We start from the raw sequence: 56,433 nt of genomic DNA on the forward strand, positions 1-56,433 counted from the left end.
CGCCGACCTCGACAAGGCGATCCGCATTGCCGACAACGCCAAGACTCACCGCTACGCCCCGTGCAACACCATGGAAACCCTGCTGGTGCACGTCGGCATTGCCGATCGCGTGCTGCCGCCGCTGGCTGCCATCTACCGCGACAAGGGCGTTGAACTGCGTGGTTGCGAGCGTACCCGGGCGATCCTCGGCAGCGACGTGATCGAGGCCACCGAGCAGGACTGGTACACCGAATACACGGCGCCGATCCTGTCGATCCGCATTGTCGACGACCTGGACCAGGCCATCGAGCACATCAATCAATACGGCTCCAAGCACACCGACGCCATTGTCACCGAGCATTTCAGCGATGCCCGGCGTTTCCTCAACGAAGTGGATTCCGCTTCGGTGATGGTCAACGCCTCGACGCGCTTTGCCGATGGCTTCGAGTACGGCCTGGGGGCGGAGATCGGTATCTCCACCGACAAGCTCCACGCACGCGGCCCGGTTGGCCTGGAAGGGCTGACCAGCGAGAAGTACGTGGTGTTCGGTGACGGTCATGTGCGCACTTGATGGGTAAACGCATCGGGCTGCTCGGCGGCACCTTCGACCCCGTGCACATCGGCCATTTGCGCAGTGCACTGGAAGTCGCGGACGCCCTCGGGCTGGATGAACTGCGCCTGGCACCGAATGCCCGGCCGCCGCATCGCGATACGCCGCAGGTGTCTGCGCAGCAGCGCCTGGAGATGGTCCGCCTTGCTGTGGCCGGCATTGCACCGCTGGTGGTGGACGACCGCGAACTCAAGCGCGACAAACCGTCCTACACTGTCGACACCCTGGAACTGATGCGGGCCGAGTTGGCCGCGGATGACCAGTTATTTCTACTTTTGGGCTGGGACGCGTTTTGCGGCCTGCCCACTTGGCATCGCTGGGAAGAGTTGCTCCAGCATTGCCACATCCTGGTGCTGCAACGCCCGGATGCCGACGCAGAATCGCCGGATGCCTTGCGCAACCTGCTGGCGGCGCGGTCGGTAAGTGACCCTTTGGCCCTGACCGGGCCGAGCGGGAATATTGCATTCGTCTGGCAAACCCCGCTTGCGGTGTCTGCCACCCAGATCCGTCAACTGCTGGCCAGCGGGAAGTCGGTACGTTTCCTGGTGCCTGACGCGGTCCTGGCCTACATCGATGCGCACGGGCTTTACCGTGCGTCGAACTGAAAAGGCGCGCTTGAACGCACGAACAGTCGTGCAGCGAGCGCCCGAACATACGAGCAAAACGAGTTTTATATGACGAACAAAGACGTAAGCAAAGTTAAGCGCAAAGGCACGTTCAAGAGCGCTCCTCTGCCAGTAGAAGCCCACACCGGCCCTGAGCTGGCCGGCGAAGAGCTGGTGAAGGTTGCCGTGGCTGCCCTGGAAGACGTGAAGGCCCAGGACATCCAGGTCCTGGACGTGCGCGACAAGCAGAGCATCACCGACTTCATGATCATCGCCACCGGTACCTCCAACCGCCAGATCGGCGCGATGCTGGACAAGGTTCGCGAAGCGGTCAAAGCCCAGGGCGTCAAGCCATTGGGTGAAGAAGGCAAGGGCGACAGCGACTGGGTACTGCTGGACATGGACGACGTGATCGTTCACATGATGACCAGCAACGCCCGTCAGTTCTACGACCTGGAGCGTCTGTGGAAAGGCGCCGAGCAGAGCCGTGCTGCCGATGGCAAGCACCACAGCCCTGAAGTCGGCCACGCGCACTTCGACAAGCTCAACAAAGACCAGGAATAAGGAACGGCTGTGCGCCTGCGTCTGATCGCTGTCGGTTCACGCATGCCCAAGTGGGTGGAAGAAGGCTGGCATGAATATGCCAAGCGCCTGCCATCCGAATTGGCGCTGGAACTGGTGGAAATACCGCTCAATACCCGGGGCAAGAACGCCGACGTGGCCCGCTTTATCCGTCAGGAAGGCGAAGCCATGCTGGCCAAGGTCGGGCCCAACGAGCGGATCGTGACCCTCGAAGTGCACGGCAAGCCCTGGAGCACCGAGCAGTTGGCGGTGGAACTGGATCGCTGGCGCCTGGATTCGCGCACGGTCAACTTCATGGTCGGCGGCCCCGAGGGGCTGGCGCCGGAAGTGTGCGCGCGGGCGGACCAGCGCTGGTCGCTGTCGCCCCTGACACTGCCGCACCCGCTGGTAAGAATTCTGATCGGTGAACAGCTGTATCGCGCCTGGACAGTTCTGTCCGGGCACCCTTACCACAAATAATCTGCGCCCTGCCTGATGACCCAGCCGATCCGCATCAAGGACCACGAGAAAGACGCACGTCTTGTACGCGCGCGGGTGGTCTTTGGCGCGATTTTGGTAGTGGCATTGCTGGGGGTGCTGATTGCGCGCCTGTATTTCCTGCAGGTGATCCAGTACGACTATCACTCCACATTGTCGGAAAACAACCGGGTGCACGTGCAGCCGATTCCGCCGACCCGTGGGCTGATTTTCGACCGCAATGGCGTGGTGGTAGCGGATAACCGGCCCAGCTTCAGCCTGAGCATGACCCGCGAACGCTCCGGTGACTGGCAGCAGATCCTCGATGTGATCGTCGAGGTGCTGCAACTGACGCCGGAAGACCGGGTGATTTTCGAAAAGCGCATGAAACAGGGGCGCCGGCCGTTTGAGCCGGTGCCGATCCTGTTCGAGCTGACCGAAGAGCAGATCGCCCGGATCGCGGTGAACCAGTTCCGTCTGCCGGGTGTGGAAGTGGTGGCGCAGTTGGTTCGCCACTACCCGCAAGGGGCGCACTTTGCGCATTCGGTCGGCTACATGGGCCGGATCAACGAGAAAGAGCTGAAGACCCTCGACCCGGTCAACTACAGCGGCACCCACCATATCGGCAAGACCGGCATCGAGCGTTTCTACGAGCCGGAACTGCACGGCCAGGTGGGGTACGAGGAAGTCGAGACCAACGCCCGTGGCCGCGTGCTGCGGGTGCTCAAGCGTACCGACCCGGTGCCCGGCAAGGACATCGTGCTGAGCCTGGACATCAAGTTGCAGGAAGCGGCGGAGATGGCCCTGGGCGGGCGTCGGGGTGCCGTGGTGGCACTGGATCCGAGCACTGGCGAAGTGCTGGCGATGGTCAGCCAGCCAAGTTTTGACCCCAACCTGTTTGTCACCGGGATCAGCTTCAAGGCCTACGCCGAGCTGCGTGATTCCATCGACCGGCCGCTGTTCAACCGCGTATTGCGCGGCCTGTATCCGCCGGGCTCGACCATCAAGCCGGCGGTGGCGATTGCCGGCCTGGACTCGGGCGTGGTCACGGCGTCGAGCCGGGTGTTCGACCCCGGCTACTACATGCTGCCCAACTACGATCACAAATACCGTAACTGGAACCGCACCGGCGACGGCTATGTGGACCTGGATACGGCGATCATGCGTTCCAACGACACCTACTTCTATGACCTGGCCCACAAGCTGGGGATTGATCGGCTGTCGGCCTACATGGGCAAGTTCGGCCTTGGTCAGAAAGTCTCCCTGGACATGTTCGAAGAATCCCCGGGACTGATGCCGTCCCGCGAGTGGAAGCGTGCGACGCGGCGCCAGGCTTGGTTCCCGGGCGAAACCCTGATCCTGGGGATCGGCCAGGGCTACATGCAGGCCACGCCGCTGCAACTGGCCCAAGCCACCGCGCTGGTGGCCAACAAGGGTGTGTGGAACCGCCCGCACCTGGCCAAGACCATCGAGGGCGAACGCCCGGTGGACGAAAACCCGATTCCCGACATTGTGCTGCGCGACCCGTCCGACTGGACCAAGGTCAACCACGGCATGCAGCAAGTGATGCACGGCGCCCGGGGTACCGCTCGTAAAGCGGCAGCCGGCGCGCAATACCGGATTGCCGGCAAGAGCGGTACGGCCCAGGTGGTCGCGATCAAGCAGGGCGAGAAATACGACCGCTCCAAGGTTCAGGAACGCCACCGTGACCACGCCTTGTTCGTCGGCTTTGCTCCGGCCGACAACCCGAAGATCGTCGTGGCGGTGATGGTCGAGAACGGTGAATCCGGTTCCGGCGTGGCCGCGCCCGTGGTGCGTCAGATCATGGATGCCTGGCTGTTGACCGAAGACGGCAAGCTCAAGCCCGAATATGGCGGCACCCCATCCAGTGTGGAGGCTACGGCCCTTGAAGAGTAATTTTGACCGCATCCTCTCCAGCGAGGATGTGATGCGCCGCCGCGCCACTTTGCTGCAGCGCATGCACATTGATGGCCCGTTGCTGATCCTGCTGCTGACCCTGGCCGCCGGCAGCCTGTTCGTGTTGTATTCGGCCAGTGGCAAGAATTGGGACTTGCTGATCAAACAGGCGTCGTCGTTTGGCCTGGGCCTGTTGTCGATGGTGGTGATCGCCCAGCTGGAGCCGCGCTTCATGGCGCGCTGGGTGCCGCTGGGGTATGTCGCCGGCGTGTTGCTGCTGGTGGTGGTGGATGTCATGGGGCACAACGCCATGGGCGCGACGCGCTGGATCAACATCCCGGGGGTGATTCGCTTCCAGCCGTCGGAATTCATGAAGATTTTGATGCCTGCGACCATCGCCTGGTACCTGTCAAAACGCACACTGCCGCCCCAGCTCAAGCACGTGGGCATCAGCCTGATATTGATCGGCGTGCCGTTTATCCTGATCGTGCGCCAGCCCGACCTCGGCACCTCGCTGCTGATCCTGGCGGGCGGCGCGTTCGTGCTGTTCATGGGGGGGCTGCGCTGGCGCTGGATCCTCAGCGTGCTGGCCGCCGCCGTGCCGGTGGCCGTGGCCATGTGGTTCTTCTTTATGCACGACTACCAGAAGCAGCGAATCCTCACGTTCCTCGACCCGGAGAGCGATCCGCTGGGCACCGGCTGGAACATCATCCAGTCCAAGGCGGCCATCGGTTCCGGCGGCGTATTCGGCAAGGGCTGGCTGCTGGGCACCCAGTCGCACCTGGACTTTTTGCCGGAAAGCCACACCGACTTCATTATCGCGGTCATGGGCGAGGAGTTCGGCCTGGTGGGCATCTGCGCACTGTTGCTGATTTACTTGCTGCTGATCGGGCGCGGCCTGGTGATTACTGCCCAGGCGCAAACCCTGTTTGGCAAATTGCTCGCCGGCAGCCTCACCATGACGTTTTTTGTTTACGTTTTCGTCAACATCGGTATGGTCAGTGGCCTGTTGCCGGTGGTTGGGGTGCCGTTGCCGTTCATTAGCTACGGCGGAACTTCGCTGGTGACATTGCTGTCAGCGTTTGGGGTTTTGATGTCGATCCATACCCATCGTAAGTGGATCGCACAGGTTTGAATAAGGTGAAGATGTCAATGCAAGTAATGCGCGGCTGGGCTGCCCGGCACGTGTCCTGGATGGGCCTGTTGGGCCTGCTGGGAGCCGCTGTGCAGGAAGCGCAGGCCGGCGACTACGACGGTTCGCCCCAGGTCGCCGAGTTTGTCGGTGAGATGACCCGTGACTATGGTTTCGCCGGTGAACAGCTGATGGGCGTGTTCCGCGAGGCCCAGCGCAAGCAGGCGATCCTCGACGCCATCTCCCGGCCCGCCGAGCGCGTGAAGCAGTGGAAGGAATATCGCCCGATGTTCCTGACCGACGCCCGCGTGGCGCGGGGCGTGGACTTCTGGCGCCAGAACGAAGCGGTGCTGGCCCGCGCCGAGCAGGAATACGGCGTACCGGCCCAGGTGATCGTGGCAATCATCGGCATCGAAACCTTCTACGGCCGCAACACCGGCAGCTACCGGGTGATCGACGCCTTGTCGACCCTGGGCTTTGACTACCCGCCACGCGCCGAATTCTTCCGCAAAGAGCTGCGCGAGTTCCTGTTGTTGGCCCGTGAAGAACAGGTCGACCCGTTGACCCTCAAGGGCTCCTACGCCGGGGCCATGGGCTTGCCGCAGTTCATGCCGAGCAGCTTTCGCGCCTACGCCGTGGATTTTGACGGCGACGGCCATATCAATATCTGGAGCAACCCCGATGACGCCATCGGCAGCGTCGCCAGCTATTTCAAGCGTCACGGCTGGGTAGCCGGCGAGCCGGTGGTGATTCGCGCCGATGTGACCGGTGAGCGCGCCGATGAAGGCCTGACCCAGGGTATCGAGCCGGTCAAGACGGTCGGGGAGTTGCGGGCGCTGGGCTGGTCGAGTCAGAATGCGCCACGCGATGATATGCCGGTGACGGCGTTCCGCCTCGAAGGCGAAAATGGCCCCGAATACTGGATGGGCCTGAAGAATTTCTACGCAATCACGCGTTATAACCGCAGCGTGATGTACGCCATGGCCGTGCATCAACTGTCAGACATGCTGGTCCAAGCACGGGGCGTCAAGTAATGCCGGTATCACCGATGTACAAACCCCTGAAGCTGTTGGCGTACGCCGCATTGTCGTTATTGGTGGTCAGTTGCTCCACCAGTCGTGCACCGGTGCAAAAAACCGCTGGCACGGCGATCCGCTCCCAGCCGGGGCTGGATATCAACCGCGCCCACAAAGACGGCGCGCCGTGGTGGGATGTGGATGTTTCGAAGATCCCGGATGCCACGCCGACCCTGCACACCGGCCCTTACAAGGCCAACCCCTATACCGTGCTGGGCAAAAACTACTTTCCGCTGCAAGACTCCAAGACCTACGTGCAATCAGGTACGGCGTCCTGGTACGGGACCAAGTTCCACGGCCAGAACACCGCCAACGGCGAAGTCTATGACCTGTACGGCATGAGCGCGGCGCACAAGACCCTGCCGCTGCCCAGCTATGTACGCGTGACCAACCTGGACAACAACCGCTCGGTAATCCTGCGGGTCAATGACCGTGGGCCGTTCTATTCGGACCGGATCATCGACTTGTCCTACGCCGCCGCCAAGAAACTCGGGTATGCCGAAATCGGCACCGCCCGGGTGAAGGTCGAAGGTATCGACCCGGCCCAGTACTGGGCCCAGCGTGGCAAGCCGGCGCCGTTGATGCTCAACGAACCGCAAACCCCGCAACCGCAAGTCACGGCCTCGGCCGGCAAGATCGAACAGTGGACCCCGCCGCCGGCGCAGCACGCCCCGGACACGGTGGTCATTCCGCATGCAGCACCGGGAGCCTCTACCGTGGGCGGCCAGTACCTGCAAGTCGGCGCTTTCGCCAACCCGGACGCGGCAGAGCTGCTAAGGTCCAAGCTCAGCGGGATGGTCAGCGCGCCAGTCTTTATCAGCTCTATTGTGCGTAACCAGCAGACCCTGCACCGTGTGCGCATGGGGCCGATCGGCTCGCCGAGTGAAGTTGCGCAAGTGCAGAACAGCGTGCGCCTGGCCAACCTGGGGCAACCCAGCGTGGTCACCGCCGAGTAAGCAGTACAAAGGATTGATGGCTCAGGCTCGCATGCGGGTTTGAGCCCTGGTTGTTGGCTCGTTGAACAATAAAAACCCAGGGGCAAGGGGTGGGCATGCAACCGAACACGCGACAGTCTGGCGACGGGCTGTCTGAATAGTTTTGCCCGCGAGGGCAAGTTTCCATAAGCAATTTCGAGAGACGGATGAACATCACCACCTTAGCCAAACGCACGTGCCTGCTTCTTTCGCTGATCATCACCCCGGCCGCCTGGGCGGTTGAAATGGTGCCAGCTTCCCCGCAACTGGCTGCCAAGGCCTGGGTCCTGATGGACGCCGCCAGCGGCAACGTGCTGGTGGAGAACAACGGTGACCAGCGCCTGCCCCCAGCCAGCCTGACCAAGCTGATGACCGCCTACATCGCGACCCTGGAAATCCGTCGCGGCCAGATCGGCGAAAACGATCCGGTGACCGTCAGCGAAAACGCCTGGCGCACCGGCGGTTCGCGGATGTTCATCAAGGTCGGCTCGCAAGTGACCGTCAGCGACCTGCTGCACGGCATCATCATCCAGTCGGGTAACGACGCCAGCGTAGCCCTGTCCGAGCACATCGCCGGCAGCGAAGATGCGTTCGCCGACATGATGAACAAAACCGTGGCCGACCTGGGCATGACCAACAGCCACTTCATGAACCCGACCGGCCTGCCGAACCCTGAGCACTACTCGTCGGCTCACGACATGGCGATCCTGGCTCGCGCGATCATTCGTGTCGACCCGGTGCACTACGCGATCTACTCCCAGAAAGAGTTCTTCTGGAACAACATCAAGCAGCCTAACCGCAACCTGTTGCTGTGGCGTGACAAGACTGTCGATGGCCTGAAAACCGGCCACACCGAAGAAGCCGGCTACTGCATGGTGTCGTCCGCTGTCCGTGACGGCCAGCGCCTGATTGCCGTGGTATTCGGTACCAACAGCGAGCAGGCCCGTGCGGCCGAGACGCAAAAGCTGCTGACCTATGGCTTCCGTTTCTTCGAAACCCAGACCTTCTACCAGAAAGGCACCGAGCTGGCTCAAGCCCCTGTATGGAAAGGCGCGACCCATCAAGTCAAGGCCGGCCTGGCTGAAGACCTGACCCTGACCATGCCTAAAGGCCAGCTCAAGAAGCTGGTTGCCAGCATGACCATGAACCCGCAACTGGTCGCACCGATCGCCAAGGGCGATGTGATTGGTAAAGTCGAAGTGAAGCTGGACGACAAGGTGGTGCACAGCGCCGATCTGATCGCTCTGGACGCCGTCGACGAAGGTGGTATCTTCCGACGCGTGTGGGATAGCATCCGTCTATTCTTCTACAGCTTGTTCAACTGATAGTGTGCACCTGCATGACCCCGCGCTGATCCGGCGCGGGGTTATGCCCGTCGCCACGGCTTACGCTTACGAGGCCGTTACGCCATGACCGATACCGAAGTAAAGGCGCCAAAGATCGAATTCCCAAACGTGGACTATCCCGTCAAGGTGATCAGCGATACGGGCGTGGGCAACAAGGACAAGATCATCGAGATCGTCAAGAAACACGCAACGATCAACCATGACCGTGTGGATGAGCGTCAAAGCACCAACGGCAAGTACACCACTATTCAGTTGCACATCGTGGCGACTGACCAGGACCAGCTCTACAACATCAACAGCGAACTGCGGGCTACCGGCTTCGTGCACATGGTGTTGTGATGTCACAGACCCTGGGCTTTCGCGAGCTCGGCCAAATGGCTTACGAACCGGTGTGGCACGCCATGCAGCGGTTCACCAACGAGCGCGGCACCGAAGCCCCGGATGAAATCTGGCTGGTGGAGCACCCGCCGGTTTTCACCCAGGGCCAGGCCGGCAAGGCCGAGCATTTGCTGCTGCCGGGAGAAATCCCGGTGGTGCAGGTCGACCGCGGCGGGCAGGTGACTTACCATGGCCCAGGTCAATTGGTGGCTTATCTGTTGCTGGACGTGCGCAGGCTGGGTTTTGGCGTACGTGAGCTGGTCAGTCGCATGGAGTCATGCCTGATCGAGCTGCTGGCCAGCTACGGTGTGACCGCCGCGGCCAAGCCGGATGCACCGGGGGTTTATGTTGATGGCGCGAAAATCGCCTCCCTGGGCTTGCGGATTCGCCACGGTTGTTCCTTTCATGGCCTGGCCTTGAATGTGGACATGGACCTGGCGCCGTTTCGACGGATCAATCCCTGCGGCTACGCCGGTTTGGCGATGACCCAGTTGAGCGATCACGCAACACCACTAGAATTTGCCGAGGTAAGTGCCCGGCTGCGCGCGCAGCTCGTCAAACACCTCGACTATGCTGAGCAGACGACCCTAACGGGCGGAATCGACTGATTATGACTACTGATGCAGTGCAAACCATGATCCCGACGCTGGATGTTACCGAGCGTCCGGCCCCGCGTGCCAAGGTAGAAGCCGGCGTCAAGCTGCGCGGCGCCGAGAAGGTTGCACGCATCCCGGTGAAGATCATTCCGACCACCGAACTGCCGAAAAAGCCTGACTGGATTCGCGTGCGTATCCCGGTTTCGCCGGAAGTCGACCGCATCAAGGCCCTGCTGCGCAAACACAAGCTGCACAGCGTGTGCGAAGAGGCGTCCTGCCCGAACCTGGGCGAGTGCTTCTCCGGTGGCACCGCGACCTTCATGATCATGGGTGACATCTGCACCCGTCGTTGCCCGTTCTGCGACGTTGGCCACGGCCGGCCGAAGCCACTGGACGTCAACGAGCCGGAAAGCCTGGCCATCGCCATCGCCGACCTGAAACTCAAGTATGTCGTGATTACTTCGGTAGACCGCGACGACCTGCGTGACGGCGGTGCCCAGCACTTTGCCGACTGCATCCGCGAGATCCGCAAGCTGTCGCCGAACGTGATGCTCGAGACCCTGGTGCCGGACTACCGTGGCCGTATGGACGTGGCGCTGGAAATCACCGCCGCCGAGCCGCCTGACGTGTTCAACCACAACCTGGAAACCGTACCGCGCCTTTACAAGGCTGCGCGTCCGGGTTCGGACTACCAGTGGTCGCTGACCCTGCTGCAGAAATTCAAGCAGATGATGCCGCATATTCCGACCAAATCCGGCCTGATGCTGGGCCTGGGCGAAACCGACGAAGAAGTCATCGAAGTCATGAAGCGCATGCGCGAACACGACATCGACATGCTGACCCTTGGCCAGTACCTGCAGCCGTCCCGCAGCCACTTGCCGGTACAGCGCTTCGTGCACCCGGATGTGTTCGCCTGGTTTGCCGAAGAAGGCTACAAGATGGGCTTCAAGAACGTCGCTTCCGGCCCGCTGGTACGTTCCTCGTACCACGCCGACGAGCAGGCGAAACTGGTCAAGGCCAGCCTGGTGTCCTGATACGCGGAACGCCGGACACTGCAGGACCCATGTGGGAGCCGGCTTGAGTGGGAGCGGGCTTGCTCGCGAATGCGTTGGATCAGTTGACCTGTCCGGTGACTGACTGACCGTCTTCGCGAGCAAGCCCGCTCCCACCCAGGCCCGCTCCCACATTTGCTACTGACTCTTCCTCTTCTGTTTGCAACCATTGCTGTTTAGAGTGCCTTGGGCAATCCACACGAGGAGAACCATGGATGACGACTCAATTGACCACTTGTGCGGTACCTGCGCTGCGCGCCGAAGGCGTGATCGGGCTGATTGCCCCTGCCGGGCCGGCCGAGCTGGATATCGACACGGCCACGCAATGGATGCGCGCCCGGGGCTACACACTGCGGATCTTTCCGGGCGTGAGCCAGCGTGATGGCTATCTGGCCGGCAGTGATGAGGTACGCCTTGATGACCTGCACGCGGCGTTCGCCGATTCGACCATCGACGCGATTTTCTGCCTGCGCGGCGGCTACGGCACGCCACGCCTGCTGGACCGCCTGGACTTTGACCTGCTCCGGGCCAACCCCAAGCCATTCGTAGGCTACAGCGATATCACCGCCCTGCACCTGGCGATCAACCGGTATGCCGGTTTCGTCACCTTCCATGGTCCGATGTTCAACGCTGACCTGTTAGGTGAAAAGCAACAGCCTACCGAGTCGTCGCTGTTCAGCATGCTGCGTGGGCAAGTGAAAGCCGGTAGCCAGCTGGCTCACCCTGTGGCCTACCCGCTGACCACCGTCGAGCCAGGCATCGCCTGTGGGCGGCTGCTGGGCGGCAATCTATCGATGATCGCAGCAGTGATGGGCACGGCTTACGAGATTGATGCCGAGGGCATCATTCTGTTTATCGAAGATGTGAACGAGCCGTTGTACCGCATTGACCGGTTGCTCACCCATTTGCGCCTGGCGGGCAAGCTGGCCCAGGTGGCGGGCGTGGTGGTGGGGGATGTGGCTGGGGTTGATAGCCTTGCGCTTGAGCGCTTGCTGAAGCAGACCTTCGAGCCGTTGTGCATTCCTGTGCTGTCCGGCTGGCGCAGCGGGCACTGCAACCCGAACCTGACCTTGCCGTTGGGCGCCAGGGTGCGGCTGGATGCGGGGGAGAGGCGGTTGGTGTTGGAACAGGATGTGGTGTTTAAGGCCTGAACTTTGTAGCGCCGATAAAGGCCTCTTCGCGAGCAAGCCCGCTCCCACATTTCGATCGCGTTCCTTCAGGAAGTGCACGGTCAAAATGTGGGAGCGGGCTTGCTCGCGAATGCGGTAGCAGCCATACGCCGATCTATCGGCTTTGCAGCGACTCCAGCAACTTCACCGTCGGATACCCATCCGCCGGCCAGCCCAGGGACTGCTGCGCGGCACGAATCGCCTTGCGGGTATTCGCACCGATGATCCCGTCCGGGTTGCCTGCGTCGTAACCATTGGCACTGAGCACCGTCTGCAAGTCAATTCGCTGCGAGCGAGTCAACGGCAGCTCATCTTTCGGCCAGCTCCCACGAATCAAGCCACCGCCCCCGAAGCGTTCCGACAACAAGCCAACTGCCAACGCGTAGGACGACGAGTTGTTGTACTTGAGGATCGCGCGGAAGTTATCCAGCACCAGGAACGCCGGGCCACGATAGCCGGCCGGCAGCAACAGGGCGGCGGAAAGCTGGTCGACGTTGGCCGGCACGCTGGCGCCCGGCGGCACCTGGATTCCCAGTTTCAGCCACTCGCCAACGGTCTTGCGTACGCTGCCATCGGCCAGGGCGTAATCAAAATTCAACGGCAGTTGCTGCACCTCGAAGCCCCAGGGCTGGCCTTCCTGCCAGCCGGAGCTTTGCAGGTAGTGCGCGGTGGAGGCGAGGGCGTCGGCCGGGCTGTTCCAGATATCGCGGCGGCCGTCACCGTCGAAGTCTACGGCGTGGGTGTTATAGGTGGTCGGGATGAACTGGGTCTGGCCCATGGCCCCGGCCCAGGAGCCTTTCATCTGGTCGGCGGCGATATCGCCATGCTGGATGATTTGCAGCGCCGCCAGCAGCTGCGCCTGGGCGAAGGCCGGGCGACGGCCTTCATAGGCCAGGGTAGCCAGTGAGCGGATCACCGAGTTGTTGCCCTGGAACTGGCCGAAGTTACTCTCCATGCCCCACACCGAGACCAGCGCCTGGCGGTCGACGCCGTAACGGTCCTCAATGCGTTGCAGAATGTCGGCGTACTTCACCAGCAGCGACTGGCCATTGCGCACCCGCAGCGGCGACAGCGCGCCATCGAGGTATTCCCATACCGGCCGGGAGAACTCCGGCTGGCTGCGGTCGGCGCGGATCACCGCCATGTCGGGTACGACATTGGCAAAGGCCGTGTCGAAAACTTGCGGCGTGATACCGGCCTTCAAGGCTTCCACGCGAAACCCCGCCTGCCATTCGGCAAAGGTCTGGGTCGGCTGGATATCAAGATTGTCTGCCACCAGTGGCGCAACGACGGCAGGCGCAGCTACCGGTGCAGTCTGGAGCGGGGGCAGGGGTTGGGCATCGGCAGCGGTGGGTTTTTCCGCGCAGGCGACTAACAGAATGAGGCTGGAGGCAGCGATCAGTTGGCGAAGGTGCCAACGACGGGAAAGACTAGAGGGCATGCACAGGTCCAGGGAATACGAATCAGGTACAGACCTTATCATGCCGGAGGGGCGCTTGCCTTCAGGCAGCCAGAAAGTAAGAAGCCTCCCAGCTATTAGACTGGAAGGCTTCGCGGCGGTAGCTGCCTTTGCCTTTGCCGGCTCGTTCCTGGCGACTGCGGAACAACGGCTGGGCGATGATGGATTTGGCCTTGTTGGGGCCATGCTTGGATGGCTTTTTGCTCATGATGGGTACTCTCTGGCAGGTTGATGATGCGGTGCGAATCATCTGCCGAAGTTTGGATTCTGTCCAGCCCAGCGATACGTAGGACTATTCAGCAGGCAGCGCCAAGCGCTGTCCTGACATCAAAAGTGACAAACGACTCAGGCTCATCCACGGCGATCCAGCCGCCTGCCCCTTGATCTGCGCGTCAATGCGTTGGGCTTCCAGCAGCAATTGCGCCCAGCGTTGCGCCGAGTGCCGTTGCAGGGCTTTGCTGATCAGTGGTTTGCGCTTGTCCCATACCGGTGGCCGCGCCTGGCTGAAGGCCTTGTCCAGTGGGATGCCCTGGCTGTACTGCAGGGCAATATTGGCCAGCAGCCGTAATTCTCGCGCCAGGGCCCAGAGAATCACCGGCGGCTCGACGCCTTCGCCGCGCAGCCCTTCGAGCATGCGCAGGGCGTGGGCGGGTTCGCCGTTGAGGATCGCATCCACCAGGCCAAATACGTCAAAGCGCGCGCTGTCCGCCACGGCGCCTTGTACGGTTTCGACGGTGATCTGGCCACCCTCGGCCATCAGCTTGAGCTTTTCGATTTCCTGGGCGGCGGCCAACAGGTTGCCTTCCACCCGCGCCGCGATCAGCTCCACCGCATCCTGGCTGGCACTCAGCCCGGATTGCGACAGGCGCTGACGAATCCACTGCGGCAGTTGGCTGCTGTCCACCGGCCAGATCTGTATGAACTGAGTCTGGCCACCTTCCACCAGCGCCTTGCCCCACTTGGTTTTCTGCGCACTGCCATCGAGCTTGGGCAGGCTGATCAGCAGCAGCGTGTCTTCGGCAGGGCGTGCGCAGTATTCCATCAACGCCGCCGCGCCTTTGTCGCCGGGCTTGCCCGAAGGCAGGCGCAGTTCCAGCAGGCGTTTTTCGGCGAACAGCGACATGCTCGCCCCGGCTTGCAGCAGCGTACCCCAGTCGAAACTGGCGTCGGCGCTGAATACCTGGCGTTCATCGAAGCCCTGTTGGCGGGCTGCGGTGCGAATTGCGTCCGCAGCCTCCTGGCACAGCAGCGGGTCATCACCGCTGACGATGTAGACGGGCGCAAGGCTGCCTTGCAGGTGCTTGGCGAGTTGGGCGGGGGCGAGTTTCATAGGCAGGGCGAACGGGGCGCCTGGGGCGCCCCGTCTGGCTTACTCGACAGGAACTTCGACAGGCGACTGTTTAGGTTGGCTGTCTTCATACTCTTGCGCCGCTTTCAGCGCATCTGCATCTGCCTTGGCCTTGGCATCCGCGGTTTGCTGCAGCTTATCCAGTTGCTCCGGCGTGATCAGTTGCAGGCGCAGGACCATGCGCTGCACCAGTTCACGACGCATTTCCTTGCGCACCTGGATGGTTTCGGAGTCCGAACCCACCAGGTTGTTGCCGTCGTGGCTCACGACTTTCTGTATCTGGATCTTGTCGCCCATCAGCGGCAGGTGGTCATGGCCCTGGATTTCGAAGAAGAGCGTGGTGCTCAGCTCAATGTCCGAAGCACGCCCGGCGCTGGCGTAGCTGAGGCTGCGCTGCTCTTCTTTTTCATCCACCAGGTTCAGTTTGTAAGCCGCGCCTGAATAGACTTTGACGCCACTGTTTTCCAGGACCTGGCGCAGCTGTTGCACGGTCTCGCCGTAGGAGTTGCGGGCGGTGACGTCCAGTTCCTTGATCGCCAGTTCGGTGGTGCCGGTGCCGCGCAGCTGGAAGCCGCAAGCGCTCAGCAGCACGGCAAGGCCCATAACCAGCAGATTGCGTTTGATCATTTTGATGCTCCCCTTGAAACCATGTGGGCCTTATCGAGGCCCTGGAGGTTTTGTTCGGCGCCAGGGTTATTCCCTCGGCGCCCGATCCGATTAGCTAGCGACGATATTGACCAGTTTGCCGGGCACCACGATCACTTTGCGGATCGTCAGGCCTTCGGTGAAGCGCAGCACGTTCTCATTGATACGGGCGGCGGCTTCGACGTCTTCACGGCTGGCGCTGGCCGGCATGTCGATCTGGCCACGCAGCTTGCCGTTGACCTGAATCACCAGTTGCAGCGTGTCCTGTACCAGGGCGCTGTCATCCTGTACCGGCCAGCCGGCATCGATGACGGCACCGCTGTGGCCCAACTGGTTCCACAGTTCGTGGCTGATGTGTGGCGTGATCGGCGCCAGCAGCAGGGTGACCGTTTCCAGGCCTTCCTGTACCAGTGCGCGGTCCTGTTCGGTGGCCTGCGGCGCTTTCTCCAGCACGTTCATCAGCGTCATCACCTGGGCGATGGCGGTGTTGAATTTGTGGTGCTGGCCCACGTCCTGGCTGGCGTGCTTGATGGCCAGGTGGGTGCTGCGGCGAATGACTTTTTGCTCATCGCTCAGGGCCGCCACGTCCAGCTTGCCCGGCAAGCCTTGGCTGACATGGGCGTGCGCCAGGCGCCAGACGCGCTTGAGGAAGCGATGCGAACCTTCGACGCCGGAGTCCGACCATTCCGCGCTCATGTCAGGCGGCGAGGCGAACATCATGAACAGGCGGCAGGTGTCCGCGCCGAACTGGTCGATCATCGACTGTGGGTCGACGCCGTTGTTCTTCGACTTGGCCATCTTCTCGGTGCCGCCGATTTCCACCGGCAGGCCGTCGGATTTCAGCTTGGCGCTGATCACCTTGGCCTTGCTGTCACGCTCCAGCTCGACATCTGCCGGGTTGAACCAGGTGTAGGCGCCATTGGCTTCGCGGCGGTAATAAGTCTCGGCAATCACCATGCCCTGGGTCAGCAGGTTCTTGAACGGCTCGTCGGAACTCACCAGGCCTTCGTCACGCATCAGCTTGTGGAAGAAGCGCGCGTACAGCAGGTGAAGGATGGCGTGTTCGATACCGCCGATGTACTGGTCTACCGGCAGCCAATGGTCGGCCGCGGATTTTTCCACCAGGCCGCCTTCATAGTGCGGCGAGGCGTAGCGGGCGTAGTACCACGAAGACTCCACGAAGGTGTCCATGGTGTCGGTTTCGCGTTTGGCCGGGGCACCGCAGTTCGGGCAGGTGCACTCGTAGAATTCGGGCATGCGCGCCAATGGCGAGCCAGCACCGTCCGGCACCACGTCTTCGGGCAATACGACCGGCAGTTGGTCTTCCGGTACCGGCACGTCACCGCAGGTTTCGCAGTGGATGATCGGGATCGGGCAGCCCCAGTAGCGCTGGCGGCTGATGCCCCAGTCACGCAGGCGGAACTGGGTGCGCGAGGCACCGAGGTTTTTCTTGATCAGCGCGACTTCGATGGCGTCGAAGGCGCCTTCGAAATCCAGGCCGTCGAACTCGCCGGAATTGATCAGTGTGCCGTGTTCGTTGTACGCGTCCTGCCACGGAGCCGGGTTGGTGTCGCCCGAACTGGTGCGCACCACGGACTTGATCGGCAGGTTGTACTTGACGGCGAATTCGAAATCGCGCTCGTCGTGGGCCGGCACAGCCATTACTGCGCCATCACCGTAGTGCATCAGCACGTAGTTGGCGACCCACACCGGCAGCTTCTCGCCGGTCAATGGGTGCTCGACGAACAACGAGGTCGGCAGGCCTTTTTTCTCCTGGGTGGCGACGTCGGCTTCGGCGACGCTGCCGCCCTTGCATTCGGCGATGAACGCCTGCAGCTCAGGGTTGTTCTGTGCAGCCTGGGTGGCCAGCGGGTGTTCGGCGGCCACGGCGACGTAGGTCGCGCCCATCAGGGTGTCCGGACGGGTGGTGAAGACTTTCAATACACCTTCTGCGCCGATGGAGTCGACGTTGTAGGGGAACTGCACTTCCATGCCACGGGACTTGCCGATCCAGTTGCGTTGCATGGTCTTGACCTGCTCGGGCCAGCCCGGCAAATCGTCGAGGCTCGACAGGAGTTCATCCGCATAGGCGGTGATCTTGAAGTAGTACATCGGGATTTCGCGCTTTTCGATCAGCGCGCCGGAACGCCAGCCGCGGCCGTCGATCACTTGTTCGTTGGCCAGTACGGTCTGGTCCACCGGGTCCCAGTTCACGGTGCCGCTCTTCTTGTAGATCACGCCTTTTTCGAACAGGCGAGTGAACAGCCATTGTTCCCAGCGGTAGTAATCAGGCTTGCAGGTGGTCACCTCGCGGGACCAGTCCACCGCCAGGCCCAGGCTGCGCAGCTGGGTCTTCATGTAGGCGATGTTTTCGTAGGTCCACTTGGCGGGCGCTACGTTGTTCTTCATCGCGGCGTTTTCCGCCGGCATGCCGAAGGCGTCCCAACCCATGGGTTGCAGGACGTTCTTGCCCAGCATGCGCTGGTAGCGGGAGATGACGTCGCCGATGGTGTAGTTGCGCACATGCCCCATGTGTAGCTTGCCGCTGGGGTAAGGGAACATCGATAGGCAATAGAAAGTCTCCTTGCCTGGCTGTTCACTGACTTCAAAGGACTTTTGCTCATCCCAGAACGACTGGGCGGCATTTTCTATTTCACGGGGCTGATATTGTTCGTGCATGGCTACTTTTGAACTGAATAGGGGTGGCCTAATCCTCTTCGGTGCAACGTTCAGGTTGATCGACACCAAAAAGCGGCGCGTCCGTGCCCAAACCCTGCGGGAAGTGGAGTTACAGGAAGCGCCGTAGCATACATGACCCCACTCTATCGAGGGAAACCCTGATTGCGCCGCCGAGGCCGTTGGTCGCGGCGCCAGGCAGGCAGGGCAAGCAGGACTACGCTGTTTAGTGGGGAGTGAGTCTTATCTTCAATGAGGTGAGGGATGGTTGATTCGCAGCGAACTTTAACGAAACCGCAGGTGTACGAAGGACTGATCGACCGTTTGGGTCGAGCACTGGATGCAGCAAAAACCGCAGGCCGATTGTGTGATGAACGGCCTCTGGAGTTGGAACTGCGTGGCTTGAGCCAGGCAGAGCTGGACGTGATCAGGGTGTATCTGGAGTTGAATGAGCATCGCGCGTCCCATGGCATGGCCTCCCCGCCAGCCCAGGAGTTTTCGCGATCGGCCAAGGTGGTATGGCTCAAGGATTTTTCGGCCGGTCGCAGCCCGGAAAAACTCCGGTCCGTGCGTTTCAAGTGAAGTACCGCGTTAGTGATCTGTAGCCTTCTCAGCGTCTGTTCCTGTAAAGATTGTCGCTTAACCCCGTTACACCTTAGGCTTCGGGCATCTTTGGAGATGCCCGATGCCTATTCGCTATTTCATTAAACAATTGTTGTTGCCGCCCGGCATCCTGTTGCTGTTGCTGGCCCTTGCCTGGTGGTTTCGTCGCAGCCGACCGCGGCTGGCGGCCGTGTGCTTTGCCCTGGGGTTTGGCGGGATGTTGCTGATGAGCCTGCCGGTGGCGGTTCAATGGGGCGCAAAGGCCCTGGAGACCGAGCCGCCTCTGGCCCGTGATGAATGGGCGACCCTGGCGCAGCGGGCTGATGCCATCGTGGTGTTGGGCTCGGGGCGTGAGCGCGGGGATCCGGCGTGGGGCTCCGATCAGCCGACGGGTATCGGCCTTGAGCGCCAGCGCTATGCAGCCCGCCTGGCCAAGGCTTCGGGCTTGCCGGTGCTGACCACCGGCGGCTTGCACTACGGCACACCGCCCAGCGAGGCGGAGTTGATGGCGGTGTCGATGCAGGATGACTTTGGCGTGAGCGTGCGCTGGAAGGAAGAGCGCAGCCGTACCACGTGGGAAAACGCGCAGATGAGTGCCGAGATTCTGCTGCCGCAGGGAGTCAAGCGTGTGGTGGTCGTGACTCAGGCCTGGCATATGCCGCGCTCGCGCTGGAGCTTCGAAAAGGCCGGGTTCACGGTTGTTCCGGCGCCAGTGGGGTTTCTTGGTTTGGACAATGCCCGGCCATTGGGGGGCTGGATGCCGGAGTTCAAGTCGGTATGGCAGAGCGGGCAGTTGCTGAATGAAGCGGTGGGGCAGGTGGGTTACCGGATGTTTTACAGGTAATACCGCCGGGCAAATGTGGCAGCGGGCTTGCTCGCGAATACAGTGTGTCAGTCACTGGTGCTTTAACTGACAGATCGCATTCGCGAGCAAGCCCGCTCCCACATTGTCGTCCGAGTATTTCTGTTAAACCGTTTTGGACATCCGGCCCGCTAACAGCGCCCAGCCAAACAGGCCAAGGCACAGGATGATCAACGGCCACGAACGCCATTCCAGGTATGGGGTGAGGTTGTGCATCGGCACGACCTCGCCGTAGAGAATCCCGCGTTCAAACTGCGGGATCTGCACGGTGATCTGCCCGTACGGGTTGATCAGGCCAGTGACGCCGTTGTTGGTGGCGCGGATCATCCAGCGACCGGCTTCCAGGGCGCGCATCTGGGCCATCTGCAAATGTTGCAGCGGGCCGATGGAGCGGCCGAACCAGGTGTCGTTGCTGATGGTCAGCAACAAATCGCTGCGGGCCGATAGGCCGGCGGCGAACTCCGGGTACACCACTTCATAGCAAATGAACGGCGCAATCTGATAGCCCTTGGCTTGCAGCAGTGCCTGGTCTGACGGCCCGCGGGCGAAGTCCGACATCGGCAGGTCAAAGAACGCGATCAAGCCGCGCAACATGTCCTGCAGCGGCACGTACTCGCCAAACGGCACCAGCTTCTGCTTCAGGTAGGTGCCGTCGCCTTCGCCCACCACCGTGATGCCGTTGAAGAAGCGCTTGTGGTGATGCACTTCCTGGCGGATCGGTACACCGGTGATCAGCGCAGTGTGCCGGTCAGCGGCGAACTTGCCCATCATGCCCAGGTAACCCTCCACGGATTCCTTGAGCACCGGCACGGCGGTTTCCGGCCATACCAGCAGGTCGACAGGCTTGGAGCTGAAGCTCATGTCGCGGTACAGCGCGAGCTGCGCATTGAGCTGCTCGGGGTCCCACTTCATGCTTTGTTCGACGTTGCCCTGGATAGCCGCCACCGTCAGCGGCGCGCCGGCGGGGGTGGTCCATGCATGATGCTTGAGTGCCAGGCCGATGGCCCATGGCGCCACCAACAACAGCAAGCCGGCACCGATGAACAGGTTGCGCTTAGCCGCCAGCAGACGCGGCAGGTTGCAGATCAGTGCGGCGGTCAGCGCCAGGGAAAAGGATATCAGCCACATCCCGCCCAGCGGCGCGAGGCCGGTGAGAGGACCGTCGAGCTGGCTGTAACCGGAATAGAGCCATGGAAAACCGGTGAGGAACCAGCCGCGAAACGCTTCCTGGCCAACCCACAAGGCCGCGAAGGCCAGGGCATCGGCCAGTGACGCTTCGTTGCGTCGCAGCCAGCGCGCCCACAGCCAGGCGGGCAGGGCAAAGAACCAGGCAATGGCCGCCGTAAACGCCAGCATCAGCATGCCCGCCAGCAGCACCGAAGCGCCGCCGAAGTGGTGAATGCTGTAGTAGATCCAGCTGGTACCGGCGCCAAACAGGCCGAAACCGAAACACCAGCCGCGCCACAAGGCCTGGCGCGGTGTCAGTTCACGCAATCCCGCATAAAAGAACCCGGCCGCCACCAGCGCAAACGGCCAGAGGTCGAACGGCGCCAGCGCCAGGGTGGTGATGGCGCCGGCCACCACGGCCAGCAAGTTACCGGGCCAGCCGGGTGCAATCATACGGCGCATGTCAGTCCTTAGCGGGCAATAGGTGTCAAACGGATCAAGTGAATACGGCGGCTGTCGGCATTCAGGATGCGGAAGCGATAGGCACCGATTTCCGTGGTCTCGTTACGCTTGGGCAGGTGCCCGAACGCACTCATCACCAGGCCGCCAACCGTGTCGAATTCATCGTCGGAGAATTCGCTGTCGAAGAACTCGTTGAAGTTCTCGATCGGCGTCAGGGCCTTGACCAGGAAATCACCGCTGGGCAGCGGCTTGATGTAGCTGTCTTCTTCCACATCGTGTTCGTCTTCGATGTCACCGACGATCTGTTCCAGCACGTCTTCGATGGTCACGAGGCCGGCCACACCGCCGTACTCGTCAATCACGATGGCCATGTGATTGTGGTTCGCACGAAATTCGCGCAACAGCACATTCAGGCGCTTGGATTCAGGGACGAAGGTGGCAGGACGCAGCAGGTCCTTGATGTTGAAGCTGTCGCCGTTCTCCTTGAGGATCAGCGGCAGCAGGTCCTTGGCCAGCAGGACGCCCATGACGTCGTCATGGCTTTCGCCGATCACCGGGTAGCGCGAGTGCGCCGAGTCGATCACGGCCGGGAGGAATTCCCGAGGGGTCTGGGTCGCCTTGATGCTGACCATCTGCGAGCGCGGAACCATGATGTCCCGTACTTGCAGGTCCGCTACCTGGATGGCGCCTTCGACGATGGCCAGCGCTTCACTGTCCAGCAACTTGTTCTGATGCGCCTCGCGCAGCAGCTCCAGCAGCTCCTGGCGGTTTTTCGGCTCGTGGGCAAAGGCCTGGGTGAGTTTCCCCAGCCATGACTTTTGCCCGTTGCTCGATCGGTCTTCGCTCATAGCGATTACTCTAAATCCTTTATTGTTTCAGTTAGGTGTAGTTGCAATTTCGTCGTCTGCATACGGGTCACGATGACCCAGTTCTGCAAGCAACGTTCGTTCCAGTGCTTCCATTTCTTCGGCTTCGTCATCGTCTATATGGTCGTAACCCAAGAGATGCAAGCAGCCGTGGATGACTAGATGGGCCCAATGGGCCTCAAGTTCCTTGCCCTGTTCCTTTGCTTCACGCTCGACCACTTCGACGCAGATCACCAGGTCGCCCAGCAACGGGATATCCAGCAGCTCATCGGGTACGTCGGCGGGAAACGACAGCACGTTGGTCGCGTAGTCTTTTTGTCGCCAGGTGTGATTCAGTTCACGGCCTTCGGGCTCGTCCACCAGGCGAATGGTCAGCTCCGAGTCGGCGGTGCGCTGGCGCAGGGCCAGGGTGCACCACTGGCGGAACTGTTCTTCGCTGGGGGCGGGCGCTTCGGTGGCCAGCTGCAGGTCAAGCTCAAGCATCGCGGCGAGTGTCCTTGGCCGGTTGGTCGTCGCGGTGTTCGAAGCGCTCGTAGGCTTCGACAATGCGCTGCACCAACGGGTGACGTACCACGTCTTTGGGCATGAAGTGCGTGAAGCTGATCCCCGGCACGTCCTTGAGTACGTCGATCACCTGGGCCAGGCCCGACTTGGTGCCTTTGGGCAGGTCGACCTGGGTGACGTCGCCGGTGATCACGGCGGTGGAGCCGAAACCGATCCGGGTCAGGAACATCTTCATCTGCTCAACGGTGGTGTTCTGGCTTTCGTCGAGAATGATGAAGCTGTTGTTCAGCGTACGGCCACGCATGTAGGCCAGCGGGGCGATCTCGATCACCTGGCGCTCGATCAGCTTGGCCACGTATTCGAAGCCGAGCATCTCGTAGAGCGCGTCGTAGAGCGGGCGCAGGTACGGGTCGATCTTCTGGGCCAGGTCGCCGGGCAAAAAGCCCAGCTTCTCGCCGGCTTCCACCGCCGGACGCACCAGCAGGATGCGTCGCACCTGCTCGCGCTCCAGGGCATCGACCGCGCAGGCCACGGCCAGGTAGGTCTTGCCGGTACCGGCAGGGCCGATGCCGAAGTTGATGTCGTTGCCCAGGATCTCTTTGACGTAGCGCTGCTGGTTCAAGCCGCGAGGGCGAATCATGCCTTTCTTGGTGCGCAACGCGACGCTGGCTTCGGCTACCGGGTTATTGGCCAGGTCCTCCACGGCGGATTCCTGCAGGTACAGGTGCACCGTTTCCGGCGACAGCTCGCTACCTTTGGTTTCCCGGTAGAGGCGGCGCAGAAGGTTTTCTGCCGAGGTGGTGTGCTGGGGTTCACCAATCAGCTCGAATTGATTGCCGCGGTTGCGGATCTCGATGCTCAGGCGTTGTTCGATCAGGCGCAGGTGCTCGTCGAACTGTCCGCACAGATTGGCGAAACGGCGAGCCTCAAAGGGCTCGAGGAGAAAACGATGTGGTTCTATGGGTGCGTTCAAGGTCGTTTTTAGCCGCCCTGGGGCAATTAAGATGAAATCAAGGATAACGCCAGCAGGCTGCGTGCGAAAGCACTTATATAGCCCGAAGCTGGTACCGTTCTAATGTGGGAGCGGGCTTGCTCGCGAATGCGATGGGGCAGTCAGCCTGTTCGTTGCCTGATACACCGCCTTCGCGAGCAAGCCCGCTCCCACATTGGTTCCCGGTGGCCGAATTATTGTTACACCAGCGAACCGCGCAGCGAGTGCGGTTGTGCCGCGTCGATGTGCACGTCGGCGAACTGCCCGATCAGCGTCGGATTATCACAGCGGAAGTTGACGATCCGGTTGTTCTCGGTCCGGCCCTGCAATTCGCCAGGGTCTTTTTTCGAGTAGTCGGTCACCAGGATGCGCTGGGTCGAGCCCACCATCTGTCGGCTGATCTCGAAACCCTGCTGGTTGAGGCGATGTTGCAGGGCGTTCAAACGCTCCTTCTTCAACGCTTCCGGGGTTTCGTCGAGCAGGTCTGCCGCGGGGGTGCCCGGGCGCTGGCTGTAGACGAAGGAGTAGGAGAAGTCGAAGCCGACGTCTTCGATCAACTTCATGGTCTGCTGGAAATCTTTCTCGGTTTCCCCTGGGAAGCCGACGATAAAGTCCGAGCTGATGCAGATCCCCGGCACCGCCGCACGCAATTTGCGCAATTTGGATTTGTATTCCAGGGCGGTGTGGTTGCGCTTCATCGCCGAGAGAATGCGGTCCGAGCCCGATTGCACCGGCAAGTGCAGGTGCTTGACCAGCTCCGGCACTTCGGCGTGGGCCTGGATCAGGCTGTCGGAGAACTCCAGCGGGTGCGAGGTGGTGTAGCGAATCCGTTCGATCCCGTCGACGGCAGCCACTACGCGGATCAACTCCGCGAGGTCCGCCAGGCGCCCGTCGTGGGTCTGGCCACGGTAGCCGTTGACGTTCTGCCCCAGCAGGGTCACTTCACGCACGCCGTTCTCGGCCAGGTGAATGATCTCTGCCAGCACGTCGTCGAACGGGCGGCTGACTTCTTCGCCGCGGGTGTATGGCACCACGCAGAAGGTGCAGTACTTGCTGCAGCCTTCCATTACCGACACATAAGCGCTTGGGCCGTCGATGCGCGGCTCGGGCAAATGGTCGAATTTTTCGATTTCCGGGAACGAGACGTCGACCTGCGGCAGCTTGGTGATGCGCGCGGCGTCGATCATTTCCGGCAGGCGGTGCAGGGTCTGCGGGCCGAAGACCACGTCGACGTACGGTGCGCGGTCACGAATGGCGGCGCCTTCCTGGCTGGCCACGCAACCGCCGACGGCGATCACCATGTCCGGGTTGGCCAGTTTCAGTTCACGCCAGCGGCCCAGCTGCGAGTAGACCCGGTCCTGGGCCCGCTCGCGGATCGAGCAGGTATTGAGCAGGATCACGTCGGCGTCTTCAGCGCGAGCGGTGACTTCCAGGGCCTGATGTTCACCCAGCAGATCGACCATGCGCGAGCTGTCGTACTCGTTCATCTGGCAACCGTGGGTTTCGATGTAAAGCTTCTTGGCCATGGGGATCGTCAACTGGTGGTAAAGAACCGCGCATTATAGGGGGCATGCCGATAGGTTCCTAGCACTGTGCATCGGACGCCATGCTATAGTTCGCGCCCTCTTTTAAATCCCCCGATGTGTTACCCGCCCACCATGACCAAACGTGAAGCTCCAATCTACAAGGTGATTTTCCTTAACCAGGGCCAGGTGTTCGAAATGTACGCCAAGCAGATCTATCAAAGTGATCTGTGGGGCTTCCTGGAAGTGGAAGAGTTCGTCTTTGGCGAGCGCACGCAGCTGGTCGTCGACCCGGGCGAGGAAAAACTCAAGGCTCAGTTCGAAGGCGTGGTGCGCAGTTTTGTGCCGATGCATTCGATCGTGCGCATCGACGAAGTCGAGCGCCTGGGCACGCCGAAAATCAGCGAGGCCCGGGGCATGAGCAATGTCATGCCGTTTCCGATGCCGATGCCTGAGAAGTGACGTTCAACTATTTTGTAGGGTATTTCTGATTCTTGCCTCTCGTGCATGGACATTCTGTTTAAAAAACAGCAGATTTTGTTTATGCAGAGAGGGCGCCATGAATACATCAATAATAAAAAGCCTGTTTCAATGGGACGTGAGTTCCACTTTTTTAATTAACTCTCCATCAAAAAGGCTCTGCCCTGGAATACAAGGGTATTAGCGTTTTATCGCCTGGCATTAGTTAACACCGAATTTCTTATGACGCAGTCATCAACGGACTTATCTGTTCGGGAGTAGCCCTGTGCGCGATCCTCGTTATGACATTTTGTTTGAGCCGGTACAAATAGGCCCGGTTCGCACCCGTAACCGCTTTTATCAAGTTCCCCACTGCAATGGCATGGGCCATGTGCATCCTTCCGCCATGGCACGCATGCGCGGGATAAAAGCCGAAGGTGGGTGGGGCGTAGTCTGCACTGAAGAATGTGAGATCAGCCCGCTGAGCGAGTTCTCTCCCTACATAGAGGCGCGCTTGTGGGATGAACGCGACATCCCGGCGCTCGCGCGAATGTGTGAGGCCGTCCACCAGCACGGGTCACTGGCCGGCGTAGAGTTGGCATTCAATGGTTACTCGGCCCCCAACCGCTACAGTCGTGAGATTCCCTGGGCGCCCTCCAATACGCCGGTGCGTGGTTATGACCCGGTACAGGCCCGGGCCATGAGTCGTGCCGATATCCAGCAACTGCGCGCCATGCACCGTGCCGCCGCACTGCGGGCGCGCGACGCGGGGTTTGACATCATCTATGTCTATGCCGGGCATGACCTCGGCGTGCCGTTCCATTTCCTCACGCCACGCAACAACCGCCGTACTGATGAGTATGGCGGTGTGCTGGAAAACCGCGTGCGGCTGTTGCGCGAGTTGATTGAAGACACCCGCGATGCGGTGGGTGATCGGTGTGCCGTGGCGGTGCGCCTGGCGGTAGACGAGCAGAGGGTCGACGGCCTGTCTCGCGATGGAGAGGGCGCTGAAATATTCTCGATGCTGGCGGACTTGCCGGATTTGTGGGACGTCAACGTCGCCGATTGGTCCAACGACAGTGTAACGGCGCGCTTTGCCTCGGAAGGTTATCAAGAGACCCTCCTGTCGGGGCTGAAGGCTCTGACCCGCAAGCCGGTGGTGGGCGTCGGGCGGTTCACCTCGCCAGACACCATGGTCTCGCTGGTCCGCCGTGGCGTCCTGGACTTGATTGGCGCGGCCCGCCCTTCGATTGCTGACCCGTTCTTGCCGAAGAAGATTGAAGAGGGTCGAGCGGATGAGATTCGCGAATGCATTGGCTGCAATGTCTGTGTCAGTGGCGACCACACCAGCACGCCGTTGCGCTGCACGCAAAATCCGACCATGGGCGAGGAGTGGCGGCGCGGTTGGCACCCCGAGTCGGTCAATCGTGCGCATCACCCTGGGCGGGCGCTGGTGGTCGGCGCAGGGCCCGCAGGGCTGGAGTGCGCGCGGATGCTGGGCGTTCGGGGTATGGAGGTGGCGCTGGTGGACAGCTTGCGCACCCTTGGCGGACGGGTGGCGCTGGAGTCCCGGCTTCCAGGGTTGGCGAGCTGGGGGCGGGTAATCGACTATCGGTTGGACGCCTTGAGTCGCCTGGCGTCGGTTGAGATTTATCGGGAGAGTCGATTGCAGGCCCAGGACATCCTGGACTTCGCCGCAGAGCATGTATTTATCGCCACCGGCTCCCGCTGGCGGCGGGACGGGTTGGGACGAGCCCTGCGTCGCCCGTTACCGGGCCTGGAAAGCCTGCCCGTCATCACGCCGGATGATTTGATGGCCGGTGTCCTGCCGGCGTCACCAGTGCTGCTGTTCGATGACGATCACTATTACATGGGCAGCGTATTGGCTGAGCACCTGGTGGCGCGGGGCGTGCAAGTGATATTCGTCACCCCGGCGTCGGATGTGGCGGCCTGGACCCACAAAACCCTTGAGCAACACCGCATCCAGCGCCGCCTGCTGGAGCTGAACGTCACGATCGTCCCGTCCCATACGTTGGTCAGGTGTATGCCTGAAGGCCTTGTCGCAGGGTGCGTCTACACCGAGCGGACACGCTTCATTCCCGCCGCTTCCTTGCTGTTGGTCACCTCACGCGAACCCGAGCAGGCGTTGTATCAGGCGTTGAACAGCGCACCCGAACAGGTGCGCGCGGCCGGGATCGGCACGCTGACGTTGATCGGCGATTGCGTGGCGCCCGGCACGATTGCTGCGGCGGTGTATTCGGGGCATCGAATGGCACGGGAGTTTGATGCACCCGTTGATTCTTTATTGGTCCGGCGAGAGATTCCGCTTATCGAGGTGTAGTCAGTCTCGCTGTTTATTTAATAACGAGGAATACAATAATGAAAAAAACAATCCTGATGTTATTCGCTGTTCTTTTATTAAACACCCCACTGTTTGCCAATGACTATGCCGGCATCCGTTTTGGTGTTGATCCCAATTACGCGCCTTTTGCCTATAAAGATAACAAAGGCACGTTGACGGGGTTCGAAGTTGATATCGGTAACGCCCTCTGCACTCAGTTGCGTGTTCGCTGCCAATGGGTTGAAAGTGATTTTGACGGGCTGATTCCCAGTCTGAATGCCGGCAAGATCGACGCCATCCTCGCCTCAGTGACGGTCACCGCCGCACGAGAAAAGGTGATTGATTTCTCCTCGGAGGTATTTTCCAGCCCCACCGCCATGGTGCTCCGCCCCGGCGCTGAGCTGGCCAAGGGTACGGCTGTTGGCTATCTGCAAGGCAGTACCCAGGAAGTCTATGCCCGCCAAGTGCTCGCCGGGCAGGGCATAAAGATCGTGGCTTATGCCGATCAGGAACAGGTGTATGCCGATCTCGTGGCAGGGCGGCTGCAAGCCTCATTGCAGGATGCACAGCAAGCGCAAAGCGGATTTATGCGCACAGCCCAGGGTGCGGGGTTCGTCCTCGGGCCGCCGATCGAAAGTGCATTGATGCCCTCCAAAAGCGCCATCGGCATCGCCAAGGGCAATCATGCCCTGAAAGCCCTGCTGGATAAGGGCCTCGCGGCACTGCACGCCGAGGGTACCTACGCTCGGCTGCAAGACCAGTATTTTCCGGGTGTGAACATGTTCAGCGGTCAATGACCGTCCTTCAATGGCGAGCGAGAGCGCAAACATGTTGCCCACCTTCACTCAATTCACCTCGACCCTGGACAGTTTTGCGCCACTCTTGTTGGGCGGTGTCTGGGTCACGCTGCAACTGGCGCTACTGTCACTGCTGCTGGGGCTGGCGTTCGGCCTGCTCGGTGCTGGCGCCAAGCTGTCCAGGGTCAGGGCCTGGCGCCTCTGCGCACAGCTCTACACCACTCTGATTCGCGGGGTGCCCGACCTGCTGTTGATGCTGTTGATTTTCTATGGGGCGCAAACCGGTTTGAGTCGTCTGACGCAGGAACTGGGCATGGCCTACATCGAAATCGACCCATTCAGCGCAGGCGTACTCACCTTGGGGTTTATCTACGGCGCCTATTTCACCGAAACCTTTCGTGGTGCCCTGCTGGCTGTACCTCGCGGCCAGTTCCAGGCCGCCAAGGCCTTGGGCATGACCTTCAGTCAGGGCTTCGTGCACGTGATATTCCCGCAAATGATGCGGTTCGCCCTTCCGGGGCTGGGCAATAACTGGATGGTTTTACTCAAGGCGACTGCGCTGGTGTCGATCATTGGCTTGGCGGATTTGGTCAAGGTCGCCCAGGTAGCGGGCAAAAGTAGCCAGCAGTTATTGGCCTTTTTGCTGATGGCCGCATTGATCTACCTGTTGCTCAGCAGCGTTTCAAACCTTGCCTTGCGCTGGCTGGCGCGTCGTTACGGCGTCGGTGCGCAGGAGTCGTCACCATGATCGAGTTGATCCAGGAATACTGGCGGCCGTTCATCTATTCCGACGGTCAACAACTTACCGGCCTGGCCATGACCCTATGGCTGACCAGTGCCTCGCTGTGTCTTGGCCTACTGCTGGCACTGCCCTTGTCCATCGCCAGGGTGTCATCCAGATGCTGGCTGCGTTGGCCGGTGCAATGCTTCACCTACCTGTTTCGCGGCACGCCGCTGTATATCCAGTTGCTGATCTTTTATACCGGGATCTACAGCATTGCCGCCGTGCGTGAACAGCCCGTGCTGGATGCGTTTTTCCGTGAGGCGCTGAACTGTACGCTGTTGGCATTTGCCCTGAATACCGGCGCCTACACCACGGAAATTCTCGCGGGCGCCATTCGGGCGATGCCTCGTGGTGAAGTCGAAGCCGCCCGATCCCTGGGGTTCGACGGCTGGAAGCTGTATGTCCACCTGATCATGCCATCCGCATTGCGCCGCTCATTGCCCTACTACAGCAATGAGGTGATTTTCATGTTGCATTCCACCACGTTGGCGTTCACCGCCACGGTGCCGGATATCCTGAAAGTGGCACGGGATGCCAACGCCGCAACCTTCCTGACCTTTGAATCATTCGGCTTCGCAGCGGCCCTTTACCTGTGCATTACCTTTGCCTTGGTAGGTTTGTTTCGCCTGGCTGAACGGCGCTGGCTGCGTTTTCTGGATGCGGCCCGATAGGAGATCGAAATGCAGACCCACGTGCATGAGTTGTTGGAGGTCGTACCGGGGACGACGCGACAGATTCGCAGTTTTCATTACGGCCCGGCCAGTGCAGCCGGCAAGGTTTATATCCAGGCGTCCCTGCACGCCGATGAACTGCCGGGCATGCTGGTCTTATGGCATCTGAAGCAGCGGCTGGCGCACCTGGAGGCAGCAGGGTTGATGCGTTGGTCGGTTGTGGTGGTGCCGGTGGCCAATCCGCTGGGGTTGGAGCAAGTGTTGATGGATGTGCCCCAGGGGCGCTTCGATAACGACAGTCGGGAAAACTTCAATCGTTTCTTCCTCGACGTCAGCCAGCAGGTCGGTGATCGCGTCGAAGCCCTGTTGGCGGATGAACCGGGCGCCAATCTGCAACTGATCCGTGGCGCCTTGCTGCAAACACTGACCAGCCAGGAGCCGGCGACACAGTTGCAATCCATGCGCTTGACCCTGCAAACGCTGGCCTGCGATGCCGATATCGTGCTGGACCTTCATTGCGATTTCGAGGCCGTGCAGCATTTGTATTTGTCGCCGGATTTCTGGTTGCACGTGGAGCCTTTGGCCCGTTACCTGGGAGCCAGGGCGTGTTTTTTGGCCAAAGAGGCCGGCGGGCAATCGTTCGATGAGTGTTTTACGTTGTTCTGGGCGCACATGCAGGCGCGTTTTCCCGGGCGCTTTTCGGCACCGGGGTTTGCTGTGACTGTAGAGCTGCGGGGTGTTGCCGATGTGGATCACGGACTGGCGCGTCAGGATTGCCAGGCGTTGATCGACTACTTGATTCAACGGGGAGCCATTGACGGCCAGGCACCACCGCTACCGCCATTACTGAATGCGCCAACGCCGTTGGCGGGAGTAGAGCCGGTGGTGAGCCCAGTGGGAGGCTTGATTGTGTTTTGCGCGAAGGTGGGGGATTACCTGGCGGCCGGGCAAATCCTCGCCGAAGTCATCGATCCGATCACTGATCGGGTGACACCGGTTGCTTGCACCCGAGAAGGGCTTTTGTATGTTCGATCAGTGCGGCGAATGGCGAGTGCCGGTATGACGATTGCCCATGTGGCTGGCCCGAAGGCGCATCGACAGGGTTATCTGTTATCACCTTGAAGGATCCGGCAGCGGCGAAAACGGCGAGCTGCCATCTGCGCTCTGCAGTTCCTGCAGGTAGTTGCGGAAAATCTGTCCCAGCACTTGGGTAGCCACTTCCAGTTCGTCGCGCTGCATGTGTTCGGCCACTTCGTCGGCCGTGTCCAGTGCATCTTCGGCGCCGTTCACCGCCGCCATTTTCAGCACGATGTACGCCTGGACGTTATTGGCCGGTACGCCTTCGCCGTGGAAAAACATGGTGCCCAGCTGGAATTGCGCCTGCGCGTGGCCCTGCAACGAGGCTTTCTCGAAGTAGCTCAAGGCTTTGTTGAGGTCGCGTGCGGGGTTTTTACTGTCGTAGAAGTACTCGCCCAACTCGTATTGCGCCTGCGCATCCCCGCCATCGGCCTGTTTCTGGCACGCGCTCAGGGCTTCGGCCTGGCTTTCCGGCTGGGTATTGAGGGTGCAACGACCCATCGCTGGGATTAACAACGAGTTGCCGCCTGCCTGGGCATACGCCAGCAGCGGCTGAAGGAGCAACAGGCAGCCCAGAACCAGGGTGCGGCCGGTGCGTTTCATGGGAATCGACTTACCTCTGACGGGGCGCGGGACCCACGGGGGGATCCAATAAGCGCGCATTATGAAATAAGCAGGCACCTGCTTACAAAGTCTTTACTCGTTTTTCTGCTGCGTGGGCAAGTTATCTGCCGGATTGCAGGTGAATTCTCGAAAAAAGACGGAAATGCCTGTAAGCAAAGTAGCAAATCTGACGCCGCCAGGGGCGACGTCGGATTTTTGCGCCGCTTATTTCAAGGCGGCGAAGGCGCGTTCGGCAGCATCGAGGGTCAGTTTCAGCTCGGCGTCGCCATGGGCGATCGAGGTGAAGCCGGCCTCAAAGGCGCTCGGTGCCAGGTACACGCCACCTTCCAGCATCAGATGGAAGAAGCGCTTGAACAGGTCGGCATCGCTGCCCATCACGTCGTCGAAGGTGACGATGTCGTCGGCGCCGCTGAAGTACAGGCCGAACATGCCGCCCGCCTGGGTGGTCACGAACGGAATGCCGGCGGCATCGGCGCGCTGTTGCAGGCCGTCCAGCAGGCGAGTGGTGTAGTCGGTCAGCTCGGCGTGGAAGCCCGGGCGACTGATCAGGCGCAGGGTGGTCAGGCCGGCGGCCATGGCCAGCGGGTTACCCGACAGGGTGCCTGCCTGGTACACCGGGCCCAGCGGCGCGATGTGTTGCATGATTTCGCGCTTGCCGCCGAAGCAGCCCACCGGCATGCCGCCGCCGATGATCTTGCCGAAGGTGCTCAGGTCCGGCGTGACGCCGTAGTAAGCCTGGGCGCCGCCGAGGGCAACGCGGAAGCCGGTCATCACTTCATCAAAAATCAGCACTACGCCGTGCTTGTCGCACTGTTCCCGCAGGCCTTCCAGGAAGCCCGGCGCCGGCGGCACGCAGTTCATGTTGCCGGCCACCGGCTCGACGATGATGCAAGCCACTTCCTGGCCGACTTCGCTGAGCATCTGCTCGACGGCAGCGATGTCGTTGAACGGCAGGGTCAGGGTGTGTTTGGCGAACGCGGCCGGCACCCCGGCGGAGCTCGGTACGCCCTGGGTCAGCGCACCGGAACCGGCCTTGACCAGCAGGCTGTCGGAGTGGCCGTGGTAGCAGCCTTCGAACTTGATGATGCTGTCGCGGCCGGTAAACCCACGGGCCAGGCGAATCGCGCTCATGGTGGCTTCGGTGCCGGAGCTGACCATCCGCACCATCTCCATGGAGGGCACGATGGAGCACACCAGGTCAGCCATCTCGGTTTCCATGGCGGTCGGTGCGCCATAGGACAGGCCGTGTTGCAGCTGCTGGCGCACCGCGTCCAGTACTTCCGGATGGCTGTGGCCGAGGATCATCGGGCCCCACGAACCCACGTAGTCGACGTAGCGCTTGTCATCTTCGTCGGTGACGTAGGCGCCTTCGGCATGCTTGAAGAACAGTGGGGTTCCGCCAACGCTCTTGAACGCTCGCACGGGAGAGTTCACACCGCCGGGGATGTGTTTCTGGGCATTGGCAAACAGGGTTTCGGAACGGGACATGATCGTGTTCTCTGAATTCAAGATTTTAGAAGATCGTTGAAAGCGCGGGCGCGGCGCGTGACTTCCTGGGTGCTTTCGGCACCAAACAGGCCGTGGACCACTGCCAGCAAGTCGGCACCGTGGGCCACCAGCGGCTTGGCATTTTCCAGGGTGATGCCGCCGATCACGCAGATCGGCAGGTGCAACCGCGTGCGGGCCTGGGCCAGCAGTTCAACGGTGGCTGCCGGCGCGCCGGGCTTGGTGTTGGAATTGAAGAAGCGGCCGAAGGCGACATAACTGGCACCTTCGCGGGCAGCCTGCTCGGCCAGTTCGATCTGGCTGTGGCAGGTGGAGCCGATGATCGCCTTGGAGCCCAGCAGCGCGCGGGCCGGCGTCAGCGGGCCGTCGGTCTGGCCCAGGTGCACGCCGACGCCGAGGCGTGCGGCCAGTTCGGCGTCATCGTTGATGATCAGTTGGGTCTTGTAGCGCGAGCACAGCTCCCGCAGTTTTTCGGCTTCCCGCAGGCGGCGCGCTTCGTCGCTGCTTTTATCGCGGTATTGCAGCAGGGTCACGCCACCGTCCAACGCCGCTTCGACGTAGGCCAGGAACTTGCCGGCCAACAGTTGGCTGTCGGTAATGGCATAAAGGCCACGTAGTTTCATCGGGCAGGCCTCTTGGTGTTACGAGCAGAAATCCAACGGCAGACGACGAGGCACGAATTGCCCCTGGCCGAGTTGTTCAGCGTCACGCAGGGTGCGCCAAGTGTAGTTGAGGGCCGATTGCACCGCGCTGACCAACCCTTCGCCTTGTGCCAACCGACCGGCCAGCGCGCTGGCCAGGGTGCAGCCCGAACCGTGGTAGCTGCCGGGCAGGCGCTGGCAGGTAAAGGTCTGGTGCGTGCCGTCGCGGCTGTAGAGGCGGTTGTGCACTTCGTGCTCGTCGCCATGGCCGCCGGTGATCAGCAGGTGCTTGATGAACGGCAGCAGTTTCGCTGCGCATTCGTCCGCCGTGCCCTCGGGCAATTCGGCGAGGATGCGTGCTTCAGGCAGGTTGGGGGTGGCGATCATCGACAGCGGCAACAGCCGCTCGCGCATGGCGTAGCCGACCTCGTCCTTGCCCAGGCTGCCGCCGCCGCCGGCACGCAGCACCGGGTCGCAGACCACCGGCAAATGCGGGTGCGCCTTGAGCAGTTCGACCACGGTGTCGACCATCTCCAGGGAACCGAGCATGCCCAGTTTCACCGCGGCCACTTCGGAGTCACCGAGCACGGCGTTGGCCTGGGCCAGCACCCACTCGCGATCCAGCACGCGGAAATCGCTGACGTTGACGGTGTTCTGCACAGTCAGCGCGGTGACGGCCGGGGCCGCATGACAGCCCTGGGCGAGCAGGGCTTCGATATCTGCCTGCAAGCCGGCGCCACCACTGGGATCATGGCCGGAGAGACAGAGGACAACGGGGCGAGAGCTGTAGATATTCATGGTGCGCGAGCTTACCACCAAACGCTTTTTGGGTGGCTGTCGGGCGATGGTTGAATTTTTAGCGGAGGGGACGGCGGAGGTGGCTGTTTGCTATCATCGTGAAATACAGGTCAAATGCCCTGTAATGCCCGCTCTAGAGCCTTTCAAAAAATTATTTCAATGGTGTCTTTTGGCCTGTAATGGCTATGCTAGAGTGGATTCAAACCAATAACTGTATCGCCGGTTTACGTCTGCTCAAAAGGAATGGAGGCTTTTGACATAACCGGACAGGTCACGCTGGGGCTCTATGCGCTATTTGCTGATGTTACTGTTGACCGGGCTGCCGATGCTGGCCGGCGCAGTCGAGTTCAACGAGACCACCACGCGGTTGCCCCTGGGCCAAGTGATGCAAGTCCTTGAGGACCCCAGTGGCGCCCTGACCATTGGCGATATCAGCTCGCCGGTCCTCGCCAGTCGTTTCAAGACCCACGACAAAGCCACATTGAATGCCGGCTATTCGCGCTCGGTGTTCTGGCTCAAGGTCGATTTGCATTACCGTGCACAGCGCCCGGATGCCCCGCGCCGCTGGCTGCTGGAACTGGCTTACCCGCCGCTGAACCAACTGGAGCTGTACGAGCCTGACAGTGTCGGCAACTATCGACTGGTGTCGCGCACCGGCAGCATCCTGCCGTTTTCCAGCCGTGAAATCCGCCAGAGCAACTACCTGTTCAAGCTCGACTTCGTCCCTGGCCAGCAGGAAACCCTGTACCTGCGCCTGCAAAGCCAGGGCTCGATCCAGGCACCGCTGACCCTCTGGTCCACCACTGCGTACCTCGAAGAACAGCCATTGCGCCTGTACGTGCTGGGTGTGATCTACGGCGTGTTGCTCGGCATGCTGATCTACAACCTGTTCATCTACCTGAGCGTGCGCGACACCAGCTACCTCTATTACATCCTCTATATCGCCTCGTTCGGCCTGTATCAGCTGTCGGTGAACGGCGTGGCCGTGCAGTATTTCTGGCCGAATAACCCGTGGTGGGCGAACGCGGCGGTGCCCTTCCTGATCGGTTCGGCGGCGCTGTTCGGCAGCCTCTTTGCCCGCAGTTTCCTGCACACCGCGCTTTACAGTCGCTGGATCAACCGGCTGTTGCTGGCCCTGGCGGTCAGCGGCGGGGTGGTGATGGTGCTGGCACTGTTCACCAGTTATGCGCTGGCGCTGCGCCTGGCCACCGCCCTCGCGCTGGTCTTTACCGTGACCATCTTCGTCGCGGCCATCAAGGCCTGGTATTGCGGCCAGCGCATGGCGCGCTACTTCATCATCGCTTGGACCGCTTTCCTGCTGGGCGGTGTAGTCAATACGATGATGGTGCTGGGCTACCTGCCCAATGTGTTCCTCACGATGTACGCCAGCCAGATCGGCTCGGCACTGGAAGTGGCCTTGCTGTCCCTGGCGCTGGCCGACCGGATCAATTCGATGCGCGAGCAACAGGCGCAAATCCTGTTCGACGCCAGCCAGAAACTCGAAGTGCTCAACACGCAACTGGCCCACAGCAACCAGCTCAAGGATGAATTCCTCGCCACCTTGACCCACGAGCTGCGCACGCCGATGAACGGTGTGATCGGCTCCCTGGAATTGATGCAGACCGAGCCGCTGCCAGGCGACCTCGCGCAGTACCATCAAACCGCCTCCGGTGCGGCCCGCGAGATGATGCGCATGGTCAACGGCATCCTCACCCTCACCGAATTGCAGGCCGGGCGCCTCAGCCCGCAACCCCAAGTGTTCAGCCTGCGTGGGCTGCTCGACACCTTGCGCCAGCAGTTCGCGGCCAGCGCCCAGAACAAAGGGTTGGCGTTCTCCATTGATCTGGCAGAAGACCTGCCGGACCGCATCAACGGTGATCCCGGCAAGCTGGCGCAATGCCTGGATTGCCTGTTGGACAATGCCTTCAAGTTCACCCACGAGGGCTCGGTGCGTGTGCGGGTGGTCGGTGTGCCCCAGGCGGACGGAACGCTGCGCCTGACCTTCATTGTCACTGACACCGGCATCGGCTTCGCCTACCTCGATGAGGCGACCCTGTATCAGCGCTTCTTCCAGCTCGATGGCTCGACCACTCGCCAATACGGCGGCATGGGCATTGGCCTGGCGATCTGCCGGCAATTGATCGAGTTGCTCGGTGGGCGCCTCACCCACAATTCCGAGCCGCGGCGCGGCAGTCGCTTCCAGCTGGAACTTGCAGTCAGCCCCATCCAGCCAGAACCGGCTGCCGTGCGGCGAGTACCGCAGGCGCAACGCACGCCGCAGGAGTGCACGGTGCTGCTGGTGGACGACAACAGCGTGGCGCAACTGGTGGTGCGCGGCATGTTGCTCAAGCTCGGTTATCGGGTGAAAACCGTCGACAATGGGCCGGCCGCCCTGGCGTTGCTACAGAGTCAAACCTTCGACGCAGTGTTGCTGGATGTGCCCGAGGGCGGCTTTTCGCTGTGCTGCCAGATCCGTGCGTTGCCCGGCTGTGGTGAGCTGCCGGTGATCGCCTTGAGCACCTCGTTACAAGCCCCGGAACGCGAGCGCTGCCACGGCGTGGGTATCACCGACCGAGTGGCCAAGCCGGTACGTTTCGAGGCCCTGCAACGGGTGCTGCAACTGCGGTTGTTGCATATGGTTGAGGGTGAAAGCGCCGCCAATTAGGCGTTTATGCCACTTTTTTAACCCGGGTGACGGTGCTTAACTGAAATTCAGGCCTCAATGAACGTGGCCTTTTTTCAGGAGGCCCGTCATGCACCTGCACCAGTTCGCCGAAACCCACGACGTCACCAACCAGCCACCGTCCCTGGACGGCACCAATCTGTACCGTATCGACTTGCCGCTGCAAGACTGGTCCCGGCGCTTCGGCGCCGGCTGGGCCGAGCAGCGCATCGACACCTATGGTGCGCTGGCGGGCGGGCCGCTGATGGAAGCCGGGTTCCTGGCCAACCAGAACAAACCGGTGTTCAACAGCCATGACCGGTTTGGCCATCGCATCGACCTGGTGGAGTTTCATCCGGCCTACCACGAACTGATGCGCACCGCCGTCGAACACGGCCTGCCGTCGTTGCCGTGGGCCCATCCGCAATCCGGCGCCCATGTGGCCCGTGCGGCGATGACCTACCTGCACAGCCAGGCCGAAGCCGGCACCGGCTGCCCGCTGACCATGACGTTCGCCTGCGTCCCGGCCCTGCGCCTGCAGCCAGACCTGGCTGAAACCTGGCTGCCGAAAATCCTCGCCACCGAATACGACCCGCGCAACGTCGGCATCGCCCACAAGGCCGGCGCCACCATCGGCATGGCCATGACCGAGAAACAGGGTGGCACCGACGTGCGCGCCAACACCACCCGCGCTTACCCGGTGGGCGCTGGCGGCCCGGGCCAGGCGTATGAGCTGGTGGGGCACAAGTGGTTCTGCTCCGCGCCGATGTGCGATGGCTTCCTCACCCTGGCCCAGACCGACAAGGGCCTGACCTGTTTCCTGCTGCCCCGGCACCGCCCGGATGACACCCGCAACGAGTTCTACATCCAGCGCCTGAAAAACAAGCTCGGCAACTGCTCCAACGCTTCCAGCGAAGTGGAGTTTCGTGGCGCGCTGGCCTGGATGATCGGCGAAGAAGGGCGCGGCGTACCGACCATCATCGAGATGGTGGCGATGACCCGCTTCGATTGCATGGTCGGCTCCAGCGCCCTGATGCGCCAGGCGCTGACCCAGGCCAGCCATCATTGCGCTCACCGCCTGGTAGGTGGCCGGGTGCTCAGCGAGCAACCGTTGATGCAGAACGTACTGGCCGACCTGGCCCTGGAAAGCGAGGCGTCCCTGGCCTTGAGCATGCGCATGGGGCGCGCGCTGGACCACCTGGATAACGAACAGGAAGCCAAATTCGCCCGGCTGGTGACGGCGGTGGGCAAGTACTGGATCTGCAAGCGCGCGCCCGCGATGATCAACGAAGCCGCCGAGTGCATGGGCGGTGCGGGGTATGTCGAGGACAGTATCCTGCCGCGCTTGTACCGTGAGGCGCCGGTCAACTCGACGTGGGAAGGTTCCGGCAATGTGCAGTGCCTGGATGTGCTGCGGGCCCTGTCCAAAGAACCGGGCGTATTGGAGGCGCTGTTTGTCGAGCTGGGGGATGGTCATGGCCACAAGCACCTGGCGCGGCATATCGAGCAGTTGAAGTCGGCGTTCATGGACACCCAGGACATCCAATACCGTGCCCGGCAATTGACCGAGGACATTGCGGTGGCGTTGCAGGCCAAGCTGCTGCTGGAGGCGGGCAATGCCAGTGTGAGTGATGGCTTTATCGCCAGCCGACTGGGCGAGTCGTCGGGCCGGGTCTATGGCACCTTGCCGCGCGGTGTGGATGTGGAGGCCATCGTCGCCCGGTCGACACCTCAAATCCTCTGAATGAATGCGGGCAAAATGTGCGAGCGGGCTTGCTCGCGAAGGCGGTGGATCAGCCAATACATGTGCTGACCTACCGCATTCGCGAGCAAGTCGAATCGTCGCACCGCCGCTCCCACATTATTGATCGCATTCCAATTCCGGTGTTCCAGTGCGCCAGGGATACAGGCAAGATGAAGGCCTGCAAGTCAGAACACAGGATGCTTACCGTGACCGAAGCTTTTGTTGTCGTTCAAACCGCCGAAGAAGCCGTGGATCGGCTGGCGGCTCTCCATGAGCGTGCTACCGGCGCGCTCAATCAAGCCCTCAAGCGCTACCTCAAAGACCGCGTCGAACCCGACGCTGAACAACGTGCGATGTTTCGCTACCCGGAACTGCGCCTGACCTACCTGGTGCAGGGCGAAGTCCCACAGACCACCCGGGCGTATGCCAAGGTTCAGTTGCCGGGGACCTACAGCGTCACCGTCACCCATCCGTCGGCCTTCCGCAAATACCTGCTGGAGCAACTGGTGCCGTTGATGCACGACTTCACCGTGACGGTGGAAGTGGGCGTCAGCCAGCAGAACATTCCCTACCCGTACGTGGTGGAGCAGGGTGACGAACTGGCCGGCTCCGGTGTGACTGCCGCCACGCTGGCGCGGGTGTTCCCGAGTACCGACCTGTCTGCCGCCACCGATGGCATCGCCGACGGGCTGTACGACTGGGAAAACACCGACCCGCTGCCATTGGCGTTGTTCGATGCCGCCCGCGTCGACTTCTCCCTGCGCCGCCTGGTGCACTACACCGGCAGCGACTGGCGCCATGTGCAGCCGTGGATTTTGCTGACCAACTACCACCGCTACGTTGACCAGTTCATCGTGCATGGACTGGAACAGTTGCGCAGCGACCCGCGCTTTATCCGCATGGTGCTGCCGGGCAATGTGATCATCGACAAGAGCATGGACCACGGCGAAGCGTCTGCCATTGCTGCCGGCGTGGTCTGGCACCGTTATCAGATGCCGGCCTACCACTTGCAGGCGAGCGACGGCCATGGTGTGACCCTGGTGAACATCGGCGTCGGCCCGTCCAATGCCAAGAACATCACCGACCACCTCGCCGTATTGCGTCCGCATTGCTGGCTGATGATTGGTCACTGCGGCGGGCTGCGCCAATCCCAGACCATCGGTGACTACGTGCTGGCTCACGCCTACATGCGTCGCGACGGGATTCTCGACCGGGTAGTGCCGCCGAACATTCCGATCCCGGCCCTGGCCGAAGTGCAGATGGCCTTGCAGCAAGCCGCGGCCAACGTCACCGGCGAGAAAGGCGAAGAGCTGAAAAAACGCCTGCGCACCGGCACCGTGCTGACCTACGACGACCGCAACTGGGAGCTGCGCTGGGCCCAGGAACGTCCGCTGATCAACCTGTCCCGCGCCGTGGCCGTGGACATGGAAAGCGGCACCATCGCCGCCCAGGGCTACCGCCTGCGGGTGCCGTACGGCACGTTGCTGTGTGTGTCGGATAAACCGCTGCACAGCGAGATCAAGCTGCCGGGATCGGCCAACGCGTTCTATGAGCGTGCGGTCAGCCAGCACTTGAAGATCGGCATCGAGGCGGTGGATCTGTTGCGCACCGAACTCAACTCGTTGCACTCGCGCAAACTGCGCAGCTTCGACGAGCCGCCGTTCCGCTAAACGGTTGGGATGGTTATTTAACGGTCAGGCCACTAGCATTGTCGGTCCTGACCGTTAGATGTTCCTTTGCCATGTCCCGTCCTGCCCGTCCTGTTTCCCGCCGCCCCGGTGTGAAAAGTCCGCAAACCTCGTCAGCCCCGCGTCGTGTCGCCAAGGCGCCACCGGCCGATCCCAAGTTGATCCTGTTCAATAAACCCTTCGATGTGCTGACCCAATTCAGCGATGAAGGCGGGCGGGCGACCCTCAAGGATTTCATCGACATCCCCGGCATTTACCCGGCCGGGCGCCTGGACCGTGACAGTGAAGGCCTGTTGCTGCTGACCAACGACGGCCAATTGCAGGCGCGCATCGCGGACCCCAAGCACAAGCTGGCGAAAACCTATTGGGTGCAGGTGGAAGGCGAACCGACCGAGGAACAGCTGCAACGCCTGCGCGACGGTGTGGAGCTCAATGACGGCATGACCCTGCCCGCCGAAGCCCGGCAACTGGACGAGCCACAACTGTGGCCACGTAACCCGCCGGTGCGGTTTCGCAAAAGCGTGCCGACCCATTGGCTGGAGCTGGTGATTCGTGAAGGGCGTAACCGCCAGGTGCGGCGCATGACGGCGGCGGTGGGGTTGCCGACGCTGCGTCTGGTGCGGGTGCGGATTGGTGACTGGTCAATCGACGGCCTGGACCAAGGCCAATGGAAAGAAGTGCCGGCGCGCTTATAAGGCGCCGGACTCGATCAGGCCGATCACCACGCTCTTGATGATGAACGCGGCAACGCCCAGGCCCAGCACGAAGAACAGGATCATCGAGCCAAAGCGCCCGGCCTTGGATTTCTTCGCCAGGTCCCAGACGATAAAGCCCATGAAAATGATCAGGATGCTGACCAGGCCGGTCATCATCCATTCTTCAAACACGGCGGGATCAATCGAGTTCATCGGGTCGTTTCCGGCTGGGGCAGGGCGCCGATTATACGCGAGGGCAATCGGCGCGACATTGACCTGCGTCGGTCTGCCGCAGACTTACCACCCTGCGGGAACACAGTCAAAATGTGGGAGCGGGCTTGCTCGCGAATGCGGTGGATCAGTCAGCACATTCGGTGCCTGGCACACCGCATTCGCGAGCAAGCCCGCTCCCACATTTGTTCCGCGCTGGTCTTAAGTGCGCAGGTGGGTCAGCGGCAGCTCGGTGCTGTTGAGCACCTGGTTCAGCACAAAGCTTGAACGCACGCTGGTGACGCCTTCGATGCGGGTCAGGTGGCCCAGCAGCAACTTCTGGTAGTGATCCATGTCTGGCACCACCACTTTCAGCTGATAGTCGGCGTCCATCCCGGTCACCAGGCTGCATTCCAGCACTTGCGGCAAGGTGCGGATGGCCGCTTCGAAGTTCTCGAAACGTTCGGGGGTGTGTCGGTCCATGCCGATCAGCACGTAGGCCGTGAGACTCAGGCCGAGCATCTTGCGGTCGAGCAAGGCGACCTGGCGGGCGATGTAGCCGTCGTCTTCGAGTTGCTTGACCCGGCGTGAGCACGGCGAAGGCGACAGGCCGATGCGCTCGGCCAACTCCTGGTTGGAGATCCTCGCGTCGCGCTGCAATTCCGCCAAAATACTCAGGTCGTATCGGTCAAGTTTGCTCATGGGGCTGGCCTTTGTCGTAACTATTGCGGTGAATTATCTATCCAGGGTTAAAAATTGCGCAAGCACTGTTTATTGACGCAATCTTCGCAATCATCTGCCCGAGGCCGAGGCGTAGAGTTATCAACAGAATCACTGCCCGGACATACAGTCCACTGCAGCCCGCCAATAAGGCCGGCTGCGGCCGCCAACCCCACAGGGTTGCCCCGGCCCCCGGGCTGCACACTGTCCACAAGACGGCGTGAGGTGAGCCAACGTCAAAAGCGTTGAGCCAGGACGAAGTTCTCAAGGGGCGACCGACGGGTCGCCCCTTTTTATTGCCTGCGAAAATAGTTCTCGTGACTGATAACCTCTCGCAGAACCGGGCCCCGGTTTTCCAGTCTTACGTGTAGGCCCTAATCCGCAGTGAGGAATAGCATGAAGCGCATCTGGCGTTTGGCAGGTGTTGGTTTGCTGATGATGAGCGTTGGTGCGCAAGTGATGGCCGACGACCCGCCACGCCAGGAAGGCGGTGGTCAGCATGAAAGAGGCCCGGAAGGGCATCCAGGCAATAATCAGCCTCGGCCGCAGAACAACCAACCGCGACCACAAAATAGTCAACCGCGCCCTGTAGCCCCTCGGCCCGAGAACAATCAGCCGCGTCCGCAGAATCAGCATTTCGAAAACAATCAGCCACGGCCGCAGAACCAGAATGTCGAGCGCCCGAACGGGGGTGGCCAGTGGCAAGGTCGTCCTCAGGGCAACCAACAGCAGCAACCGCCGCACCCGGCGCCCCAGCCAGCCAATAACCTGCCGATCCAGGGGCGCCCGGACACCGTGCGCCAGACCCAGGAACCGCGCCCCGGCAATTACCAGGACATTCCGCGTCGCAACGACGGCAACCAGCATTGGCAGGCCGGCAATGGCGGCCAGGGTGGCCCGGGCCGGCCCGGCTTCAACGGGGGTAACGGCGGTGGCAATAACCACCCCAACGATCACCGCTGGCCAGGCCGCCCCGACGGGCACGGCAATGGCTGGGGCCCAGGCCCGCAATACCGTCCGGGTTACATCGTCGACCGCTTCCCCGACCGCAATTACCGCGTGCCGTATCGCGGCCAGGACTACTTCTTCTCCGGTGGCTACTGGTATCGCCCACAAGGCCCGCGCTATGTCGTCGTGACGCCGCCTTACGGGATTCGCGTGCAATACCTGCCCGACTACGCGCGGGAAGTGTGGGTGGGCAGTGCGCTGTTCTTCCTCGCCGCCGGTGCCTATTACACCTACGAAGAAAGCAGCCAGCAGTACGTTGTGGTGCAGCCGCCACCCGCCGCGCCAGCGCCGCAACCCGTGCCCCAGGGCAATGGTTATGACGTGGTGGCTTACCCGGCCAACGGCCAGTCACCGGCGCAGGTCCAGCAGGATGGTTACGACTGCTATCGCTGGGCGGTGCAACAAAGTGGCTTTGACCCAAGGACCGTCACCTACGCCCCCGACCCGGCCGTGGTGCAAACCTACCGCCAGGCCCAGGGCAACTGCCTGAGCAGTCGCGGCTATCAGGTGCAGTACTAGGCCTTCGCGCCCTTGACCACTTCCTGCGGGTCGGCGTGCACCAGCACTTCGGCTCGCGGGTAGGCGTTGTGGATGGCATCGGCGGCCTGGTCGCTGATGCCGTGGGCCACGGACAAACTCAATTCCCCCGGTAACTCCAGGTGCAGCTGCACGAACCAGTGGCTGCCGGAAATCCGTGTGCGCAGGTCATGGGCACCCAATACACCGGGCACGCTGCACGCCAGTTCCAGCATGTGCTGGCTGACATCCGGCGGCAGTTCCTCGTCCATCAGCACCGAAAAACTTTCCCGGGCGATCTGGATGGCGCTCCACAAAATGTAGGCCGCGATGCCCAGGCCGAACCAGGCGTCCACCTGATGAAAACCAAACGCCGCCAGCACCAGCGCCACCAGGATGCTGCCGTTGAGCATCATGTCTGAGCGATAGTGCAGCGAGTCGGCGCGGATGGCGTTGGAGCCGGTTTCGCGGATCACCCGGTATTGCAGGATCAGCAGCGCCGCCGTCAACGCCAGGGACAGAACGATCACGCCAATACTCAGCCATGGCGCGCCCACAGGTTCCGGATGCTGCAAACGCTGGAACGCCTGGAAGGCGATCAACACCGCACTGCCGGCGATGAACAGCGCCTGGGCCATGCCCGACAGGGATTCCGCCTTGCCGTGGCCATACCGGTGATCGTCATCCGCCGGGCGCAACGCGTAGTGCACGGCCAGCAAGTTGAGCAACGAGGTAACGCCGTCGAGCAGCGAGTCGGTCAACCCAGCGAGCATGCTCACCGAGCCGCTGAGCCACCAGGCGATGGCCTTGGTCACAATCAGCACACAGGCCACGCCGACGGAAGCGCGGGTGGCCAGGCGCAACAGCCGGGCGTGTTCGGGACTGGTGGTCATGGGGCGGGTCAGTCCTTAAGCGGCGGGTTGCAGGCCCAGGGTGGCGAGTTGTTGCACGCTGCCCTTGAACTGGATCATGCGCGGGTCGTCCAGCGGCAGATTGCGCCCGGTTTCTTTCTGGATGATGGTTTGCAGCTTGGCGTTGTCGACCTTGCCGTCGGCGCCGATGGCTTGCTGGAGTTTTTCCGGGGCCACCTGGGCGGTCTTGCCAGGCTCGAAGTAAATCGCGCCGGTGGCGAAGTCGACACCAAAGGCGATCAGGCCCGGGATCACGTAGAACAGCAGGCCGACCGCATCGAGCACGGCAATTGCCGGGTCGATCTTGCCGTCGATCTGGCCCCGGCGGTCGGGGTAGAAAATCGAGCCGCAGGCCGTCAACTGGCTCAGCAGGGTGACGGCCAGAACACCGCCGATAACACGGGAAGCAACACGCATGGGACTCTCCTTGAGCATAATGAAAATGACTATAAGCCAGTCTACAAGGCGACGATGATCAAGTGTGGGAGCTGGCCGCATTCCAGTCAGGACGGGGCCGTGTCGTTGAGACCACCACCGACACCCGGCAGTTCGCCGTTATACTCGCCGCTCTGCTTTGGAGCCAGTATGAATTCGTTGCCAATCGATGATGTTTTACCCGCCCTGCGTGACGCCCTGGCAACGCGCCATGAAGCCGTGCTCGAAGCACCGCCCGGCGCCGGTAAAACCACACGGGTGCCATTGGCGCTGTTGAATGAACCCTGGCTGGCCGGGCAAACCATCTTGATGCTCGAACCCCGGCGCCTCGCCGCCCGCGCCGCGGCAGAAAGGCTGGCCAGCGAACTGGGGGAAAAGGTCGGCGAAACCGTTGGCTACCGCATTCGCCTGGACAGTAAGGTCGGCCCCAACACCCGTATTGAAGTAGTCACCGAAGGCATCCTCACCCGTCGCCTGCAGGATGACCCGGCACTCGACGGCGTGGGTTTGTTGATCTTCGACGAGTTCCACGAGCGCAGCCTGGACGCCGATCTGGCGCTGGCCCTTAGTCTCAATGGTCGAGACCTGTTTCGCGACGAGCAGCCACTGAAGATCCTGCTGATGTCCGCCACCCTGGAAGGCGAGCGCCTGGCCGGGTTGCTGGACGACGCGCCGATCCTGCGCAGCGAAGGGCGCATGTACCCGGTGCAGATGCGCTGGGGCCGGCCATTCCAGCCCGGCGAATTTATCGAGCCACGGTTGGTGCAGACCATCCTTGAAGCCCTGCATGATGAAGCCGGCAGCGTGCTGGTGTTCCTGCCGGGGCAGGCCGAGATTCGTCGGGTTAATCAGCAATTGGCTGACGCGCTGGGCGATAACCCCGATGTGCTGCTATGCCCGCTGCACGGCGAACTGGACCTGGCCGCCCAACGCGCCGCCATCGACCCGGCGCCCGCCGGCAAGCGCAAAGTGGTGCTGGCCACCAACATTGCCGAGACCAGCCTGACCATCAACGGCGTGCGCGTGGTGATCGACGCCGGGTTGGCGCGGGTCCCGCGTTTCGACCCGGGCAGCGGCATGACCCGTCTCGACACCCAGCGCATCTCTCGCGCCAGCGCCACCCAGCGTGCCGGCCGGGCAGGGCGACTGGAGCCGGGGGTGTGTTATCGGTTGTGGTCCGAAGACCAACATGAAGGGCTGGCGGCGTATTCCAGTGCGGAAATTCTCTCGGCGGATCTTTCCGGTTTGGCCCTGCAATTGGGCCGCTGGGGCGTGGCGCCTACTCAGTTGGTATGGCTCGACGTTCCGCCCACCGCGGCTTATGCACAGGCCCAGGATTTGCTCGAGCGCCTCGGAGCGTTGAGCGATACCAAGCTGACCGCCCACGGCCAGAAAATGGCCGGGTTGCCGGCGCACCCGCGAATCGCTCATTTGCTGCTGCGTGGTCAGGATCTGGGCCTGGCGAGCATGGCCTGCGAAGTGGCGGCACTGCTGGGTGAGCGCGATATCCTGCGTGGTGCCGGTGCGGATTTGCACAGCCGCCTGGCCCTGTTATCCGGTGAAGAAAAGGCCCGTGGCACCCAGGGCGGCGTGCAGCGTGCCCGGCAACTGGCGCGGCAGTACCGTGGCTATTTAAGAGGCAAGGCAGAGCAGCCGGTGGCTGATCCCGATCATCCGCGCTGGCTCGGCGCCTTGCTGGCGCTGGCCTACCCGGACCGCGTCGCCCAGCAACGGCGGGCGGGCGGTGCCGAATACCGCCTCGCCAACGGCCGTGCCGCGTTGTTCGCCGAAGCCGACGGCCTGATGAAACAACCCTGGCTGGTGATCGCCGATCTGGGCAGCCGCCAGGGCCAGCGTGAAGAACGGATTTACCTCGCGGCGGATTTTGATCCGGCGTTGTTCGACTCGGTATTGGCCGAACAGGTGCGCAATGTCGACCAACTCGATTGGGACGAACGCGAGGGCGTGCTGCGGGCCGAACGCCAGCGCAAGGTCGGCGAACTGGTGCTCAGCCGCGAGCCGCTGACCGGCCTCGACGAATCTGCCCGCAGCCAGGCGCTGGTCAACCTGGTGCGGCGCAAAGGTCTCGAACTGCTGCCCTGGACCCCGGAGCTGCGCCAATGGCAGGCGCGGGTGATGCTGATGCGTGGTCTGGATAGCGGCAAGGCCAGTGAATGGCCGGATGTCAGCGACAGCGCCTTGCTTGCCAGCCTGGAACACTGGTTGATGCCGTACCTGGGCAAGGTGTCGCGCCTGAGCCATTTCGCCAATCTGGATATTTCCAGCTTCCTGCATAACCTGCTGCCGTGGCCGTTGCCGGCGCGGTTGGACGAGCTGGCGCCGCACCATCTGAAGGTGCCGTCGGGCTCGTCGGTGCGGCTGGACTACAGCGAGCAGCCGCCGATTCTGGCGGTGCGCTTGCAGGAACTGTTCGGGCTGGCGGACACCCCACGGATTGCCGGCGGGCGGCAGGTGGTCAAGCTGCACCTGTTGTCGCCGGCCAGACGGCCCGTGCAGGTGACGCAGGACCTGGCGAACTTCTGGCGCAGTACTTACGCCGAGGTGAAGAAGGATTTGAAGGGGCGGTATCCGAAGCATTACTGGCCGGATGATCCGTTGATTGCTGAACCGACTGCCCGGATCAAGCCGAGAAAGTAAGTACATCGCAGATCTAATGTGGGAGCTGGCTTGCTCGCGATGCAGGCACCTCGGTCTGTCGGATAGACCGAGGTGCCTGCATCGCGAGCAAGCCCGGCTCCCACACAAGCCAGCTCCCACACTGTTTTGCAGCGTGGCTTACTGCGCGGCGGGCAACAGGAACCGCGCAATCACCGGCAAATGATTGGAGATACGCACCGTATCGCTCTGGCGCACCTTGCTCTCAACCTTCTTGATGCGCGAGCTGTGGAACAGGTAATCCAGCGTACGATCCGGCCCCTCTACGGTTGGGTCATTCGGGAAATACGTCAGCCACTGGTCCCGGTCAATCCCGCTGGATTGGCTGTTGCTCGGGATCATCGGGTACTTTTCCCACAGCAGGTGCAGCTCACTGTCCGGCGAGTATTGCCCGCGCTTGCCGGGGTCCAGGCGCAGGAATTGCCCGAGCGGCAACAGGTTGAAATCCCCACCCATCAGCCATGGCGTGCCGCGGCTCTCGAATTTATCCACCAGCTTGACGGTCGCCTGCACCTGTTCCAGCACGGCGTTGTGCCCGGGGGCCGCGCCGTCCAGGCGAGTATTGAGCACGGCCAACTGGCCGCCATCGCTCAACGGCAGGTAGGTCAGCAATAACGCGGGCTTGGGCTGGAACTGACGGCTGATCAGGTTGGCGCGTGCCACCGGCAATTGCAGGCGCTCGGCGTGTTCGATCTGGTAGCGGCTCATGGTCACCAGCTTGCGGCCGACGCTGCCGAAGATATGCAGGTCGGGCACGAAGTCGGCTTTCCAGTCGAAGGCCTGGGCGCTGCATGGGTAGAGGTCGGCCAGGCGTTCCTGGAGCAAGGCCAGTTGGTCCTGGTAGCTGGAAGGCTTGGCGCCTTCGTCGACTTCCTGCAACAGCAGGATGTCGGGCTGCTCGTCGCGGATCACCCGCGCCACTTCGTCGAGGCTTGAAGCCATGTCTTCAACGGTCGGGCGGTCGTCCGGGCCGCTGCCGTCCGGGGTGTCGTACCAGAACACGTAGTTCTTGCCTGCCAGGTACTGCACGTTCCAGGTCATGACCTTTAGCGCCTGCCCAGGCAGCAGGGTCGGCGCACGGGGCGCGACGCAGCGGATGGGCAGGGTTTCCTTGTCGGCAGGGCGCCAGGTCAGGCTGTAGATCAAGCCGGTCAGCAGGGCCGCGAGGATCAGCAGGCCCACCAAGGTAATGCGCAGTAGTCGGGTCATCGGCTCGGCTTATGGCGTTGCAGGACAGGCCCGGAGCATATCACCGCGCGTCGGCGTCGCCACCAATCAACATGAACAGGCGGAACAACACCACGCTGGTGAACAGTTGCAGGAAGCTTTGTGCGCTGTCGATCAGCAGGCCCAGCAGCGGGTTCGGGTCCGGATAGACGGCCACGCTGGCGCCCTTGAGCAACCACAGCGGGGTCATCACGCACAGCAGGCACACCAGGATCCGCCAGAAATGCCCACGGGTCAGGCGCAGGCTTTCCTTCATGGCCGACAGCGCCGACATGCCCCGCAGCACCAGCAGGTATTCGGCGAAAGCCAGCACCACCATCAGCCACAGGCCGGGCAGGAAATACAGCGACAGGCCCAGCAGGATCAGCAGCGTGCTGATTGCCGTCAGCAGGGCAAAGCGCGGCCACAGGGTCAGGGCCATGGCAAGCACATCCAGGGTGCGCGGCGATTCACCCCGGGTGCGGGCGTCGAGGAACAGGATCAGTGCGCCGGTGTACAACGGGTACACCAGCAGCCCGATCACCACGCTGTAACCGGGAAACGCGTCTGGGCCGAGCGTGTGGTCGAGCACCTGTTGCAGCAGGGCTTCGAGGATCACCAGTGGCAGGCACAACTGCACGATGGCGCCCAGGTTGCGCTTGAAAAAGAAGAAGGAGTCGCGCAATACGTCTAACGGATTCATCAGGGTCTTCACAGGCCGAAAAGCAAGGGCGTTACTTTAACCGATCATGAGCAGATGCAAGCAAACGTAAACCTTGCGTAAAGACCATTGAAACAATCAGCAACAGCCCCATAACTGGGTTGTACCTTGCACATCGTGCGCAAGGCGAAGATTTCTACCGGCAATCTAACGAGGTCGCCATGAACAGCGAAGAACAAACCCTGATCGACGGACTGTTTTCACGGTTGCAGCAAGCCGAAACGGACTCAGCCCCCCGCGACGCCCAGGCTGAAGCGCGGATCAAGGAACACGTCACTCGCCAACCGGCCGCTGCGTACTACATGACCCAGTCGATTCTGGTGCAAGAGCACGCGATCAAGAGCCTCGATGCGCAGAACAAGCAGCAGGCCCAGCAGATCCAGGAGTTGCAGGACCAACTGCAACAGGCCAGGTCCCAGGCGGCGCAGCCTGCACCGAGCAGTGGCGGTTTCCTGTCGAGCATTTTCGGCGGCGGTTCCCGTGACCCGCAGCCGACCCAGAGCGCACCTGCGTCGTCGGGCGGTGGCTGGCGTGAACCGGCGCGTCCGTCGTTTGGCGGGCAACCTGCGCCGCAGCAGAACTACGGTGCTCCCCAGCAGAACTATCAGCAGCCACAACAGGCACCCGCAGCGCCGATTGGCAGCGGTTTCCTCGGCGGCGCCCTGAAAACCGCAGCTGGCGTGGCCGGTGGTGTGATGCTGGCAGAAGGCATCAGCAGCCTGTTCAGCCACAACTCGCAACAACCGCAAGTGGTTGAAGAGATCATCCGCGAAGAGCCGGCCCCGGCAAGCGACAACGGCAACTGGGGCAACGACGACCAGAAATATGCCGGCAACGACAGCTGGGGCAGCGATAACGCCTCCGACAGCTTCGCCGACAACGACTATTCCGACGACTCCTCCTCCTTTGGCGACGACGATTCCTTCGTCTGACCCACACTCAACCGGGGCGCTTCGTCGCCCCGGGCTGATTTTTCTCGGAAACTCCCGTGTGGCTGGCATACTGGCAACCTTTCCGGGCCCTTGAGTCCGGGGTCCATGCGCGTGTCATGAGGATTTGCGGTGAAAAAGATAGCCGTGTTCGCCGATGTACAAAACCTCTACTACACCGTGCGCCAGGCGTACGGCTGTCACTTCAACTACGCCGCCCTGTGGGCTGATATCAGCCAGCGCGGGCAGATTGTCGAGGCGTATGCCTATGCCATCGACCGTGGCGACAGCAAACAGCAGCAGTTCCAGCAGATCCTGCGCAACCTGGGTTTTACCGTGAAGCTCAAGCCTTACATCCAGCGCAGCGACGGCTCGGCCAAGGGCGACTGGGACGTGGGCATCACCATCGACATCATGGACGCCGCCGCCCATGTCGACGAAGTGGTGCTGGCCTCCGGCGACGGTGATTTCGACATGCTGCTGGACCGCATCATCAGCAAGCACGGCGTCGAAGCCGTGGCCTACGGCGTGCCGGGGCTGACGGCCAACTCATTGATACGCGCCGCCAGCCGCTACGTGCCGATTGAAGGCGCGTTGCTGCTTAAATAGATTTTTGACGGAGTTGGAACAGGTTTGGAACGTATAGCGGTCATCGACTTTGAAACCACCGGCATCCAGCCGAGCAGCAGCTGCCGGGCCACGGAAATCGCCGTGGTCATCCTGGAGCAGGGCCAGATCGTGGACCGCTACCAGAGCCTGATGAACGCTGGTGTGCGTGTGCCGGGGTTTATCGAGCAACTGACCGGCATCAGCAACGCCATGCTGCGCACCGCACCGTCGGCGGAGCGGGTGATGAACGAGGTGAACGAGTTTGTCGGCACCACGCCGCTGCTGGCCCACAACGCCGCGTTTGACCAGAAGTTCTGGGATTTCGAGCTGGGGTTGATCCGGCGTACGCGTTTGCAGAAGTTTGCCTGTTCGCTATTGCTGGCGCGACGCTTGATGCCGGCGGCGCCGAATCACAAGCTGGGTACCCTGACCTCATTTGCCCAACTGCCCCACACCGGCAAGGCCCACCGGGCGATGGCGGATGCGGAGATGGCGGCGAACCTTACCGCTCACCTGGCCGAGGAACTGCGGCGCACCCACGGGTTGCGGGAGTTGTCACACGAATTGCTGTGCAGCTTGCAGAAGGTTCCGGCGGCGAAGATCAATGATCATCTGAAGAAGCATCGCGGGTTCTAAGTCGCTTGAGCAGAACTCCATCTTCAACATGACGAAGATCCAAATGTGGGAGCGGGCTTGCTCGCGAATACGGAGTATCAGCAAACACATGCGCTGACTGACACACCGCATTCGCGAGCAAGCCCGCTCCCACATTAGTTTTGCGGTGTTATCGAGGCTGTAAGCAGTCCAGCGACCGATCCACCACCACCTTCGCCATCTCCACTAAATGCATCACCGCCCGTTGCTGTCCGTTCATCGGCTCGCCGGGTATCTGTGCGGTTGCCACGGCGCAATGCAGTAAGTCGGCCGCCCGTGCCAGGGCGTCTTCGAAACTCATGTTGTCGTTGAGCACGAAGGGTGCGCCGTCCGGTGCGCAGGCTTTGAGGTAGTAATCGATGGCGCGGCGGGTGAGCGGGCTGTCGCTGCAAAATTCTGGTGGATCGGGGGTGACTTTGACCATGGTGGAACTCCTTTGAGGTAAGAAGCTATCACCGTTCGCTTGCACGCGAATGAAGGTGGCAGCTGTACGCAGGTGTGCAAGACCGGGCAAAGGGAACCCGGCAGACCCGAAGGCCTCCCGCGCACAGCCGCCATAACAGATAAACGCCTAGCATCAAAACCAGACGTTGAGGTGTTTGGTACTTGTGCACCTTTGCGAATCGGACTTGCACGTCCGGTCACCGATTGTTCGATGACCGAGCGAGACTAGCTACCTGGTCCGGCCGAAACAAGGCCGTGGAATTCTCTAGGAATCGTCCCGCAAAAGAAAGGGACTCGTCCTGCTAGCCCGTGAACGACCGAGGGTGTCAACGGCATAGACATCTTGGAGCAGACCAAGTGGCGCATTTTTTCAAATGCGGTCTGTAAAGACTCTTATATTTTCCAGTGTCGTTGGTGGCTATGAGCCACAAAATCTGTATGCTGCTTTAAGCCGTGCATGAAATTTATCCCGGAATATATGGAGCTCCGAGTTCAATGATCGAACAGTTGCCTAACGTACCACCTGCACTTTTGATGCTCATTGCTGAGCTTGCTAAGTCAAGCTCCGAGTTGGATGCGCGAAAAAGAATTCGAGGTATGCTTCGTGAATTACGGGATCAGTCAGAAGTATTTATCGAAGAAAATTTGACTAGGGACGGGCGTGCAAAAGACCCATTCTCTTTCGATGTGCATCTGCATGGTGCGTTAGATGTACTAAGTGGCTCTGGTTGTTATGAGATGAGCTGTCGAATGAAGGCTGCAGATCAAATTGCTCGTAGTGTTGGGCTTTTTGCCGATAAAGTTTGGATAACTGACCATATTTCAGACGCGTTTCTCGATTTCGGTCGAGCAACTAATGAAAAAATAGAAATGATTGTGAGGGATGTTTCTGTTTTGTCTAGGCTCCTTCCTCTTATTCTTTCTGGAGTCGTCAGGTTTCGTTCACCATGGGCTCCGACTTGCTCGAATTGCTTTAGTGAGTTTGAGGGGAAAATAGCCACTACTGCTCAAGAACTAGCAGGGGAGTTTTTGGAAGACTTTGTAATTGAACACTCCGCGGATGACGAGTATTTTATTAATACAGGGTCGTGTTTTGATCCGCCTCTAGTATTTCGTGGCTTGTTTCCAGATGCGCCTAACGCTAAAGAAATAGCAGAGGGTGCGATATATAGTGAACTCAGGTCGGCGTTCTTTATTGCCCGAGAGGCAGCTTGCAGTGGTGGCAGCGTTTTTTCGAACTCTCGTATCGGTATGGCAGGACTAATGCGCTCTGAAGGGCGTACGTTTGATAAGCGCACTTTGCTTGCAGTGGACAAGGAAAGAGAACTTCAAATACCTTGGGTGAGCGAGCTAGATGCTGCGCAGATTGTTCAACTTCGACTAGAAGCCTCGGATGCTTTACCTGCTTTTCGCGAAAAGATGGCTAGAATGCTAAGTTGTCAGGGCGGAGCTAATTCATACGGTGGGGGGCAGGACCAAGTTATTGCCGATCTAAGGGAGCAGGCTATAGATGTTCGTAATGAATTGAAAATTAGTCAATCGAATTCGGGTAAATATTGGAAGACGGCGTTTGGAATACTGGGGCTTGGAGTTTCTGCCTATGGTGCCGCAAATGATAGCGTTGCTGCAGGTATTGGTGGGCTCTTGCCAATAATTCAGCTTATGATTGATCATAAGAAAGATCATGGTAGTGATGTTTCTCGTCTGATTTCGCAGCCGGGTTATGTCTTAGTTCGGGCGCAGGACATTTTGTCGCATGCTCATTAATTAAGGGCATGATGAAACGGCGCAATGATAAGTCGCTGTTACTTTTGGGGGAACACGACGCTCAGAGCCACTGATGCTCTACCGACGAGAGGCAGGGCTCACGGTGAGCGGGGGGACCGTATCCAGTAAAAGTCGGATCTGTTTTATTCACCATTCTTCCCATTCCCTTCCAACTGCCCCAACGGCACCCGCCGCTCTATCGCGCTCGACAAGATGATCGAGGTCTTGCTGAACCCGAATTTCGCCACCCGATTGATCAGGTTCTCCAGCTCCGGCATCGAGCCCACCGCCGCCTGCATGATCACGCATGGATCGCCCGTCACCCGATGGCATTCAGTCAACTCGGGAATTTCCGACAGCGCGTCGTAAACCTTCTGGCTCCCATGATTGGTCAACCGCAACTCAATCACGCACTGGATCGGCAACCCCACCTTCGACAGGTCGACCTTGGCCTGATACCCGGTAATCACACCACTGGCTTCCAGTTTCGCCACTCGCTCAGCCACGGCGGGCGCGGACAGGTTCACGGTGCGCGCCAGTTGCGCGTAGGACGCGCGGCCGTCTTCCAGCAGGGCGCTGAGAAGCATACGGTCGTATTTGTCCATGATAAGGCTCCGGGAATGCATAGCTTTCGAAAGCACGGTTTATAGCCTTGATAACCATGTTTTGAAAAGTGTACTGGCGCTTTAAACAGGTTTTGTAACTTATGTTTACGGCCGGGGATTTCTAAAATAACGCTCCCTTGTCCTGCCACAGAGCTGCCCAATGCCTGGCCCACGTCGCTTTCCCTTACCGTTGATCGCCGCCTTTTTTGCGTTGTATGTGATCTGGGGGTCTACCTACCTGGTGATTCGCATTGGTGTGGAGTACTGGCCGCCGCTGTTGCTGGCGGGGATTCGCTTTATGACGGCGGGCGCGCTGATGTATGCCTTCCTGCGCTGGCGTGGGGCCCCGGCGCCGACGTGGGTGCAGTGGAAGGCCGCCGGCAAGATCGGCATTTTGCTGCTGACCTTCGGTAACGGTGCGGTCAGTGTGGCCGAACATACGGGCGTGGCTTCCGGCGTGGCCGCGTTGGCGGTGGCGACGGTGCCGTTGTTCACCTTGCTCTGTGGTTATTTCTGGGGCGCGCGTAATACCCGTCTGGAATGGGCCGGGGTGGTGCTGGGGATTATCGGTATCGCCATGCTCAATATGGGCTCCAACCTGCAATCGAGCCCCACCGGTGCGGCCTTGCTGATTTTTGCGGCGGCGGCCTGGGCCTTTGGTTCGGTGTGGAGCAAGCATTTGCCGCTGCCTCAAGGCGCGATGGCCAGTGCGGCGGAGATGCTGATCGCAGGTTTCGTGCTGCTGTTGCTCAGTGCCGTCAGCGGCGAACACCTGCAAGCCATGCCGCCGCTGGAAGGCTGGCTGGCCCTGGCGTACTTGACCGTGTTCGGCTCGATCATCGCCTTCAATGCCTATATGTACCTGCTCAAGCACGTACGCCCGGCGGCGGCCACCAGCTATGCCTACGTCAACCCGGCGGTGGCGGTGTTGCTCGGGATTGTGTTTGTCGGTGAGACCATCGGCATGGAAGAAGCCCTGGCAATGTTGGTGATTATCAGCGCGGTGCTGCTGATCAGCCTGCCACAGTGGCGAAAGCCAAAACCGGAAATAAGGTAAACTGCCGCGCATTGCGACCTTGCGCTGACTTTTTCCTACGGTATTTCCATGACTTTCGCCACACTTGGCCTGATCGAACCCTTGCTGCGCGCCCTTGAGACGCTTGGCTACCAGACCCCGACGCCGGTGCAGGCGCAAGCCATTCCGGCGGTGCTGGCAGGCCGTGACCTGATGGCTGCGGCCCAGACCGGCACCGGCAAGACCGCCGGTTTCGCCGTGCCGCTGCTGCAACTGCTGACCATGGAAGGGCCGAAAGTCAGCGCCAACTCGGTGCGCGCGCTGATCCTGTGCCCGACCCGCGAACTGGCCGAGCAGGTTCATGCGAGCGTCGCCGAGTACGCCCAAAACGTGCCGCTGACCACTTACGCCGTGTACGGCGGCGTGAGCATCAACCCGCAGATGATGAAGCTGCGCAAAGGCGTTGATGTGCTGGTCGCCACCCCTGGCCGCCTGATCGACCTGTTCCGCCAGAACGCGCTGAAACTCAACCAGCTGCAAAC

55 protein-coding genes (2 of these 55 running past the window's edge) are annotated in these 56,433 nt (G+C 61.3%); 33 read left to right on the forward strand and 22 right to left on the reverse strand.

Annotation, left to right across the window (positions count from 1 at the left end; genetic code table 11):
• The 13 genes from HX801_RS02330 to HX801_RS02390 form a co-directional block, all read left to right on the forward strand.
• Positions 1–550 carry the end of a glutamate-5-semialdehyde dehydrogenase gene (locus tag HX801_RS02330; RefSeq protein WP_003215430.1) on the forward strand. It extends 716 nt beyond the left edge of the window, so 550 of the gene's 1,266 nt are visible here — the last part of the coding sequence; its start codon lies beyond the left edge, outside the window; its stop codon occupies positions 548–550.
• Positions 550–1,194: a nicotinate-nucleotide adenylyltransferase gene (gene nadD / locus HX801_RS02335; protein WP_003215431.1), complete on the forward strand. Its 645-nt coding sequence runs from the start codon at positions 550–552 to the stop codon at positions 1,192–1,194. Before HX801_RS02330 ends, nadD begins: the two co-directional genes overlap by 1 nt.
• A 69-nt stretch (positions 1,195–1,263) precedes the next feature.
• Complete coding sequence (gene rsfS / locus HX801_RS02340; RefSeq protein ID WP_003215432.1) at positions 1,264–1,758, forward strand: ribosome silencing factor; 495 nt, start codon at positions 1,264–1,266, stop codon at positions 1,756–1,758.
• 9 nt (positions 1,759–1,767) lie between these two features.
• Entirely contained in the window at positions 1,768–2,235 is a 468-nt protein-coding gene (gene rlmH, locus HX801_RS02345) for a 23S rRNA (pseudouridine(1915)-N(3))-methyltransferase RlmH (RefSeq protein WP_003185785.1), read from the forward strand.
• Between the two features lie 15 nt (positions 2,236–2,250).
• The gene (gene mrdA / locus HX801_RS02350; protein ID WP_003215433.1) at positions 2,251–4,149 is read left to right on the forward strand and encodes a penicillin-binding protein 2; all 1,899 of its coding nucleotides are present in this window, start codon (positions 2,251–2,253) and stop codon (positions 4,147–4,149) included.
• A gap of 31 nt (positions 4,150–4,180) precedes the next feature.
• Positions 4,181–5,284 (forward strand): rod shape-determining protein RodA, encoded by a 1,104-nt coding sequence (gene rodA / locus HX801_RS02355; protein WP_050442794.1) that lies wholly within the window; start codon positions 4,181–4,183, stop codon positions 5,282–5,284.
• 17 nt (positions 5,285–5,301) lie between these two features.
• Entirely contained in the window at positions 5,302–6,315 is a 1,014-nt protein-coding gene (gene mltB, locus HX801_RS02360) for a lytic murein transglycosylase B (protein ID WP_177021488.1), read from the forward strand.
• Entirely contained in the window at positions 6,315–7,313 is a 999-nt protein-coding gene (locus HX801_RS02365; protein ID WP_003215436.1) for a septal ring lytic transglycosylase RlpA family protein, read from the forward strand. Before mltB ends, HX801_RS02365 begins: the two co-directional genes overlap by 1 nt.
• 185 nt (positions 7,314–7,498) lie before the next feature.
• A complete protein-coding gene (locus tag HX801_RS02370; RefSeq protein WP_003215437.1) occupies positions 7,499–8,656 on the forward strand; it encodes a D-alanyl-D-alanine carboxypeptidase family protein in 1,158 nt (385 codons plus the stop codon).
• 84 nt (positions 8,657–8,740) lie between these two features.
• Entirely contained in the window at positions 8,741–9,016 is a 276-nt protein-coding gene (locus tag HX801_RS02375; protein ID WP_003215438.1) for a DUF493 domain-containing protein, read from the forward strand.
• Positions 9,016–9,663: a lipoyl(octanoyl) transferase LipB gene (gene lipB / locus HX801_RS02380; protein ID WP_003215439.1), complete on the forward strand. Its 648-nt coding sequence runs from the start codon at positions 9,016–9,018 to the stop codon at positions 9,661–9,663. The genes HX801_RS02375 and lipB overlap by 1 nt, the downstream gene beginning before the upstream one ends.
• 2 nt (positions 9,664–9,665) lie before the next feature.
• Positions 9,666–10,685: a lipoyl synthase gene (lipA, locus tag HX801_RS02385; protein ID WP_003215441.1), complete on the forward strand. Its 1,020-nt coding sequence runs from the start codon at positions 9,666–9,668 to the stop codon at positions 10,683–10,685.
• 233 nt (positions 10,686–10,918) lie between these two features.
• Entirely contained in the window at positions 10,919–11,854 is a 936-nt protein-coding gene (locus HX801_RS02390; RefSeq protein ID WP_177021489.1) for an LD-carboxypeptidase, read from the forward strand.
• 133 nt (positions 11,855–11,987) lie between these two features.
• Here HX801_RS02390 and HX801_RS02395 read toward each other — a convergent pair whose 3' ends face one another.
• The 5 genes from HX801_RS02395 to leuS form a co-directional block, all read right to left on the reverse strand.
• Entirely contained in the window at positions 11,988–13,313 is a 1,326-nt protein-coding gene (locus tag HX801_RS02395; protein WP_177021490.1) for a lytic murein transglycosylase, read from the reverse strand.
• 61 nt (positions 13,314–13,374) lie between these two features.
• Positions 13,375–13,539 (reverse strand): alternative ribosome rescue factor ArfA, encoded by a 165-nt coding sequence (arfA, locus tag HX801_RS02400; RefSeq protein WP_003176285.1) that lies wholly within the window; start codon positions 13,537–13,539, stop codon positions 13,375–13,377.
• 84 nt (positions 13,540–13,623) lie between these two features.
• Positions 13,624–14,661 (reverse strand): DNA polymerase III subunit delta, encoded by a 1,038-nt coding sequence (gene holA / locus HX801_RS02405; protein WP_008436560.1) that lies wholly within the window; start codon positions 14,659–14,661, stop codon positions 13,624–13,626.
• Between the two features lie 39 nt (positions 14,662–14,700).
• The gene (gene lptE / locus HX801_RS02410) at positions 14,701–15,306 is read right to left on the reverse strand and encodes an LPS assembly lipoprotein LptE (protein WP_008436571.1); all 606 of its coding nucleotides are present in this window, start codon (positions 15,304–15,306) and stop codon (positions 14,701–14,703) included.
• Between the two features lie 90 nt (positions 15,307–15,396).
• On the reverse strand, positions 15,397–18,003 hold the full coding sequence (gene leuS / locus HX801_RS02415) for a leucine--tRNA ligase (protein ID WP_087694446.1): 2,607 nt from the start codon (positions 18,001–18,003) through the stop codon (positions 15,397–15,399).
• Positions 18,004–18,264: 261 nt separating this feature from the next.
• On the opposite strand from leuS, the gene HX801_RS02420 reads away from it, so the two are divergent.
• Positions 18,265–18,582 (forward strand): hypothetical protein, encoded by a 318-nt coding sequence (locus tag HX801_RS02420; protein ID WP_008436575.1) that lies wholly within the window; start codon positions 18,265–18,267, stop codon positions 18,580–18,582.
• Between the two features lie 103 nt (positions 18,583–18,685).
• The gene (locus HX801_RS02425) at positions 18,686–19,447 is read left to right on the forward strand and encodes a YdcF family protein (protein WP_003215449.1); all 762 of its coding nucleotides are present in this window, start codon (positions 18,686–18,688) and stop codon (positions 19,445–19,447) included.
• 123 nt (positions 19,448–19,570) lie between these two features.
• Here HX801_RS02425 and lnt read toward each other — a convergent pair whose 3' ends face one another.
• The 5 genes from lnt to miaB all read right to left on the reverse strand — a co-directional run bounded on the left by lnt (position 19,571) and on the right by miaB (position 24,981).
• Entirely contained in the window at positions 19,571–21,094 is a 1,524-nt protein-coding gene (gene lnt / locus HX801_RS02430) for an apolipoprotein N-acyltransferase (RefSeq protein ID WP_177021491.1), read from the reverse strand.
• Positions 21,095–21,102: 8 nt separating this feature from the next.
• On the reverse strand, positions 21,103–21,942 hold the full coding sequence (locus tag HX801_RS02435; protein ID WP_003215451.1) for an HlyC/CorC family transporter: 840 nt from the start codon (positions 21,940–21,942) through the stop codon (positions 21,103–21,105).
• A 27-nt stretch (positions 21,943–21,969) separates the two neighbouring features.
• A complete protein-coding gene (ybeY, locus tag HX801_RS02440; RefSeq protein WP_003215452.1) occupies positions 21,970–22,443 on the reverse strand; it encodes an rRNA maturation RNase YbeY in 474 nt (157 codons plus the stop codon).
• Positions 22,436–23,437: a PhoH family protein gene (locus tag HX801_RS02445; RefSeq protein WP_003215453.1), complete on the reverse strand. Its 1,002-nt coding sequence runs from the start codon at positions 23,435–23,437 to the stop codon at positions 22,436–22,438. Before HX801_RS02445 ends, ybeY begins: the two co-directional genes overlap by 8 nt.
• Before the next feature lie 218 nt (positions 23,438–23,655).
• Entirely contained in the window at positions 23,656–24,981 is a 1,326-nt protein-coding gene (gene miaB, locus HX801_RS02450) for a tRNA (N6-isopentenyl adenosine(37)-C2)-methylthiotransferase MiaB (protein ID WP_102369960.1), read from the reverse strand.
• 132 nt (positions 24,982–25,113) lie between these two features.
• Between miaB and HX801_RS02455 the strand changes: the two genes are divergently transcribed.
• The 6 genes from HX801_RS02455 (at position 25,114) to HX801_RS02480 (ending at position 31,152) form a co-directional block, all read left to right on the forward strand.
• Complete coding sequence (locus HX801_RS02455) at positions 25,114–25,440, forward strand: DUF1820 family protein (protein WP_003215457.1); 327 nt, start codon at positions 25,114–25,116, stop codon at positions 25,438–25,440.
• A gap of 283 nt (positions 25,441–25,723) precedes the next feature.
• A complete protein-coding gene (locus HX801_RS02460; RefSeq protein WP_177021492.1) occupies positions 25,724–27,778 on the forward strand; it encodes an FAD-dependent oxidoreductase in 2,055 nt (684 codons plus the stop codon).
• Between the two features lie 38 nt (positions 27,779–27,816).
• The gene (locus HX801_RS02465) at positions 27,817–28,575 is read left to right on the forward strand and encodes a transporter substrate-binding domain-containing protein (RefSeq protein ID WP_177021493.1); all 759 of its coding nucleotides are present in this window, start codon (positions 27,817–27,819) and stop codon (positions 28,573–28,575) included.
• A 31-nt stretch (positions 28,576–28,606) separates the two neighbouring features.
• Positions 28,607–29,323, forward strand: a complete 717-nt coding sequence (locus HX801_RS02470) for an ABC transporter permease (RefSeq protein WP_177021494.1) — start codon at positions 28,607–28,609, stop codon at positions 29,321–29,323.
• Positions 29,320–30,030, forward strand: a complete 711-nt coding sequence (locus HX801_RS02475) for an ABC transporter permease (RefSeq protein WP_003215465.1) — start codon at positions 29,320–29,322, stop codon at positions 30,028–30,030. Before HX801_RS02470 ends, HX801_RS02475 begins: the two co-directional genes overlap by 4 nt.
• 9 nt (positions 30,031–30,039) lie before the next feature.
• Positions 30,040–31,152, forward strand: coding sequence for a succinylglutamate desuccinylase/aspartoacylase family protein (locus HX801_RS02480; RefSeq protein ID WP_177021495.1), 1,113 nt, complete (start codon positions 30,040–30,042; stop codon positions 31,150–31,152).
• Here the strand turns inward: HX801_RS02480 and HX801_RS02485 are convergent.
• From HX801_RS02485 to HX801_RS02500, 4 genes are all read right to left on the reverse strand, one after another.
• Complete coding sequence (locus HX801_RS02485; RefSeq protein WP_177008851.1) at positions 31,144–31,710, reverse strand: tetratricopeptide repeat protein; 567 nt, start codon at positions 31,708–31,710, stop codon at positions 31,144–31,146. The two genes, HX801_RS02480 and HX801_RS02485, sit on opposite strands and share 9 nt — an antisense overlap.
• A gap of 225 nt (positions 31,711–31,935) precedes the next feature.
• Positions 31,936–33,219, reverse strand: coding sequence for a glutamate-1-semialdehyde 2,1-aminomutase (hemL, locus tag HX801_RS02490; protein WP_003215470.1), 1,284 nt, complete (start codon positions 33,217–33,219; stop codon positions 31,936–31,938).
• Positions 33,220–33,236: 17 nt separating this feature from the next.
• Entirely contained in the window at positions 33,237–33,860 is a 624-nt protein-coding gene (gene thiE, locus HX801_RS02495) for a thiamine phosphate synthase (RefSeq protein WP_134327360.1), read from the reverse strand.
• An 18-nt stretch (positions 33,861–33,878) separates the two neighbouring features.
• Entirely contained in the window at positions 33,879–34,676 is a 798-nt protein-coding gene (locus HX801_RS02500) for a hydroxymethylpyrimidine/phosphomethylpyrimidine kinase (RefSeq protein ID WP_177008849.1), read from the reverse strand.
• Positions 34,677–34,962: 286 nt separating this feature from the next.
• Here HX801_RS02500 and HX801_RS02505 point away from each other — a divergent pair, with 286 nt between their 5' ends.
• From HX801_RS02505 to HX801_RS02520, 4 genes are all read left to right on the forward strand, one after another.
• A complete protein-coding gene (locus HX801_RS02505; protein WP_177021496.1) occupies positions 34,963–37,341 on the forward strand; it encodes a hybrid sensor histidine kinase/response regulator in 2,379 nt (792 codons plus the stop codon).
• 88 nt (positions 37,342–37,429) lie between these two features.
• Positions 37,430–39,082: an acyl-CoA dehydrogenase family protein gene (locus HX801_RS02510; protein WP_177008848.1), complete on the forward strand. Its 1,653-nt coding sequence runs from the start codon at positions 37,430–37,432 to the stop codon at positions 39,080–39,082.
• 170 nt (positions 39,083–39,252) lie between these two features.
• Positions 39,253–40,752: an AMP nucleosidase gene (gene amn, locus HX801_RS02515; protein WP_172834544.1), complete on the forward strand. Its 1,500-nt coding sequence runs from the start codon at positions 39,253–39,255 to the stop codon at positions 40,750–40,752.
• Between the two features lie 71 nt (positions 40,753–40,823).
• Positions 40,824–41,465 carry a pseudouridine synthase gene (locus HX801_RS02520; protein ID WP_003215483.1) on the forward strand — a complete coding sequence of 214 codons (642 nt, stop codon included), beginning with the start codon at positions 40,824–40,826 and terminating at the stop codon, positions 41,463–41,465.
• On the opposite strand, the gene HX801_RS02525 is transcribed toward HX801_RS02520, so the two are convergent.
• Positions 41,460–41,669, reverse strand: coding sequence for a DUF2788 domain-containing protein (locus tag HX801_RS02525; RefSeq protein ID WP_026077819.1), 210 nt, complete (start codon positions 41,667–41,669; stop codon positions 41,460–41,462). The two genes, HX801_RS02520 and HX801_RS02525, sit on opposite strands and share 6 nt — an antisense overlap.
• Before the next feature lie 228 nt (positions 41,670–41,897).
• Positions 41,898–42,377, reverse strand: coding sequence for an Lrp/AsnC family transcriptional regulator (locus tag HX801_RS02530; protein ID WP_003194418.1), 480 nt, complete (start codon positions 42,375–42,377; stop codon positions 41,898–41,900).
• A gap of 414 nt (positions 42,378–42,791) precedes the next feature.
• On the opposite strand from HX801_RS02530, the gene HX801_RS02535 reads away from it, so the two are divergent.
• Positions 42,792–43,922 carry a DUF6515 family protein gene (locus HX801_RS02535; RefSeq protein ID WP_177021497.1) on the forward strand — a complete coding sequence of 377 codons (1,131 nt, stop codon included), beginning with the start codon at positions 42,792–42,794 and terminating at the stop codon, positions 43,920–43,922.
• Here HX801_RS02535 and HX801_RS02540 read toward each other — a convergent pair.
• Both HX801_RS02540 and HX801_RS02545 read right to left on the reverse strand, forming a co-directional pair.
• Positions 43,919–44,812, reverse strand: a complete 894-nt coding sequence (locus tag HX801_RS02540; RefSeq protein ID WP_087693591.1) for a cation diffusion facilitator family transporter — start codon at positions 44,810–44,812, stop codon at positions 43,919–43,921. The two genes, HX801_RS02535 and HX801_RS02540, sit on opposite strands and share 4 nt — an antisense overlap.
• 15 nt (positions 44,813–44,827) lie before the next feature.
• Positions 44,828–45,247 carry a hypothetical protein gene (locus tag HX801_RS02545; protein ID WP_003215492.1) on the reverse strand — a complete coding sequence of 140 codons (420 nt, stop codon included), beginning with the start codon at positions 45,245–45,247 and terminating at the stop codon, positions 44,828–44,830.
• A gap of 168 nt (positions 45,248–45,415) precedes the next feature.
• Here HX801_RS02545 and hrpB point away from each other — a divergent pair, with 168 nt between their 5' ends.
• Positions 45,416–47,923, forward strand: coding sequence for an ATP-dependent helicase HrpB (gene hrpB, locus HX801_RS02550; RefSeq protein ID WP_177021498.1), 2,508 nt, complete (start codon positions 45,416–45,418; stop codon positions 47,921–47,923).
• A gap of 138 nt (positions 47,924–48,061) precedes the next feature.
• Here the strand turns inward: hrpB and HX801_RS02555 are convergent, their stop codons facing one another.
• Together HX801_RS02555 and HX801_RS02560 are read right to left on the reverse strand one after the other, a co-directional pair.
• Entirely contained in the window at positions 48,062–49,150 is a 1,089-nt protein-coding gene (locus HX801_RS02555; RefSeq protein ID WP_177021499.1) for an endonuclease/exonuclease/phosphatase family protein, read from the reverse strand.
• Between the two features lie 40 nt (positions 49,151–49,190).
• Positions 49,191–49,850, reverse strand: coding sequence for a YciC family protein (locus HX801_RS02560; RefSeq protein WP_003215498.1), 660 nt, complete (start codon positions 49,848–49,850; stop codon positions 49,191–49,193).
• A 179-nt stretch (positions 49,851–50,029) separates the two neighbouring features.
• Here HX801_RS02560 and HX801_RS02565 point away from each other — a divergent pair, with 179 nt between their 5' ends.
• The 3 genes from HX801_RS02565 to HX801_RS02575 all read left to right on the forward strand — a co-directional run bounded on the left by HX801_RS02565 (position 50,030) and on the right by HX801_RS02575 (position 52,042).
• Positions 50,030–50,800: a DUF2076 domain-containing protein gene (locus tag HX801_RS02565; RefSeq protein WP_008436594.1), complete on the forward strand. Its 771-nt coding sequence runs from the start codon at positions 50,030–50,032 to the stop codon at positions 50,798–50,800.
• A 129-nt stretch (positions 50,801–50,929) separates the two neighbouring features.
• A complete protein-coding gene (locus HX801_RS02570) occupies positions 50,930–51,406 on the forward strand; it encodes an NYN domain-containing protein (protein ID WP_003215502.1) in 477 nt (158 codons plus the stop codon).
• 24 nt (positions 51,407–51,430) lie between these two features.
• Entirely contained in the window at positions 51,431–52,042 is a 612-nt protein-coding gene (locus HX801_RS02575; RefSeq protein ID WP_003215504.1) for a PolC-type DNA polymerase III, read from the forward strand.
• A 148-nt stretch (positions 52,043–52,190) separates the two neighbouring features.
• On the opposite strand, the gene HX801_RS02580 is transcribed toward HX801_RS02575, so the two are convergent.
• Positions 52,191–52,484: a DUF6124 family protein gene (locus tag HX801_RS02580; RefSeq protein WP_134327356.1), complete on the reverse strand. Its 294-nt coding sequence runs from the start codon at positions 52,482–52,484 to the stop codon at positions 52,191–52,193.
• 515 nt (positions 52,485–52,999) lie between these two features.
• Between HX801_RS02580 and HX801_RS02585 the strand changes: the two genes are divergently transcribed.
• On the forward strand, positions 53,000–54,271 hold the full coding sequence (locus HX801_RS02585) for a hypothetical protein (RefSeq protein ID WP_177021500.1): 1,272 nt from the start codon (positions 53,000–53,002) through the stop codon (positions 54,269–54,271).
• A 143-nt stretch (positions 54,272–54,414) separates the two neighbouring features.
• Here the strand turns inward: HX801_RS02585 and HX801_RS02590 are convergent, their stop codons facing one another.
• Positions 54,415–54,876: an Lrp/AsnC family transcriptional regulator gene (locus tag HX801_RS02590; protein WP_177021501.1), complete on the reverse strand. Its 462-nt coding sequence runs from the start codon at positions 54,874–54,876 to the stop codon at positions 54,415–54,417.
• Positions 54,877–55,036: 160 nt separating this feature from the next.
• Between HX801_RS02590 and yedA the strand changes: the two genes are divergently transcribed.
• Complete coding sequence (gene yedA / locus HX801_RS02595; RefSeq protein WP_177021502.1) at positions 55,037–55,933, forward strand: drug/metabolite exporter YedA; 897 nt, start codon at positions 55,037–55,039, stop codon at positions 55,931–55,933.
• 48 nt (positions 55,934–55,981) lie between these two features.
• Positions 55,982–56,433, forward strand: the start of a protein-coding gene (locus HX801_RS02600) for a DEAD/DEAH box helicase (protein WP_003215511.1). Its footprint extends 886 nt past the window's final position; the window shows 452 of its 1,338 coding nt (coding positions 1–452); its start codon is at positions 55,982–55,984; its stop codon lies off the right edge, out of view.

Source organism: Pseudomonas sp. G1002, assembly GCF_013385455.1.
Lineage (GTDB): Bacteria > Pseudomonadota > Gammaproteobacteria > Pseudomonadales > Pseudomonadaceae > Aquipseudomonas.

What these genes read in the sequence shown, in the direction of transcription:
- lptE (WP_008436571.1), bottom strand. Translation starts at nt 15,306, where the DNA reads ATGATCAAACGCAATCTGCTGGTTATGGGCCTTGCCGTGCTGCTGAGC.
- HX801_RS02470 (WP_177021494.1), top strand. Translation starts at nt 28,607, where the DNA reads ATGTTGCCCACCTTCACTCAATTCACCTCGACCCTGGACAGTTTTGCG.
- arfA (WP_003176285.1), bottom strand. Translation starts at nt 13,539, where the DNA reads ATGAGCAAAAAGCCATCCAAGCATGGCCCCAACAAGGCCAAATCCATC.
- hemL (WP_003215470.1), bottom strand. Translation starts at nt 33,219, where the DNA reads ATGTCCCGTTCCGAAACCCTGTTTGCCAATGCCCAGAAACACATCCCC.
- HX801_RS02580 (WP_134327356.1), bottom strand. Translation starts at nt 52,484, where the DNA reads ATGGTCAAAGTCACCCCCGATCCACCAGAATTTTGCAGCGACAGCCCG.
- HX801_RS02555 (WP_177021499.1), bottom strand. Translation starts at nt 49,150, where the DNA reads ATGACCCGACTACTGCGCATTACCTTGGTGGGCCTGCTGATCCTCGCG.
- HX801_RS02560 (WP_003215498.1), bottom strand. Translation starts at nt 49,850, where the DNA reads ATGAATCCGTTAGACGTATTGCGCGACTCCTTCTTCTTTTTCAAGCGC.
- HX801_RS02590 (WP_177021501.1), bottom strand. Translation starts at nt 54,876, where the DNA reads ATGGACAAATACGACCGTATGCTTCTCAGCGCCCTGCTGGAAGACGGC.
- HX801_RS02480 (WP_177021495.1), top strand. Translation starts at nt 30,040, where the DNA reads ATGCAGACCCACGTGCATGAGTTGTTGGAGGTCGTACCGGGGACGACG.
- HX801_RS02375 (WP_003215438.1), top strand. Translation starts at nt 8,741, where the DNA reads ATGACCGATACCGAAGTAAAGGCGCCAAAGATCGAATTCCCAAACGTG.
- HX801_RS02545 (WP_003215492.1), bottom strand. Translation starts at nt 45,247, where the DNA reads ATGCGTGTTGCTTCCCGTGTTATCGGCGGTGTTCTGGCCGTCACCCTG.
- HX801_RS02435 (WP_003215451.1), bottom strand. Translation starts at nt 21,942, where the DNA reads ATGAGCGAAGACCGATCGAGCAACGGGCAAAAGTCATGGCTGGGGAAA.
- HX801_RS02475 (WP_003215465.1), top strand. Translation starts at nt 29,320, where the DNA reads ATGATCGAGTTGATCCAGGAATACTGGCGGCCGTTCATCTATTCCGAC.
- HX801_RS02455 (WP_003215457.1), top strand. Translation starts at nt 25,114, where the DNA reads ATGACCAAACGTGAAGCTCCAATCTACAAGGTGATTTTCCTTAACCAG.
- HX801_RS02520 (WP_003215483.1), top strand. Translation starts at nt 40,824, where the DNA reads ATGTCCCGTCCTGCCCGTCCTGTTTCCCGCCGCCCCGGTGTGAAAAGT.
- HX801_RS02370 (WP_003215437.1), top strand. Translation starts at nt 7,499, where the DNA reads ATGAACATCACCACCTTAGCCAAACGCACGTGCCTGCTTCTTTCGCTG.
- HX801_RS02425 (WP_003215449.1), top strand. Translation starts at nt 18,686, where the DNA reads ATGCCTATTCGCTATTTCATTAAACAATTGTTGTTGCCGCCCGGCATC.
- lipA (WP_003215441.1), top strand. Translation starts at nt 9,666, where the DNA reads ATGACTACTGATGCAGTGCAAACCATGATCCCGACGCTGGATGTTACC.
- HX801_RS02540 (WP_087693591.1), bottom strand. Translation starts at nt 44,812, where the DNA reads ATGACCACCAGTCCCGAACACGCCCGGCTGTTGCGCCTGGCCACCCGC.
- HX801_RS02500 (WP_177008849.1), bottom strand. Translation starts at nt 34,676, where the DNA reads ATGAATATCTACAGCTCTCGCCCCGTTGTCCTCTGTCTCTCCGGCCAT.
- amn (WP_172834544.1), top strand. Translation starts at nt 39,253, where the DNA reads ATGAAGGCCTGCAAGTCAGAACACAGGATGCTTACCGTGACCGAAGCT.
- HX801_RS02365 (WP_003215436.1), top strand. Translation starts at nt 6,315, where the DNA reads ATGCCGGTATCACCGATGTACAAACCCCTGAAGCTGTTGGCGTACGCC.
- rodA (WP_050442794.1), top strand. Translation starts at nt 4,181, where the DNA reads ATGCGCCGCCGCGCCACTTTGCTGCAGCGCATGCACATTGATGGCCCG.
- HX801_RS02530 (WP_003194418.1), bottom strand. Translation starts at nt 42,377, where the DNA reads ATGAGCAAACTTGACCGATACGACCTGAGTATTTTGGCGGAATTGCAG.
- HX801_RS02420 (WP_008436575.1), top strand. Translation starts at nt 18,265, where the DNA reads ATGGTTGATTCGCAGCGAACTTTAACGAAACCGCAGGTGTACGAAGGA.
- HX801_RS02465 (WP_177021493.1), top strand. Translation starts at nt 27,817, where the DNA reads ATGAAAAAAACAATCCTGATGTTATTCGCTGTTCTTTTATTAAACACC.
- ybeY (WP_003215452.1), bottom strand. Translation starts at nt 22,443, where the DNA reads ATGCTTGAGCTTGACCTGCAGCTGGCCACCGAAGCGCCCGCCCCCAGC.
- HX801_RS02505 (WP_177021496.1), top strand. Translation starts at nt 34,963, where the DNA reads ATGCGCTATTTGCTGATGTTACTGTTGACCGGGCTGCCGATGCTGGCC.
- HX801_RS02535 (WP_177021497.1), top strand. Translation starts at nt 42,792, where the DNA reads ATGAAGCGCATCTGGCGTTTGGCAGGTGTTGGTTTGCTGATGATGAGC.
- mltB (WP_177021488.1), top strand. Translation starts at nt 5,302, where the DNA reads ATGCAAGTAATGCGCGGCTGGGCTGCCCGGCACGTGTCCTGGATGGGC.
- HX801_RS02585 (WP_177021500.1), top strand. Translation starts at nt 53,000, where the DNA reads ATGATCGAACAGTTGCCTAACGTACCACCTGCACTTTTGATGCTCATT.
- rsfS (WP_003215432.1), top strand. Translation starts at nt 1,264, where the DNA reads ATGACGAACAAAGACGTAAGCAAAGTTAAGCGCAAAGGCACGTTCAAG.
- thiE (WP_134327360.1), bottom strand. Translation starts at nt 33,860, where the DNA reads ATGAAACTACGTGGCCTTTATGCCATTACCGACAGCCAACTGTTGGCC.
- mrdA (WP_003215433.1), top strand. Translation starts at nt 2,251, where the DNA reads ATGACCCAGCCGATCCGCATCAAGGACCACGAGAAAGACGCACGTCTT.
- HX801_RS02395 (WP_177021490.1), bottom strand. Translation starts at nt 13,313, where the DNA reads ATGCCCTCTAGTCTTTCCCGTCGTTGGCACCTTCGCCAACTGATCGCT.
- lipB (WP_003215439.1), top strand. Translation starts at nt 9,016, where the DNA reads ATGTCACAGACCCTGGGCTTTCGCGAGCTCGGCCAAATGGCTTACGAA.
- holA (WP_008436560.1), bottom strand. Translation starts at nt 14,661, where the DNA reads ATGAAACTCGCCCCCGCCCAACTCGCCAAGCACCTGCAAGGCAGCCTT.
- nadD (WP_003215431.1), top strand. Translation starts at nt 550, where the DNA reads ATGGGTAAACGCATCGGGCTGCTCGGCGGCACCTTCGACCCCGTGCAC.
- lnt (WP_177021491.1), bottom strand. Translation starts at nt 21,094, where the DNA reads ATGCGCCGTATGATTGCACCCGGCTGGCCCGGTAACTTGCTGGCCGTG.
- HX801_RS02390 (WP_177021489.1), top strand. Translation starts at nt 10,919, where the DNA reads ATGACGACTCAATTGACCACTTGTGCGGTACCTGCGCTGCGCGCCGAA.
- yedA (WP_177021502.1), top strand. Translation starts at nt 55,037, where the DNA reads ATGCCTGGCCCACGTCGCTTTCCCTTACCGTTGATCGCCGCCTTTTTT.
- HX801_RS02510 (WP_177008848.1), top strand. Translation starts at nt 37,430, where the DNA reads ATGCACCTGCACCAGTTCGCCGAAACCCACGACGTCACCAACCAGCCA.
- miaB (WP_102369960.1), bottom strand. Translation starts at nt 24,981, where the DNA reads ATGGCCAAGAAGCTTTACATCGAAACCCACGGTTGCCAGATGAACGAG.
- HX801_RS02485 (WP_177008851.1), bottom strand. Translation starts at nt 31,710, where the DNA reads ATGAAACGCACCGGCCGCACCCTGGTTCTGGGCTGCCTGTTGCTCCTT.
- HX801_RS02565 (WP_008436594.1), top strand. Translation starts at nt 50,030, where the DNA reads ATGAACAGCGAAGAACAAACCCTGATCGACGGACTGTTTTCACGGTTG.
- hrpB (WP_177021498.1), top strand. Translation starts at nt 45,416, where the DNA reads ATGAATTCGTTGCCAATCGATGATGTTTTACCCGCCCTGCGTGACGCC.
- leuS (WP_087694446.1), bottom strand. Translation starts at nt 18,003, where the DNA reads ATGCACGAACAATATCAGCCCCGTGAAATAGAAAATGCCGCCCAGTCG.